50 protein-coding genes, 1 other RNA gene and 2 riboswitches (2 of these 53 only partly in view) are annotated in these 57,416 nt (G+C 63.1%); of the genes, 28 read left to right on the plus strand and 23 right to left on the minus strand.

Annotated elements, in window-relative coordinates; all coding sequences use genetic code 11:
- From EKO19_RS12060 to EKO19_RS12095, 7 genes are all read left to right on the plus strand, one after another.
- Positions 1-1,192: the 3' portion of a M13 family metallopeptidase gene (locus EKO19_RS12060; protein WP_129776661.1), read on the plus strand. Its footprint begins 869 nt before the window's first position; the window shows 1,192 of its 2,061 coding nt (coding positions 870-2,061); the start codon falls outside the window, past its left edge; its stop codon occupies positions 1,190-1,192.
- Between the two features lie 188 nt (positions 1,193-1,380).
- Entirely contained in the window at positions 1,381-2,028 is a 648-nt protein-coding gene (locus EKO19_RS12065) for a LemA family protein (RefSeq protein WP_129777371.1), read from the plus strand.
- Positions 2,029-2,052: 24 nt separating this feature from the next.
- Positions 2,053-3,108 carry a TPM domain-containing protein gene (locus EKO19_RS39480; RefSeq protein ID WP_217705277.1) on the plus strand — a complete coding sequence of 352 codons (1,056 nt, stop codon included), beginning with the start codon at positions 2,053-2,055 and terminating at the stop codon, positions 3,106-3,108.
- A gap of 1 nt (position 3,109) precedes the next feature.
- Complete coding sequence (locus tag EKO19_RS12075) at positions 3,110-3,607, plus strand: TPM domain-containing protein (protein WP_246038881.1); 498 nt, start codon at positions 3,110-3,112, stop codon at positions 3,605-3,607.
- 48 nt (positions 3,608-3,655) lie between these two features.
- Positions 3,656-4,894: a L,D-transpeptidase family protein gene (locus EKO19_RS12080; RefSeq protein WP_129776662.1), complete on the plus strand. Its 1,239-nt coding sequence runs from the start codon at positions 3,656-3,658 to the stop codon at positions 4,892-4,894.
- Between the two features lie 132 nt (positions 4,895-5,026).
- Positions 5,027-5,911 (plus strand): protease HtpX, encoded by an 885-nt coding sequence (gene htpX / locus EKO19_RS12090; RefSeq protein ID WP_129776664.1) that lies wholly within the window; start codon positions 5,027-5,029, stop codon positions 5,909-5,911.
- A gap of 243 nt (positions 5,912-6,154) precedes the next feature.
- Positions 6,155-7,351, plus strand: a complete 1,197-nt coding sequence (locus tag EKO19_RS12095) for a glycosyltransferase (protein WP_129776665.1) — start codon at positions 6,155-6,157, stop codon at positions 7,349-7,351.
- 17 nt (positions 7,352-7,368) lie between these two features.
- Here the strand turns inward: EKO19_RS12095 and EKO19_RS12100 are convergent, their stop codons facing one another.
- The 4 genes from EKO19_RS12100 to EKO19_RS38255 all read right to left on the minus strand — a co-directional run bounded on the left by EKO19_RS12100 (position 7,369) and on the right by EKO19_RS38255 (position 14,031).
- A complete protein-coding gene (locus EKO19_RS12100; RefSeq protein WP_129776666.1) occupies positions 7,369-9,696 on the minus strand; it encodes a S9 family peptidase in 2,328 nt (775 codons plus the stop codon).
- A gap of 10 nt (positions 9,697-9,706) precedes the next feature.
- Positions 9,707-12,346, minus strand: a complete 2,640-nt coding sequence (locus tag EKO19_RS12105; protein ID WP_129776667.1) for a TonB-dependent receptor — start codon at positions 12,344-12,346, stop codon at positions 9,707-9,709.
- Positions 12,347-12,430: 84 nt separating this feature from the next.
- Positions 12,431-13,513 carry a FecR family protein gene (locus EKO19_RS12110; protein ID WP_129776668.1) on the minus strand — a complete coding sequence of 361 codons (1,083 nt, stop codon included), beginning with the start codon at positions 13,511-13,513 and terminating at the stop codon, positions 12,431-12,433.
- An 8-nt stretch (positions 13,514-13,521) separates the two neighbouring features.
- Complete coding sequence (locus EKO19_RS38255) at positions 13,522-14,031, minus strand: RNA polymerase sigma factor (RefSeq protein WP_157995229.1); 510 nt, start codon at positions 14,029-14,031, stop codon at positions 13,522-13,524.
- A 166-nt stretch (positions 14,032-14,197) separates the two neighbouring features.
- Here EKO19_RS38255 and ypfJ point away from each other — a divergent pair, with 166 nt between their 5' ends.
- Positions 14,198-15,046: a KPN_02809 family neutral zinc metallopeptidase gene (gene ypfJ / locus EKO19_RS12120; RefSeq protein WP_129776670.1), complete on the plus strand. Its 849-nt coding sequence runs from the start codon at positions 14,198-14,200 to the stop codon at positions 15,044-15,046.
- A 63-nt stretch (positions 15,047-15,109) separates the two neighbouring features.
- The gene (locus tag EKO19_RS12125; RefSeq protein ID WP_129776671.1) at positions 15,110-16,747 is read left to right on the plus strand and encodes a hypothetical protein; all 1,638 of its coding nucleotides are present in this window, start codon (positions 15,110-15,112) and stop codon (positions 16,745-16,747) included.
- Here EKO19_RS12125 and EKO19_RS12130 read toward each other — a convergent pair.
- Positions 16,725-17,297, minus strand: a complete 573-nt coding sequence (locus EKO19_RS12130) for a cob(I)yrinic acid a,c-diamide adenosyltransferase (RefSeq protein ID WP_129776672.1) — start codon at positions 17,295-17,297, stop codon at positions 16,725-16,727. The genes EKO19_RS12125 and EKO19_RS12130 overlap by 23 nt on opposite strands.
- 276 nt (positions 17,298-17,573) lie before the next feature.
- Between EKO19_RS12130 and EKO19_RS12135 the strand changes: the two genes are divergently transcribed.
- Both EKO19_RS12135 and EKO19_RS12140 read left to right on the plus strand, forming a co-directional pair.
- Entirely contained in the window at positions 17,574-18,119 is a 546-nt protein-coding gene (locus tag EKO19_RS12135) for a MarR family transcriptional regulator (protein WP_217705278.1), read from the plus strand.
- Positions 18,106-18,801, plus strand: coding sequence for a hypothetical protein (locus EKO19_RS12140; RefSeq protein ID WP_129776673.1), 696 nt, complete (start codon positions 18,106-18,108; stop codon positions 18,799-18,801). The genes EKO19_RS12135 and EKO19_RS12140 overlap by 14 nt, the downstream gene beginning before the upstream one ends.
- Here EKO19_RS12140 and EKO19_RS12145 read toward each other — a convergent pair.
- The 9 genes from EKO19_RS12145 to EKO19_RS12185 form a co-directional block, all read right to left on the minus strand.
- Positions 18,798-20,279, minus strand: coding sequence for a cobyric acid synthase (locus EKO19_RS12145; RefSeq protein ID WP_129776674.1), 1,482 nt, complete (start codon positions 20,277-20,279; stop codon positions 18,798-18,800). The two genes, EKO19_RS12140 and EKO19_RS12145, sit on opposite strands and share 4 nt — an antisense overlap.
- Positions 20,280-20,346: 67 nt before the next feature.
- Entirely contained in the window at positions 20,347-21,291 is a 945-nt protein-coding gene (gene cbiB, locus EKO19_RS12150; RefSeq protein ID WP_129776675.1) for an adenosylcobinamide-phosphate synthase CbiB, read from the minus strand.
- Positions 21,292-21,295: 4 nt separating this feature from the next.
- Complete coding sequence (locus EKO19_RS12155; protein ID WP_129776676.1) at positions 21,296-22,087, minus strand: ABC transporter ATP-binding protein; 792 nt, start codon at positions 22,085-22,087, stop codon at positions 21,296-21,298.
- Positions 22,084-23,061 carry a FecCD family ABC transporter permease gene (locus EKO19_RS12160; RefSeq protein ID WP_129776677.1) on the minus strand — a complete coding sequence of 326 codons (978 nt, stop codon included), beginning with the start codon at positions 23,059-23,061 and terminating at the stop codon, positions 22,084-22,086. The genes EKO19_RS12155 and EKO19_RS12160 overlap by 4 nt, the downstream gene beginning before the upstream one ends.
- Positions 23,058-23,924: an ABC transporter substrate-binding protein gene (locus EKO19_RS12165; RefSeq protein ID WP_217705280.1), complete on the minus strand. Its 867-nt coding sequence runs from the start codon at positions 23,922-23,924 to the stop codon at positions 23,058-23,060. Before EKO19_RS12165 ends, EKO19_RS12160 begins: the two co-directional genes overlap by 4 nt.
- Positions 23,921-24,550, minus strand: a complete 630-nt coding sequence (gene cobO / locus EKO19_RS12170) for a cob(I)yrinic acid a,c-diamide adenosyltransferase (protein ID WP_129776678.1) — start codon at positions 24,548-24,550, stop codon at positions 23,921-23,923. The genes EKO19_RS12165 and cobO overlap by 4 nt, the downstream gene beginning before the upstream one ends.
- The gene (gene cobD / locus EKO19_RS12175) at positions 24,547-25,587 is read right to left on the minus strand and encodes a threonine-phosphate decarboxylase CobD (protein ID WP_129776679.1); all 1,041 of its coding nucleotides are present in this window, start codon (positions 25,585-25,587) and stop codon (positions 24,547-24,549) included. Before cobD ends, cobO begins: the two co-directional genes overlap by 4 nt.
- Positions 25,587-27,518, minus strand: a complete 1,932-nt coding sequence (locus EKO19_RS12180; RefSeq protein WP_129776680.1) for a TonB-dependent receptor plug domain-containing protein — start codon at positions 27,516-27,518, stop codon at positions 25,587-25,589. The genes cobD and EKO19_RS12180 overlap by 1 nt, the downstream gene beginning before the upstream one ends.
- Positions 27,519-27,638: 120 nt before the next feature.
- Positions 27,639-27,840: riboswitch (cobalamin riboswitch) on the minus strand.
- Between the two features lie 21 nt (positions 27,841-27,861).
- On the minus strand, positions 27,862-28,335 hold the full coding sequence (locus EKO19_RS12185; RefSeq protein ID WP_129776681.1) for a DoxX family protein: 474 nt from the start codon (positions 28,333-28,335) through the stop codon (positions 27,862-27,864).
- A 172-nt stretch (positions 28,336-28,507) separates the two neighbouring features.
- Here EKO19_RS12185 and bufA2 point away from each other — a divergent pair, with 172 nt between their 5' ends.
- Positions 28,508-28,759, plus strand: a complete 252-nt coding sequence (bufA2, locus tag EKO19_RS12190) for a BufA2 family periplasmic bufferin-type metallophore (RefSeq protein ID WP_129776682.1) — start codon at positions 28,508-28,510, stop codon at positions 28,757-28,759.
- An 85-nt stretch (positions 28,760-28,844) separates the two neighbouring features.
- Here bufA2 and EKO19_RS12195 read toward each other — a convergent pair whose 3' ends face one another.
- The 5 genes from EKO19_RS12195 to cobT all read right to left on the minus strand — a co-directional run bounded on the left by EKO19_RS12195 (position 28,845) and on the right by cobT (position 32,372).
- Positions 28,845-29,498, minus strand: coding sequence for a DUF3379 family protein (locus EKO19_RS12195; protein WP_129776683.1), 654 nt, complete (start codon positions 29,496-29,498; stop codon positions 28,845-28,847).
- Complete coding sequence (locus EKO19_RS12200) at positions 29,495-29,962, minus strand: sigma-70 family RNA polymerase sigma factor (protein WP_217705281.1); 468 nt, start codon at positions 29,960-29,962, stop codon at positions 29,495-29,497. Before EKO19_RS12200 ends, EKO19_RS12195 begins: the two co-directional genes overlap by 4 nt.
- 90 nt (positions 29,963-30,052) lie before the next feature.
- The gene (gene cobC / locus EKO19_RS12205) at positions 30,053-30,586 is read right to left on the minus strand and encodes an alpha-ribazole phosphatase (RefSeq protein WP_157995230.1); all 534 of its coding nucleotides are present in this window, start codon (positions 30,584-30,586) and stop codon (positions 30,053-30,055) included.
- Complete coding sequence (locus tag EKO19_RS12210; protein WP_217705282.1) at positions 30,571-31,365, minus strand: adenosylcobinamide-GDP ribazoletransferase; 795 nt, start codon at positions 31,363-31,365, stop codon at positions 30,571-30,573. Before EKO19_RS12210 ends, cobC begins: the two co-directional genes overlap by 16 nt.
- Positions 31,362-32,372, minus strand: a complete 1,011-nt coding sequence (cobT, locus tag EKO19_RS12215; RefSeq protein WP_129776686.1) for a nicotinate-nucleotide--dimethylbenzimidazole phosphoribosyltransferase — start codon at positions 32,370-32,372, stop codon at positions 31,362-31,364. Before cobT ends, EKO19_RS12210 begins: the two co-directional genes overlap by 4 nt.
- A 28-nt stretch (positions 32,373-32,400) precedes the next feature.
- Between cobT and cobU the strand changes: the two genes are divergently transcribed.
- The 8 genes from cobU to EKO19_RS12255 all read left to right on the plus strand — a co-directional run bounded on the left by cobU (position 32,401) and on the right by EKO19_RS12255 (position 46,084).
- Positions 32,401-32,997: a bifunctional adenosylcobinamide kinase/adenosylcobinamide-phosphate guanylyltransferase gene (gene cobU / locus EKO19_RS12220; protein WP_129776687.1), complete on the plus strand. Its 597-nt coding sequence runs from the start codon at positions 32,401-32,403 to the stop codon at positions 32,995-32,997.
- An 8-nt stretch (positions 32,998-33,005) separates the two neighbouring features.
- Positions 33,006-33,216: riboswitch (cobalamin riboswitch) on the plus strand.
- Positions 33,217-33,382: 166 nt separating this feature from the next.
- Positions 33,383-37,615 carry a cobaltochelatase subunit CobN gene (locus EKO19_RS12225; protein WP_129776688.1) on the plus strand — a complete coding sequence of 1,411 codons (4,233 nt, stop codon included), beginning with the start codon at positions 33,383-33,385 and terminating at the stop codon, positions 37,613-37,615.
- Positions 37,612-38,049, plus strand: coding sequence for a MotA/TolQ/ExbB proton channel family protein (locus tag EKO19_RS12230; protein WP_129776689.1), 438 nt, complete (start codon positions 37,612-37,614; stop codon positions 38,047-38,049). The genes EKO19_RS12225 and EKO19_RS12230 overlap by 4 nt, the downstream gene beginning before the upstream one ends.
- Positions 38,046-38,354: a DUF2149 domain-containing protein gene (locus tag EKO19_RS12235; RefSeq protein WP_217705283.1), complete on the plus strand. Its 309-nt coding sequence runs from the start codon at positions 38,046-38,048 to the stop codon at positions 38,352-38,354. Before EKO19_RS12230 ends, EKO19_RS12235 begins: the two co-directional genes overlap by 4 nt.
- 110 nt (positions 38,355-38,464) lie before the next feature.
- Positions 38,465-39,562, plus strand: a complete 1,098-nt coding sequence (locus tag EKO19_RS12240; RefSeq protein WP_129776691.1) for a helix-turn-helix transcriptional regulator — start codon at positions 38,465-38,467, stop codon at positions 39,560-39,562.
- A gap of 173 nt (positions 39,563-39,735) precedes the next feature.
- Positions 39,736-42,396, plus strand: a complete 2,661-nt coding sequence (locus EKO19_RS12245) for a TonB-dependent receptor plug domain-containing protein (protein WP_129776692.1) — start codon at positions 39,736-39,738, stop codon at positions 42,394-42,396.
- A 21-nt stretch (positions 42,397-42,417) separates the two neighbouring features.
- On the plus strand, positions 42,418-45,258 hold the full coding sequence (locus tag EKO19_RS12250; protein ID WP_129776693.1) for a serine hydrolase: 2,841 nt from the start codon (positions 42,418-42,420) through the stop codon (positions 45,256-45,258).
- 64 nt (positions 45,259-45,322) lie between these two features.
- Positions 45,323-46,084 carry an inositol monophosphatase family protein gene (locus EKO19_RS12255; RefSeq protein ID WP_129776694.1) on the plus strand — a complete coding sequence of 254 codons (762 nt, stop codon included), beginning with the start codon at positions 45,323-45,325 and terminating at the stop codon, positions 46,082-46,084.
- A 1-nt stretch (position 46,085) separates the two neighbouring features.
- Here the strand turns inward: EKO19_RS12255 and EKO19_RS12260 are convergent, their stop codons facing one another.
- From EKO19_RS12260 to EKO19_RS12270, 3 genes are read right to left on the minus strand one after another with little or no spacing between them, the layout of a single operon-like run.
- Positions 46,086-46,856, minus strand: coding sequence for a hypothetical protein (locus EKO19_RS12260; RefSeq protein WP_129776695.1), 771 nt, complete (start codon positions 46,854-46,856; stop codon positions 46,086-46,088).
- Between the two features lie 47 nt (positions 46,857-46,903).
- A complete protein-coding gene (locus EKO19_RS12265) occupies positions 46,904-47,089 on the minus strand; it encodes a CPXCG motif-containing cysteine-rich protein (protein WP_129776696.1) in 186 nt (61 codons plus the stop codon).
- On the minus strand, positions 47,070-47,462 hold the full coding sequence (locus tag EKO19_RS12270; RefSeq protein WP_129776697.1) for a YraN family protein: 393 nt from the start codon (positions 47,460-47,462) through the stop codon (positions 47,070-47,072). The genes EKO19_RS12265 and EKO19_RS12270 overlap by 20 nt, the downstream gene beginning before the upstream one ends.
- Positions 47,463-47,668: 206 nt before the next feature.
- Here EKO19_RS12270 and EKO19_RS12275 point away from each other — a divergent pair, with 206 nt between their 5' ends.
- Positions 47,669-48,553 carry a DUF72 domain-containing protein gene (locus EKO19_RS12275; protein ID WP_129776698.1) on the plus strand — a complete coding sequence of 295 codons (885 nt, stop codon included), beginning with the start codon at positions 47,669-47,671 and terminating at the stop codon, positions 48,551-48,553.
- Between the two features lie 239 nt (positions 48,554-48,792).
- On the opposite strand, the gene EKO19_RS12280 is transcribed toward EKO19_RS12275, so the two are convergent.
- The gene (locus EKO19_RS12280; RefSeq protein ID WP_129776699.1) at positions 48,793-50,679 is read right to left on the minus strand and encodes a penicillin-binding protein activator; all 1,887 of its coding nucleotides are present in this window, start codon (positions 50,677-50,679) and stop codon (positions 48,793-48,795) included.
- 136 nt (positions 50,680-50,815) lie between these two features.
- Between EKO19_RS12280 and rsmI the strand changes: the two genes are divergently transcribed.
- From rsmI to EKO19_RS12315, 7 genes are all read left to right on the plus strand, one after another.
- On the plus strand, positions 50,816-51,709 hold the full coding sequence (rsmI, locus tag EKO19_RS12285) for a 16S rRNA (cytidine(1402)-2'-O)-methyltransferase (protein WP_129776700.1): 894 nt from the start codon (positions 50,816-50,818) through the stop codon (positions 51,707-51,709).
- A gap of 25 nt (positions 51,710-51,734) precedes the next feature.
- An RNA gene (gene rnpB / locus EKO19_RS12290) (RNase P RNA component class A) lies at positions 51,735-52,115 on the plus strand.
- A gap of 795 nt (positions 52,116-52,910) precedes the next feature.
- The gene (gene mraZ, locus EKO19_RS12295; RefSeq protein WP_129776701.1) at positions 52,911-53,366 is read left to right on the plus strand and encodes a division/cell wall cluster transcriptional repressor MraZ; all 456 of its coding nucleotides are present in this window, start codon (positions 52,911-52,913) and stop codon (positions 53,364-53,366) included.
- 9 nt (positions 53,367-53,375) lie between these two features.
- The gene (rsmH, locus tag EKO19_RS12300; RefSeq protein WP_129776702.1) at positions 53,376-54,305 is read left to right on the plus strand and encodes a 16S rRNA (cytosine(1402)-N(4))-methyltransferase RsmH; all 930 of its coding nucleotides are present in this window, start codon (positions 53,376-53,378) and stop codon (positions 54,303-54,305) included.
- A complete protein-coding gene (gene ftsL, locus EKO19_RS12305; RefSeq protein ID WP_129776703.1) occupies positions 54,302-54,568 on the plus strand; it encodes a cell division protein FtsL in 267 nt (88 codons plus the stop codon). Before rsmH ends, ftsL begins: the two co-directional genes overlap by 4 nt.
- A complete protein-coding gene (locus tag EKO19_RS12310; protein ID WP_129776704.1) occupies positions 54,565-56,292 on the plus strand; it encodes a peptidoglycan D,D-transpeptidase FtsI family protein in 1,728 nt (575 codons plus the stop codon). Before ftsL ends, EKO19_RS12310 begins: the two co-directional genes overlap by 4 nt.
- Positions 56,293-56,315: 23 nt before the next feature.
- Positions 56,316-57,416, plus strand: partial view of a UDP-N-acetylmuramoyl-L-alanyl-D-glutamate--2,6-diaminopimelate ligase gene (locus tag EKO19_RS12315; protein ID WP_129776705.1) — the 5' portion only. It continues 444 nt past the right edge of the window; the window shows 1,101 of its 1,545 coding nt (coding positions 1-1,101); it begins with the start codon at positions 56,316-56,318; the stop codon falls past the right edge of the window.

Consider the following 57,416-nt stretch of genomic DNA (forward strand, 5'->3'; position numbering starts at 1 on the left):
GGTCGTGGTGCAGCCGAGCTTTTTCGAAACGCTCGGCAAAGTGATCGCGACCACGTCCGTGGCCGATTGGCGCGGCTACTTCCGTTACAAGCTGCTCAGCACTTATGCGCCGGATCTGCCGAACAAGTTCGTGCAGCTGCATTTCGATTTCACCCAGCGCACCGTGTCGGGCATCGAAGAAGTGAAGCCGCGCTGGAAGCGGGCGGTGGATACGGTCGACGGCGCGCTCGGCGATCTGGTGGGCAAGATGTATGTGGAACGTCACTTCAGCCCGGATGCGAAGCGACGCATGGATGAGCTGGTGGGCAACCTGCTCACCGCCTACGCCCGAGGCATCGATTCACTCGAATGGATGACGCCGGCCACCAAGGAAAAGGCGCACGCCAAGCTCGGCATGCTGGCGACCAAGATCGGTTACCCCTCGATGTGGCGCGACTGGTCCGATCTGGAGATTCGTCGCGACGATCTGTTCGGCAACGAGGTGCGCGCGTCGATCGTCGTGTTCGATCGCAACCTCGGCAAGCTCGGCGGACCGATCGATCGCACCGAATGGTTCATGACGCCGCAGACCGTCAACGCCTATTACAACCCGCCGACCAACGAGATCGTGTTTCCGGCCGCCATCCTGCAGCCGCCGTTCTTCAACGTGGCCGCCGAAGACGCCATCAACTACGGCGCGATCGGCGCGGTCATCGGTCACGAGATCAGTCATGGCTTCGACGATCAAGGTCGTCGCTATGACGGCACGGGCAACCTGAACGACTGGTGGGCCCCCCAGGACAACGCTGAGTTCACGCGACGGGCCAAGCAACTCGGCGCGCAGTACAACGCGCTGAGCCCGCTGCCCGGCCTGTTTGTGAATGGCGACCTGACCATGGGCGAGAACATCGCCGATGTCGCGGGGCTGGCGATGGCGTATCGCGCCTGGCAACTGTCCTTGCGTGGCAAACCCGCGCCTGTCATCGACGGCTACACCGGCGAACAGCGCTTCTTCATTGGCTGGGCCCAGGGTTGGGCGCGCAAATACCGCGACGATGAGTTGCGGCGCCGCATGTTGACCGACCCGCACAGCCCGAGCGAGTACCGCACCAACAATGTCGTGTCGAACCTGCCGGAGTTCTACGCGGCCTTCGGGGTCAAGCCGGGGGACAAGATGTACAAGGCGCCCGCCGACCGGGTCCGGATTTGGTGAAGCCGCCGGTGACTTTGCCGCATTCGCCGGTACCAGCTTGAAACCTTAGGCGGAATTCCCCAATTTAACCGGTGCTGTCGGCGGAACTCTCACCAATGTCGGACGGTTTCGCTGACGGGTCCGGCATGCGCGGCTGACGTGCGCTGCCGGCGACACCGCCAACGACGACTATTATGAAGGGCTCCGTCATGCATGTTCTGCGCATAGGTTTGTTGATGCTGCTCGGTGCGCTACTGACCGGGTGCGGTTACAACCGGCTGCAACAGCAGGACGAGCAGGTGACCGCGGCCTGGTCGGAAGTGCTGAACCAATATCAGCGCCGCACCGATCTGGTGCCCAACCTGGTGAATACCGTGAAGGGCGCCGTGCAGTCCGAGAAAGACATTCTCGACAGCGTGGTGGAAGCGCGGGCCCGCGCCACCTCGATTCAGGCCACCCCGGAGCTGATCAACAATCCCCAGGCGTTCCAGCAATGGCAGGCCGCGCAGGGCGAGTTGAGCCAGGCGTTGTCGCGACTGATGGTGGTCGTGGAGCGCTATCCCGAGCTGAAATCCATCTCCGGCTTCGACGATCTGCGCGCGCAGCTGGAGGGCACCGAGAACCGGATTGCCGTCGCACGCAAACGTTACATAGACGCAGTGCAAACTTATAACGTCACGGTGCGCTCGTTCCCGACCAATCTGACCGCGAAAGTGTTCGGGCACGATGTGAAACAGAACTTCTCGGTGGAGAACGAGCGTGAGATCGCGCGGCCACCGGCGGTGGATTTCGGCCGCACCGAGTCCGGGCCGCAGCAGCAACAGACCACACCGCCGCAGGTTGAGAAGCCTGGCTGAAGCGCCCCGAGCGAACCCCCTTAAATGATCGCCTTCGCTAACTCCCGCGGACGCCTGCCGGCGCCGCGGGCTGCGCTTGCCTCCCCATCGACCCTGCCGGCACAGCGCTCTGTGATGGCCTCGCGACTGGGGCTGCCGCGGGCTGAGTTCGCCTCGCGATTGATTCTGCTGCCGGCGCTGCGACGGACGCTTTCTTGGTTGCTGTCGTTGACGTTGCTGTTGTTGGCGATCACTGCGTTCGCGCAGGAGACGCCGGTGCCGGCGCCGCCCAAGGACGCGCCGGTGCTGGATCTCACCGGCACGCTGCGGCCCGAAGAAATGGCGGCTTTGAAAAGCCGGCTGCTGGAATTCGAAAAGCAGAAGGGCAGTCAGATCGCCGTGCTGATCGTGCCGACCACGCAGCCCGAGTCCATCGAGCAATATTCCATACGCGTCGCCGACACCTGGAAGGTGGGGCGCGCCGCGCCGGATGACGGCGTCATTCTGCTGGTCGCGAAGAACGATCGCGCCGTGCGTATCGAAGTTGGTACCGGTCTGGAAGGCGCGCTGCCTGACGTGATCGCGAGCCGCATCATTTCGCAGGTCATCGTGCCGCACTTCCGCGAAGGCGATTTCTCCGGCGGTATCAATGCGGCGGTGACTCGCATCATCGCGGTGATCGAAGGTGAGCCGCTGCCCGCGCCCGAGCAGCGCTCGTCACGTCAGCCCGAAGGGTTGGGCGGTATCGGGAATGCGCTGCCCATCCTGCTGATGTTTGTTTTCATCGGCAGCGGAATCTTGCGTTCGATGCTCGGCCGCGTTGGCGGTGCGGGCGCGACGGCGGGCATCGCCGGTTTGTTGATGTGGTTCCTGACCAGCATCATGGCGCTGTCCATCGGTGCCGCCGTGCTCGCGTTCCTGTTCGCGCTGTTCACCGGTGGTGGATTTGGCGGCGGCGGTCGCGGCTGGAGCAATCATCGTCGCGGCGGAGGCGGCTGGGGCGGAGGCTTCGGCGGCGGAGGTGGATTCGGTGGTGGCGGTGGCGGTTGGAGCGGCGGCGGTGGCGGCTTCAGTGGCGGCGGCGCTTCGGGGCGGTGGTAGAATGACTATGAATTTCGCCCGACTCAACCGCCACATCCTGATGCCTCAGCGCAGTCTGCGCCGTGCCTTCGACGAGGCCGCGCTGAACGACATCGAGAAGGCAATTACCGACACCGAGAAGACCCACGGCGGCGAGATTCGTATCGCGCTCGAAGCGAGCCTGGAGCCTGGCGAGTTGTTCAGCGACGTTTCGCCGCGTCAGCGCGCCTTGCAGGTCTTTTCCCAATTGGGCGTGTGGGACACCGAACTGAACAATGGCGTGCTGATCTACGTCCTGTGGGCGGATCGTGACGTCGAGATCGTCGCCGATCGCGGCTTTAACGGCCGGGTTAGCGCCCAGGAATGGAGCGACGTCTGCCAGCGCATGGAGCAGCTGTTCAGTCGGAGCTCGCCCTCCGCCGCCGTGCTCGCGGGCATTCAGGCCGCGGGCGCGCTGATTTCGCGGCATTTCCCGGGCGGGGATCGCAACGAGCTGCCGGATCGGCCAGTGTTGCTGTGAGCCCACGGAAATGGAAAAGCGTGGCCCAATGAGGTAATAAGTACCCCTATGAACCCGTCGATCCGTCCCGTCCTTGGCCGTCTGGTCTTGCTGGCCGCGGCCCTGGTAGCCGCCGGTTGCCAAGTCACCAAACCGGTCGAGCCGCCTCCGCCGCCGCCCGCGCCACCGCCGATCGAGGCGCCGGTCGCCACGCATACGTTCCGCTTCGATCCGAAGCATGACGAAGTGGTGGGCGAGCTTCAGATCACTCACGTGCAGGGCGAGGACACGCTCTCGGACATCGCACGGCGCTTCAATGTCGGCTACGAGGAGATTCTGCGCGCCAACCCTGGCGTCGATCCGTGGCTGCCGGGTGTCGGTCGCGAGATCGTCGTGCCGACTCAGTTCATCCTGCCGGATGCGCCTCGCGAAGGCTTGGTGGTAAATCTTGCACAGCTGCGCGTCTATTACTTTCCGAAGCCGGCCAAGCTGAAGAAGGGCGAAGTCGACGACGGCATGCGCACTGTCATCACGCATCCCATCGGCATCGGCAAGATCGGCTGGCAGACGCCGGAAGGCAGCACCAAGGTCGTCAGCAAGCAGAAAAATCCGACCTGGACGCCGCCGGTGTCGGTGCGCAAGGAGCACAAGGAGAACGGCGACCCGCTGCCGGCCCGTGTGCCGCCGGGCCCGGACAATCCGCTGGGCGCGTACAAGATGACGCTCGGCTGGCCGAGCTATCTGGTGCACGGTACGAACAAGCCTTACGGCGTCGGCATGCGCTCGAGCCACGGCTGCATTCGTTTCTATCCTGAAGACATCTCGGCGCTGTACGACCAGATTCCGGTCGGCACCAAGGTGACCGTCGTCAACCAGCCGTTCGTGTTCGGCTGGCAGAAGGACGCGATGTATGTGCAGGTGTTCCCGGTGCTCGAGGATGATCAGCGTGAGCATCCCAAGAGCGCCGAAGAATTGCTCACCGCCGGCATCAACGACCGGTTGTCGCAGAGGCTGCAGGAGCACGGCGCCGGTATCGATTCCGCGCTGCTGAATCAGATCATCGCGCAGCCGCGTGGCATCGCCATGCCGATCTCGCGTAGGAATGTGACGGTCGAGACGTACCTCGCCGCCGCGCGCCACGTGGAGAACCGGGTGCCCGAGGGCGCGACCTGGAACTACACCGAAGAAGGTCTGTTTCTCGCCGAAGAATTCGAAGCGGTGCGCAACGGTCAGCCGTTGCCCAAGAAGACGCCGCCCAAAGTCAAAAAGACTGCCGCGAAGCCTGCTGGCGCCGCCAGCGGCTCCTGATCCCAAGCTTTCCCTGCGACCGGGCGCCCGCTTGAAGCGGTGGGCGTCCGGCCGCATATCGTGCGCAGGTTAGCTGCGTTCGATGGTTCCGCGTGTCCCCAGCAATCGATCCACCGACCTAGAGTCATTCACATGAAACGCATATTGCTGTTCGTCGCCACCAACGTGGCCATCCTGCTGGTTCTCAGCGTCACCCTGCGCCTGCTCGGCGTGGATCGCATCCTCAATGAGCAGGGCACCGGCCTGGATTTCAACAACCTGCTGATCTTCTCCGCCATCGTCGGCTTCAGCGGCTCGTTGATTTCGCTGGCGATCTCGAAGTTCGTCGCCAAGCAGAGCATGGGCGTGCGGGTGATCGAGCAGCCGGGCAACGCCACCGAAGCCTGGCTGGTCGAGACCGTGCGCAAGCAGGCCGAAGCCGCCGGCATCGGCATGCCTGAAGTCGGCATCTTCGATGCGCCCGACATGAACGCCTTCGCGACGGGCGCGAATCGCAACAATGCGCTCGTCGCGGTCAGCAGCGGGCTGTTGCGTGGCATGTCACAACGCGAAGTCGAGGCGGTGCTCGCGCATGAAGTGAGCCACGTTGCCAACGGCGATATGGTGACGCTGACGTTGATCCAGGGTGTGGTGAACACGTTCGTCGTGTTCCTGTCGCGCGTGATCGGTTACACGGTCGATAAAGTCGTGTTCAAGACCGAGCGTGGCCACGGCCCGGCGTTCATGATCACGACCATCGTCGCGCAGCTGGTGCTGGGCATCCTCGCCAGCATGATCGTCATGTGGTTCTCGCGTCGTCGCGAGTTCCGTGCCGACGCGGGCGGCGCGACCCTGGCCGGTCGCGAGAACATGATCGGTGCGTTGGAACGGCTGCGTCATGGTCACTCCACGCCGCTGCCGGATTCGATGCAGGCCATGGGTATCAGCACCGAGAAGGCGCCCGGCGGTCTGAAGCGTCTGTTCATGACCCACCCGCCGCTGGAAGAGCGCATCGCCGCGTTACGTCAAGCTGCCTGATTATTCAGCCGGAAGACCCACCCCCTGGCCCCCTCCCGTGAACGGGAGGGGGTTTTATTTTTACGTTAGTGAAAAGATTTACCCCGTCCGTGTCCGGAGGGGTTGTCTCCAACGTGTCAAAAAGAATTCCCCCTCCCGTGCACGGGAGGGGGCTAGGGGGTGGGTCTTTTGGCCTGACTTCTTCATCAGCCTGTCATCTAAACGCCATACGCTCCGCGCCATCGTTAAGCAACGAGTGCCGGCATGCGCATCTTGATGATTTCGGATGTTTATTTTCCGCGCATCAATGGCGTTTCCACTTCGATCCAGACCTTCCGCCGGGGCCTGCACGCTGCCGGGCACGAGACGGTGCTGATCGCGCCGGAATATCCCGTCGAGTATTCGGACGCCGGCCAGGAGCCCATCATCCGCGTGCCGTCGCGTTACCTGCCGCGAGATCCCGAAGATCGCATCCTGCGACAGGACGCCCTCCGCAAGTTGCGACCTGAGCTGAAGCGCCGAGGTTTCGATCTGGTGCACATCCAGACGCCGTTCATCGCTCACTACTACGGTGTCAGCGTCGCCAGGGAGCTCGGCATCCCGGTCATCGAGACGTATCACACGTACTTCGAAGAGTATCTGCATCACTACGTGCCGCTGATTCCCCGCTCGGTGATGCGCTTCGTCGCGCGTCGCTTCACCGTGTCTCAATGCGCCGCGCTCGATGCGCTGGTGGTGCCGTCGCAGGCCATGCAGAAGGCGTTGGAAGACTACGGCGTGCGTTGTCCCATGCACATCATTCCCACCGGCATGGAGATGGAACGTTTCGCGAGCGGCGACGGCCGTCGGTTCCGCGAACGTCTGGGCATTCCGGCCGATCGGCCGACGCTGGTGCACGTCGGGCGCATCGCTCACGAAAAGAACATCGACTTCCTGTTGCGAATGTTTGCCCGGGTCGTGAAGAGCAAACCCGAGACCATGCTGGTCGTTGCCGGCGAGGGGCCCGCGCTCGAACACTGCAAGTCGTACGTCGAATCGTTGCAGCTGTCGGCCAGCGTTCGCTTCGTCGGTTACCTGTCGCGCGATCGCGAGCTGCCCGACTGTTATAACGCCGGCGACCTGTTCGTTTTCTCCTCGAAGACCGAGACGCAAGGATTGGTGTTGCTGGAGGCGATGGCGTGCGGCACGCCGGTTGTTTCCACCGCGTACATGGGAACCGCCGACATCGTGAAGCCTGAGCGCGGTGCTCGCGTGGCACCGGACAACGAAGAAGGGTTCGCGAATCTGGTCGTCGAGCTGCTCAACGACCCGGCTCGCCGTCGTGCCATGACGGAGCAGGCGCGGGAGTACGCCGCTACCTGGTCCGCCACGGCAATGGCCGGTCGGATGGCCGATCTCTACAAGTCGATGATGTCCACCGGCGGCGAGCGCCTGGCCACGGCCAACAGCGCCCGCTATTAAACGGTCAATGGGGCACGTCACTTCATGTGACGATCCAGAAATTCGAGCATGCGCCGAGCCGCATCCACGGCGTTGGGCAGCGACCATCCGGTGACGGCATGTCCTTCGCCCGCATACTCCGCCAACTCGACTGTCTGGCCGAGCCGCTCCAGCGCATTGAACATCTTTCGAGCATCCTCCACCTGGCAGATGTAGTCGCTCTGTCCGTGAAGCATCAGTAGTGGGGTGTGAATGCGATCCGCGCGGTAGTACGGCGAATTGTTCAGATAGCGTTGCAGGTCGCTCCAGGGGGGAGCGCCCATGCGTCCCTGTCCTGTTTCAGACCAGCGAGCCCCACTCATGCCGCGCTTGTCCATCCAGGAATAATGGCTCGGCAAATCATATATGCCCGCGATCGCGACACCAGCGCGAAACAGGCCAGTGCCCGTGAGCACGGAGGCCGCGCCATATCCGCCATAGGACTGTCCGCTCACCGCCACGCGATGGATGTCTGTGTAGCCGAGATCTGCCGCGCGATAGACCTGCGGAATCAGCGCATCGACCATCTCCGCAATCGGATTTCCCGCCTTTCCATCAGGTCCGATCGGCAACTCGGCAAGTAACACGGCGTAGCCGCGCGTCGTCAGCAGCGAGACGGGAATTGTTGAAGGTGCGCCACCGCCGAATTCCGCGGCGGCTCCGGACACCTTGCTGCCGGGATACAGAAACACCACCGTCGGTAAACGATCGCCGCGCTTCGCTCCGGCCGGCAGCAGAATAGACGTCGTCACCTGCGTAACGGAACCATCGAACAGCGGTACTGTGGTTTGAAATGTCTGCGCCGTTCCGAATCGAATACCGGCCAGGCGAGGCTCCATGTCGGACAGTCGTTCCTTACCGCCGAAATTCGCTGCAAACCGGTAATAGTCCACCGGGGTGTTCAGATCCTCGAACGCAGCGACGAAGGCGCCGTGATCGCGCGTAGCCCCGGCAGGCTGCAGCTTTGCGAGGCCTTGCCACAGCGTCGTGGATTTGCCGGAGCGCAGATCGATACGCAACACCACCGTTTGCGCAGACTGATCGCGGGCCTGAAGCGTGATCGAGTCCGCCCGTGGTTGCCACGCGACCGAGCGACCGTGGCGAAGCACGCTCTGCAGGATCAAACCCTCCGGCAGGTCGACGATCCGCGGCTCAGCGCCGTTCAGCGGAACGATCGCCAACGCACGCGGATGTGGATTGCGGTAGTCGTTCAGATCCACCGACTTCACGCCGACGATGACCGCATCGCCATCGCGAGTCACCACGATCGGTTGTACCGTCACATCCGTGAGCTGCGCCGCCAGTTCGCGCGGCGCGCTGTTTGCATTGGCCAGGTCGATCGTCCACAGCTTTTTATCCTGCACCCAGAACAACTGATCACGGCTGGGATGCCAGGCATAGGCATCCAGGAAGTAGTTGCTCGTCGTCACTGAGTGATCCGACACGATCACGCGAGGCAGGCCGCCAGAGACCGGCACCACGGCGATGTCATGAAACATCGTGCTCTGAACCGCGCTCGAGGTACGAAACACACTCAGATACGCCAACCACTTTCCGGTGGGAGACAGCTGCGAAACGCTCGGCATCGGGGTCGTATCCGCGGGCACGACGATGCGAACTCGTCCGCTCGCGAGATCGATCGCGCCGATGCCGGCATTGCTCTCGCGATTGAAATGCGCCTGAACGGCACCGTCGCCCGCGGAGCTCGCACGTTCAGAAGACGCATCACCGCCCGCGCGATGAACGATCACCTCCGCGCCGCCGTCGGATGTCTTGGGTTGCAGAGCGTCGGGCGGGGCCGGCGACACCTCGGTTGCAAGCGGCACGAACAGGGTCTTGCCATCCTCGCTCCATTGCGCGGCATCGCCCTCCCACAGCATGGGTTTGATCGCGACCGGACTCACCCGATGCGATTCGGCCTTCGCCAGATCGTGCACCCACAGGTTCACGACACCCTCCACATCGCAGTAGAAGGCCAGCTGCCTGTCGTCCGGTGAGAACACGGGACGCCAGCAGTTCGCGCCCTGCGGCCCGACCGGAGTGCGTCGCTGTCCCTTTGTCTCTGCAACGAAAACGGCATTGCCAACAGCGAGCGCGGGCGTACCCGTTGCAGTAAATCTCCCTTCGGCAGGACTTTTCGGCGGTGGGGTATGCACGGTGTACGCAAGCAAGCGCCCGTCGGCCGATAGCGATGGCCGATCGTCGTAGGCCTCGGACGAACGACTGAATGCCAGCTCGAACGGCATGGGCGCCGCTGCCTGACTTTGCTGATACGCGAGCAACAGCGTGCTCAGCAGCGCACCCAGTGCGCCGATACGATCTCGCATGATCCTTACCTCAGAACGATTTGGTGAGTTTCAGGCTGACGAAGCGCCCGAGCGGGCTGGCATTCGTGGAGTCGTAATTGAGTCCCGGATAGCCCGAGGTGAACAGCACGAACGGCGGATCCCGATCGAGAATGTTCTGACCGGACAACACGACGCTGAAGCGGCCCAGCGCGCCATCGCCAGGACTCTCGTAGGCCATCTGGGCATCCAGCGTGGTCCAGGATGAAACATGCGGTGCGCTGGGTTCGTAGATATTGTCCGAACCACCGACGTAGTTCGCCGCGCCGGTGAATGACCAGGAACCCAGCATCCAAGTTGCGCCCAACCGCGCGCGAACATGCGGAGGCGCGAACACGGTGCCGGCAAGCTCCTCCACCGGCGATGCGCTCGTCAGGCGCTGGCGCAATTTTAGATACATGCCGTTGACGAACGACGTGAGCGTACCGCTGCCGAGTGCCGTGGAATACTCGACGCTTGCGTTCACACCGGACGCGTTCTGATACGCGGCATTGTTCGGTCGTGCGTCGACGATCGCCGCGATGAGGGAAGGGTCGTAAGGCAACCCTGTGTAGTTGATGAAGGTGCCGGCGTTGTTCAGTACCTCCTGCTGCAACTCCGTCGATGGGTTCCGGGTGACCAGCGGTGCATCGGCCGGGTTCACCAGCGCCGTGCGATAAGACGCGAGATTCTTGATGACGTGACTGTAGCGGATGCTGAAATAACCCAGGGCCATGTGCAGCGGGGGCAGGGCGCTGGGGGAATAATCGAGGCCCGCGGACCAGGTGCGCGCCGTTTGCGGATCCAGATCCGGATTGCCGATCAATCGAATCAGATTGTACGAAGTGCCGGTGGCCGATTGGTCGTCGGGGAGCCGATTCATCACCAGGAATTCCGGCGCCAATGTGTCGTCCAGCAGCGGTGCGTGAAACGACCGGCCCCACGAGCCGCGCAACGTCAGGTCCGACGTCGGCTCATACACCAGGCCGACTTTCGGCACCGTGCTGTCGCCGAAATCGGAATAGTGCTCGAAGCGGCCGCTGACACTCAGGTCCAGGCGATTCAGGCCGGGCCGGCTCATCGGCGTCACCAGCGGAACATGCAACTCGCCGAACGCGTACGACACCGTTCTGTCGCCATCGGCCGTGGCATCTTGATAGTACGTATCGCGCCGGTGACCGCCGCCCACGGCCAGACGCGCGACGCCAGTCGGCAGGGTCAGCAACGCTCCATCCGCATTGGCTTCGAAAGTGCGCGATTCGCCGCTATAGGCATATTCGAAATCGATCGGGACCTGGAGTTGATCGGTGGAATGTTTGGAATCCGTGGCGAAGAGCGTGCCGTGCCAGGACTCCGAGAAGTCCAGGTTCGCGCCGATCGTCACATAGTGCTGCTTCACCTGCGCGGTTGTCGTGTATGGAGTGGCGCCCACATACGATGTGATCTGCGACCTCACCCACCGATCGGTGTAGTAACCCTCGGCGAACACAGATACGGCAGCACTGATGTCCTGATGCGCAGATCCGAAGAACGAGTTTCGATTCGACGCTGGCAGCAGCGTGTCCGGTCTCGGCGCTTCGAGCGTGAAGTCGCGTTGATCCGACTGCACATCGCCTTGATGCGAATAGCTGTAGTCGAAGATGACACCGCCGCCCTGCCATGAAGTACCGACCAGCTGGCTGAAGCCCGTTTCGAAGGCGCCGCCCTGGGTTGCACCACCCACGATCCCGCTGGTCACTGCGCCGTCGAAGTCCTGTTTCAGGATGATGTTGACCACGCCCGCAACGGCATCCGATCCGTAGACCGCGGAGCTGCCGTCCGGAACGACCTCGATGCGCTCGATGACCTCCAGCGGAATGGGCGTTATGTCGACCGCGCCGCCGTTGCCTTCCGGCAGACGCCGCCCGTTCACGAGTGTCAACGTGGAGGTCGGGCCAAGCCCGAACAGATTGGGAGCCGATCCACCCGAGGGTTGTTGTAACTGATTCGGCGCGGAGTTGGTCATCAGCGCGGGATTGCTGCCGCCACCGTAGTTTTGCGGGATGGTGCGGATGACATCGCCGACGGCTGTGTAGCCTGTCGCCTGGATGGCTTGCCGATCCAGGACGATTAGCGACGCGGCAGGTGTCACGCCGCGGATATGGCTGCCCGTCACTACAACTTCATCGACAGAGCTGGCGGTGGGCTTCGATGCGTCGACGGATTCTTCCGCGCGGGGCTCGGCGACATCGCTCGCCTGCGCGAGTCGCAACCGATTCCAGAATGTGAGTTCTGCCGGCTCCGGCAACCTTGCCCCCGTCGAAGCTTTCTCCCGCGAAGGTTTGTTGGTTGCGTCCATCCGGCGTATCGAAATCGTTCGCTCGTTCACGTAAACGTAGGTGAGCCCGGTGTCTTGCAGCAGATTCTGCAAGGCCTCTTCCGCGGATGCTCCTGCTTGCACGCCATGCGATGACAGGCCGACGGCGAGCTCCGCTCGATAGACGAGTTGTATGCCCGTCATCTTCGCGAAGTCATCGAGCGCATCTGCCAGAGGTTGCGGCGGAAGTGCGCGCGGCAGCCCTCCGGCGATCGCCAGCGCGCTGTTGAATACAGCGACGGTGCTTAGAAGGAGCGAAGCGCGCACGAAGGTGCGAACCAGACTGCGATTGGACACGAGGCCTCCCGGATGTGTGACGAATTGACGTCACATTTGTGTTGTTCATCCGAAAGAGGGAGCCGAATCGAAATACGGGCACCTTCAGTAGAGCACGGTGGCATCGCCTTGCTCCCTGGCGCGAACGCCTTCGAGTTGTTGCAGATACTCGATGAAGGACTGACGATCGCTGGAATCGAAGGTGCCGTTGATGCGCATGTCGGCGAGCACAGGATCGTCGATGCGAATCACACGCCGGTTGTAGCGATTGAATTCCGCGACCACCTCCGCGAGCGTTTCATTTCTGAACACGAGACGGCGCTCGGTCCACGCCGAGACACGATCCAGCGAAGGCCCCGAGCCGGGAAGAATCTCGCCTCGATCGGTAACGGCCGCGAGCTGTCCGGCGCTCAGGATCAAAGCGGCACCGGTGCGATCGACCGAGGCGGACGGTGGTGATTGCGTCGTCGGCGTCGATGAGCTCGTTTCCCGAACTTCGACCCTGCCTTCGAGCACGGCTACTGCCGTTCGCGTGCTCTGGGCTCGAACGTTGAATACGGTGCCGACCGCACGCACCGTGGCCTGAGGCGCGATAACGATGAATGGCCTGCGCGGATCTTTCGCGACTTTGAATCTGGCCTCGCCACGCAACAGCGACACCGCTCTGCGTGGCCCGTCGACGTCGATGCGAATTGCCGAGCTGGTGTTGATGTCCACCACCGAGCCATCGGTCAACGTCACGCTGCGCAACTCGCCGATTCCCGTTTGTATATAGGAACCGGAGAACCGATCCGCGAGCAACCAGATGGAAAGTCCCAACGTCAGCGTCGCGATTACGGCCGCAATCGGACGCGACAAAATGCGCGAGCGCGGCAGTTCACGTCGAGGCAATTGCGCGTGACTGTCCGGACTGAGCGCGACCACCTTCCCTGCACCTTTGCTCTCGAGCTCGGCGAGCGCAGCGGCTTCCAGCGCCGCAACTGAGTATTCGCCTTCCGGCGCCGGCATCGAGTCGGACCACACGCGCGAAACAGCAAGGTATTCCCGGACGTGGAGCGGTGAGCGAAGCAACCACTCACTGAATTGCGCGCGGACCTCAGGCGTGTCGCCATCGGCCCCACGCAGGCGTGCGAACCATTCGGAGGCTTCGCCGGCAAGATGTTCATCGAGACGAGGCGTACTGTCCATGCACCCTCCTAAATCAGATCCCGCAGCTGGCTGCGGCAGTGGCGCAGGGCCGTGGCCAGATATTTCTTCACCATGCTGGAAGAAATCCCCAGACGAGCCGCGATTTCGTCATAGGTCATCCCGTCGCGGCGGTGAAAAATCAGCACGGCGCGACAGGTCGGATTGAGCTGCCGCAGCGCCTGGTCGATGCGGTTGCGCAAAGTCGGGGCATCCGCCTGCACCTCCGCGGGGAGCTCGGGCTCGTCGTGCTCCCGTGTCCAGCGCATCAATCGAGCATCGTCGTTGCCCCGTTTGAGCTCGAGTTCGTGAATCAGGTTCGTGGCCAGGCGGAACAGATACGGCTCGGGGTCGCGGATCAGATCCTTGCGATCCAGACGCATCAGACGCACGTACGCTTCTTGCGCCACGTCGCGTGCGTCCGTCCCCGGCCGGACGCGCCGCCTGAGATAGCGGACCAGATCCGTGCCGATCTCGGCCACCACCTGGCGGACAAAGCGGTGGGAAGTGTCTTTTGCCATCGATCCGGGATCCGTCTGCCCTCGGGGACTCCGCACGGTATGAGCGCGTTGATGATATGAGGGAGCCAACCCGAAAATCGGGTACCGGAATAGTAGCGCGGGAGGAACCATTGAGGCTCCGGTCCGTATAAGCTCTGCGGACACGAATACCGCCTGGGGTGACGTCATGCGTTGGCAAGGTCGGCAAGGCAGCTCGAACATCGAGGATCGGCGCGGCGTCCGTTTCGGACGGGCCGGTGGCATTGGCATCGGCACCATCGTGCTGGCGCTGATCGCCATCTACTTCGGCCAGGACCCGTCGGTGGTGCTGCAAGGGGTGCAACCCTCGACGCCCACTGCCGAAGAGGGGCCGTATCAGGAGAGTCCCGAGGAAGCGCAGCTGCGCGAATTCGTCGGCGTGGTGCTGGCCGACACCGAAGAAACATGGGGCGACATCTTCAAGGGCATGGGACGCACCTATGAACAGCCGAAACTGGTGCTGTTCTCCGGCGCGGTTCAGTCCGCTTGCGGGTTTGCCGAGGCGGCGGTCGGGCCGTTCTATTGCCCCGGCGATCACAAGGTCTATATCGATCTGTCGTTCTATCAGGAACTGCAGAGCCGCTTCGGTGCACCCGGCGATTTCGCGCAGGCGTATGTGGTCGCGCATGAGATCGGGCACCACGTGCAAACGCTGCTGGGCATTTCCGAACAGAACATGGCGGCGCGGCAGCGGGCCAGCCAGGCCGAAGCGAATGCTTTGTCGGTGCGGCAGGAACTGCAGGCCGATTGTTTCGCCGGCATCTGGGCACACAACGCCGATCGTTCCCGTCAGCTGCTCGAGCAAGGCGATATCGAGGAAGGTTTGAATGCCGCGGCCGCCATCGGCGATGACCGGTTGCAGAAACAGGCGCGCGGCTATGTGGCGCCCGAGTCGTTCACTCATGGCAGCTCCGAACAGCGCGTGCGATGGTTCAAACGCGGTCTGGAGAGCGGTCAGCTGGACGCTTGTGATACTTTCGGTACGAAACAGCTGTAAACAGTTGTATCGCCTGTCAATAGCTATGATAACTTAGGCTCCGCACACACCTGGGGAGGTACGGTGCGGGAGCAGCTCGCTGGTATCCAGTTCGCGGCAACGTCGAGTGCGGAGCAACCCATTGCACGCGCCAGCGCGCAACTGACCGCGTTTGTCGGACGCACCCTTCGCGGCCCGCTGCATCAACCCATCATCGTCCGCAGCTTCGCGGACTTTCAGCAGCACTTCGGCGGCTTGTGGCAGCCGAGCCCCCTTTCCTACGCGGTCGAGCATTTCTTCGAGCAGGGCGGTCGCCAGGCAGTGATCGTTCGAGTCGCGAATGCGGCTGCGCCGGTGACTTTATCTTTGAAATGCGGCCGCGAGACCTTGCGGTTGGAAGCGCGGGCGCCCGGCACTCGTGAGTTTCTGCGAGCTTCGATCGACTACGACAACATCGAGAGCGGCGAAGAGCAGACCTTCAATCTGGTCATTCAACGGGTGCGCTCGCCGGGCTCCGAACGGGTCGAGGAACAGGAAACGTTCCGCGCGCTGTCGGTGGATCCGCAGTCGCCCCGGTATGTGACTTCGGTGTTGTTGGAGTCGGACCTGATGCGCGTGCGCGGCAGTGTGCCGATGCTGCGACCCGATCGCACGCTCATGCCGGGCACCAATCTGCCGGTGGGCTATGTGAGCTCCAATCCCGATGGCGACGATGGCAAGCCCATCACCGACTATGACGTCATCGGTTCGGCGGCCCGCTGCACGGGTTTGTTTGCTTTGGAAAATGTCGACGACCTGGCGTTCGTCTATATCCCGCCGCTCGCGCGGGTCATCGATGTGGGCGTGAGCGCGTTGCTGGTTGCGACCCGGTTCTGCCGGGACAAGCGGGCGATGCTGATCGTCGATCCGCCGTCGTCCTGGGAAAGCACGTCCGAGGCGATTCGTTCGCTCAAGGCGCTCGACTTCCGCAGTGATAACGCGCTGCTGTTCTTTCCCCGGATCTCGGCGATGGATCGGTTGCGGGGGCGGGTCGAAGTGTTTGGCAATGGCGGGGCGGTGGCAGGATTGTTGTCACGCTCGGGCGAGGCGGTTGCGGCGGCGGTGACTGAGCGCGAGCCGGAACCGATGCTACGGTCCAGTGCCAAGCTCGCCAGGGAAGTAAACAGCTCCGACCGGTGGTTGCTCGCGGCCATGGGCGTCAATGTGTTGCAGTCGGTGCGCAACCCCGATCGCGAATGGCCTGCGTTGCGGACCTTGGCCTGCGGCGCGAGTGCGTCGTCGGATTGGTCTTATCTGGCGCAGCGGCGGTTTTCGCTGTTCGTCGTCAACGCGATCGAGCGCGGCACTCGTTGGTGCTCGGGATCGCCCAATACGGCGAGCACCTGGATGCGCGTGTCGCGGCAGATCTCAAATTTCTTGAGCGAGCTGCGCAGTGCCGGCGCGTTTGCTTCGGTGCCGGCGGATCAGGCGTTCCTGGTCATTTGTGACGAGCGCATCAATGACGAGGCGGATGGCATCAACATCCTGGTGCAGTTCGCGGCGATGCATGCGGGCGCTTATCACAGCTTCATGCTGACTCATCGACCCGGCGGCGCCACGGTGCGGCCCGTGATGGTGAACCGCTTCGAGGCGACGCTCGTGGTGTCGCGTGAGCTGGAGCAGGAGATCACCCTGCGGCTCACGCCCAAGGACGATCTGATTAGCGTGCTGGCTTTGAATTGACCGGCGTCGTCTTCTTCCACAGCACTTCCTGGCCGTTCTCGTGCCGCGCCAGCACTCGTGCGATGACGAACAGCAGATCGGACAGCCGATTCAAGTAACGCGTCACTTCCGGCGCGATCTCTTCCTGCTTCGACGCCGCCCATGAACAGCGTTCCGCTCTGCGCGTGATGGCGCGCGCCAGGTGACAGGTCGATGCGGCCGGTCCACCGCCGGGCAGAATGAATTCCTTCAACGGCGGCAGCGGCTCGTTGAACTTATCCAACGTGTCCTCCAGCCCATCGATATGCGCCGCCGTGATCACCCGATACCCCGGCACCGCCAGCTCCCCCCCCAGATCGAACAACTCATGCTGAATCCGGGTCAGCGCCGTCGCCACCTCCGCCGGCAGGTTGGGCACCGCCAGAATCATCCCGATCGCACTGTTCGCCTCATCCACCGTCCCATACGCCTCGATCCGCGCATGCGTCTTCTCAACCCGCGAACCGTCGCCCAATCCGGTCGTGCCGTCATCCCCGGTGCGTGTGTAGATTTTCGAGAGGCGGTGGCCCATGTCGGTGCTCGTCAGTAGGAGTCGAAAAGCTAACCTTGCCCGGATCGGGCGGGATTGTCGACTGCTCGGACGGAGCGCGCTCGGCAGCCTGCTAAATTTTCCAGAAGTGACAAAAATTTTCTGATGAATCTATCAAATAATTATAAATTAAATCAATTAGTTATGTACAAATTGGCAAGCCGTATTCTTTATTCTTGAATTGAGAATATTGACTCAGCTCGGAAGCCTGCTAGGGTCGCTGACGGAGCCGGCATTCTCAATTCAAGAATCAAGAATATGGCGCGACGGAGCACCCAGCAGCTGGTGTTGAAACCGCAGGATCTGTACGTCCTGCTGGCGCTGCTTACCAGTGCCGAAGATCGACCCACCTATGCCCGACTGGCGGATCGCACCGGCTTGGCGGTATCGGCGGTGCATGCATCTTTGAAGCGGGCTGTCGCTGCCGGACTGGCAGTCATTCGTGAGGGGCGGCCGTCGGTTCTGAGGCCGCAGCTCAAAGAGTTTGTGCTCGGAGGCGCCCGATACGCTTTCCCAGCAGTGCTCGGTCGGGTGGGGCGCGGTGTACCCACTGCCTATGCGGCCGAGCCACTGAAGAGTGTCATCGCTGCGTCCGCCGACCCGATCCCGGTTTGGGCTCACAGCAGCGGCAAGGCGCGAGGTGTCAGTCTGGCTCCGCTATATCCGACCATTCCCGAAGCGGCGCCGAGGGACGCGGATCTTTACGCCGTCCTTGCGCTGTTCGATGCATATCGCTCCGGTCAGGCGCGCGAGCGCGCGGCCGCGCAGAAGCTATTGGAGAAATATTTCAGTGGCGCTGCGTGACCCGAATGTCGCGAAGCTGCAATTGGTCGCTCACGCGCTTGGCTCATTGCGCGAGCAAGTCGTGTTCGTGGGCGGTTGCGCGGTCGGCCTGCTCATAACAGATGAGGCTGCGGCGCCAGTGCGAGCCACGCTGGATGTCGATCTCGTCGTGTCTGTGTCGGCGCTGTCTGCATATCACGGGCTCGAAAAGGATCTTTCCGCGCTGGGCTTCAAACGAGACATGACTGCCGACGCGCCGATCTGCCGCTGGCGTTATCGAGGACTGGAAGTCGATGTGATGCCCACCGACCCGGGCATTCTCGGTTTCTCGAATCGGTGGTATCCACTGGCCGTGAGCAGCGCGCAGTCTTTCAAACTTCCCAATGGCCATGAGATCCGGTTGATTGCCGCGCCGGTCTTCGTCGCAACGAAATTTGAAGCGCATGCGGACCGCGGCGCTGGCGATCTGCTCGCCAGTCACGATTTGGAAGATATCGTCAATGTCATTGATGGCAGGCCCAGTCTGCTGAATGAAATTGCGATGAGCCCGCGCGAGTTGCGTGAGTATCTCGCTCAACGCTGCACTGCTTTGTTGGAGACGCCGCTGTTCGCCGACTATTTGCCAGGGTTGATTGCATCTGGTGACGACCAGGCCGACCGGGTGCAATTGGTTTACGAACGAATTCAGGCAATCGCCAGTTAGGTCGCGAGCTTCGCGACTTTCTCGAGCCCATCGATATCCAGCGACAGCTCGATCTGCCGCGCCACGCAGTCGAGTGCTTGTTCCACCCTATGAGCGTAGTCCTCGTTGTTGGATTGCGCGCCCAGGCGTGCAAGGAAAGCTGAGCGGAAGGTGGGGGAGTGGAAGAGGCCGTGGATGTGGCAGCCGAGGATGCGGGTGTCGGGGGAGACAGCGCCATCGGTGGTGCCGTTGTCGAAGCGGATGAAGGGGCTCGAAGCGGCGGCGGGGCCGGTGGAGAGGCCGAGGTGCATTTCGTAGCCGCTGATCGCGGAATCGGTGACGAGGTCCGTGCCGGTGATGGCGCGGAGTTGTTTGTCGCCGGTCATGGTGGTGGTGATGTCGAGCAGGCCGAGGCCGCGGGTGGAATCCAGGTGGCCTTCGATCCGCTGCGGATCGAGCACGACGTTGCCGAGCATTTGATAGCCGGCGCAAATGCCGAGCACGCGGCCGCCACGGCGGACGTGAGCGAGCAGGTCGATGTCCCAGCCTTGCGAACGGAAGAATTCGAGGTCGGCGATGGTCGCCTTGCTGCCGGGAAGAATGATCAGTGTCGCATCGAGCGGCAGCGGCTGACCCGGCGGAATGAACATCAGCTCGACCTGTTCCTCCCCGCGCAGCGGATCGAAGTCGTCGAAGTTCGCGATGTGAGGCAGCCGGGGAATGACGATGCGAATGCGGCCTCGCTCGCCCGTGCTCGAAGGCGCAACGCCCGACTGATCGAGCTGCATGGCGTCCTCCGCCGGCAGCGCGCCAGCATGATGCAGCCAAGGCACGACACCGAGTCGCTGCCATCCGGTGCGCCCCTCGATCGTCCTCAGCCCGTCATCGAACAAACTCGCATCGCCTCGAAACTTGTTGATGATGAACCCGCGAATGCGAGCCCGATCCGCCTCGTCGAGCACTGCATGCGCGCCGACCAGCGAAGCAATCACATGCCCGCGGTCGATATCGCCGACCAGCACGACAGGCACATCGGCGGCATGCGCGAATCCCATGTTCGCGATGTCATGGGTTCGTAAGTTTGTTTCGGCAGGGCTGCCGGCGCCTTCGACGATCACGAGCTGCGACTCATCTTGCAGTCGGCGGAAACTTTCCACCGCGATCTGCAACAGCTGCCGTTTGTCACGCCCATGCGCACTGGCCTGCATGACACCCTGGCGACGACCGCGAACGATCAGCTGCGAGCCGATATCGCTTTGCGGCTTCAACAACACAGGATTCATATCGACCGTCGGCGGTGTCCGGCAGGCGAGGGCCTGCAGCGCCGTCGAGCGGCCGATCTCGCCGCCATCCGGCGTCACGGCGGCATTGTTCGACATGTTCTGCGGCTTGAACGGCCGCACGGTCAGGCCGCGATTGGTGAACAGGCGGCACAACCCGGCGACCAGCAGGGATTTGCCGACGTCCGAGCCGCAGCCTTGAATCATGATCGCTGGCATCAGCCGTGCGCTCCGAGTGGGAATGCCGCGGGCATCAGCCGTTCGCTGCTATCGCGAGGCGAAGTCATCAATCGTTCGTTCCCATGGCAAATCCCACCGCCAAAGCGGCGAGCCACAACAGGCCGCACGCGATCACATAGATCCGCAAGCCACGCTTGAGATCGTCGACCGTCGGCGACGAGCCTGCGCCGAAGATCGGCCGTTCATGCATGACGCCGTCGTAAGCCGTCGGCCCGCCCAGTCGAATGCGTAACGCGCCTGCCATCGCAGCTTCCGGCCAGCCCGCGTTGGGCGACGCATGTTTCGGCGCATCTCGCCACATGACCAACAAGCCGCCGCCGCCCGCGATGGCGAGCAGCGCGCCCGCGAGCCGGGCGGGAATGAGATTCACGAGATCGTCGGTGCGTGCTGCGAACCAACCGAACATTCGCCACCGCGGTTCGCGATGGCCGATCAAACTGTCGGCGGTGTTCAGTGCTTTATAGGCAAACAGTCCGGGCAGGCCGCCAACGAACAACCAGAACGCCGGCGCGACGATGCCGTCGTTGAAACTCTCCGCGAGGCTTTCCAGCGCCGCGCCAGCCACATCGGATTCATTCAGCGACGCCGTATCACGACCAACGATCTGTGCAACCTCACGCCGTGCGGCAACCAAATCGCCGTCGGTCAAAGGCAGAAGCACCGCGCGAACGTGAGTGTACAAACTGTGCTGGGCCAAACCGGTGCTGGCCACCAAAGCAACCAGAGCGGCACCGAAAGAAACGCCACCGGCCAGGCGCTGGACGAGATAGCCAACGCCAGCCGCGCCACCCGTCACAATGACGACGGTGACGACACCCAGCATCCGACGCGTCAGATCGCCCAGCTCCGGCCGGTTCAACCGGCGCTCCAGCGCGGCGAGGGCGACACCGATCCAAACGACGGGATGACGAATCGCTCGATAGATGGCGTGCGGGTAGCCGACGCAGGCTTCGACGACGAGCGCGGCGACCAGCAGCCAGGGATCGAACATGGCGCTAACTCCGGCTCGCGCGCCCGTGGATGGCGATGGTTGGCGGCGTACCGTCGGCGCCGTCGATCCACCGCGCGTCGATGTTATAAACATCGCGCAGGATCTGCGGCGCCAGTGCTTCTCGGGGCGGACCGTCCGCAACGATGCGACCGCCGTTGATGATGACCACGCGGTCGGCGATTCTCGCCGCCAGCGTGAGATCGTGAATGGTCAACACCACGCCGCCGCCTTGATCGGCCGCCGCGCGCAACAACTCCGCTGCTTCGAACTGATGTGACGGATCGAGACCGGTGAACGGCTCGTCCGCCAGAATCCAGTCCGACTCTCCGGCCAGCACCCGAGCCAGCAGCACGCGAGCGCGCTCACCACCCGATAGCGTGGTAACGGTGCGATCCGACCATTGCGTGACTTCGGTTTTAGCCATGGCCCGTGCGACAGCAGCGCGATCTTCTTCGTCGCTGCTGAGGCCATGAAACGGAATGCGGCCGAGCCCAACCAACGTTTGCACGTCGACCGCCCAGGCGATCTCGGGGGTCTGGGGCAGGAAGGCGATGTGACGCGCACGTTGCATGGCTGCCATGGAATAGAGCGATGTTCCATCCAGTTCGACCGCGCCGCGCTCCGGCCGAAGCAGGCCGACGATGCACGACAACAGCGTGGACTTGCCGGCCCCGTTCGGGCCGAGCACCGCGGTGATGGCGCCTGACTGCAATTGCAGATCGATGGCATCCAACACGACGCGGCTGCCCCGTCGAAACTGTAGTCCGCTGATCTTCAGAGTGCTAGGGCGCGTCATGTGAGCTTGCGTCGCATGGAGTGCAGCAGCACGAAGAAGAAGGGCGCGCCGATCAGTGACATCACTACACCGAGCTCGAGCTCAGACCCGCCGGGAAGCAGCCGCACGACAATATCGCCTGCGAGTACCAGAGCCGCGCCACCGATGGCGCTGGGAACCAGCAATGCACCCGGACGCGAGCCGACCAGCGGACGCATCAGATGCGGCACGATCAATCCGACGAAGCCGATCACCCCGGTCACCGCCGTGCTGCCACCGACGATCAGCCCGATGCCGAACGCCAGTTGCCACTGCGCACGATTCAAATCGATGCCGAGCGAGCGCGCGCCCGATTCGCCGAGCGTCAGCGCGTCCAGTGCGCGACGACAGCCGAGCACGGCGATGCAGCCGACGACGATCAATGGCGCGGCGATGGTCAGCTCATCGAAACTTCGATCGGTGAGTCCGCCCAGCATCCAGCGCACGATTTCCTGGGACGCCCACGGGCTGGGCGACAACGACAACGCCAGCGAGATGCCGGCAATGGCGAGCGCGCTGAGGATGATGCCGGAGAGCACCAGCGTCAGTACGCTGGCCGCCATGCCGGACAAAATGAACAACGCGGCCATCGCGGTCATGCCGCCGATGACGCCGCAAATCGGCAGCACCCAGGGATGCAGGCCGGCGATGTTGAAGAAGATGCTCAGCACCGCGCCGAGCGCCGCCATCGCCGATACTCCCAAGGTGCCAGGCTCGGCGAGCGCGTTTCGCAAATAACCTTGCATCGCTGCGCCCGCAAGACCCAGCGAGGCGCCGACCAGCACGCCGAGAATGGCGCGAGGCAGGCGCAACTCGAGCAGAATCACGCGGCTGATGGTGTCCTGTGCCTGCCACACATCCCAACTCAGGGTCACGCGGCCGACGGCGATCGACAGCAGCCAGAGGACGACGACCAGCGCCGACAGCGCGGGAATGGCCCATCGACGTGAGATCACAAGGTGCTCCTGTTTCGTCGTGCGGCGAGCGCTGCTTCACGGGCCTGCACGAGCGCCGCGACCGCGGGAACCATCGTCGGCCCGGCGCAGTACAACAGGCGCGCTGGAAATACAGCGCGAGTCATTTGAGACTCCAGTGCTCGCAAAGCCCGATGACGCACGATCTTTTCTTCCTGCATCGGTGCACCGGGCGACGTTTCGCCGACCAGTAACACATCCGGCGGCGATGACAACAATACTTCCAACGGCAGCGGACGATACTGCTCGACGCCATAACGCGCGGCGATGTTTCTGAGTCCGGTGAGCTCCATCAACTCTCCGGCCACCGTATCCGCGCCGGCAGACAGACCTCCCGGCTGATAAACCGCAGCAGTCAACGGCGGCTCATTCGGCGGCAGGCGGGCAGCGTCCAGCGCGGCCTGAATGCGCGCGATCATCGCTTCACCCTCAGGCTCCGCGCCGAGCAGACGGGCGACGGTTCTGATCTGCGCGAAGCTCTCTTCGACGGTATCCGGAACACCGAACAGCTCGAAATGGATGCCCACTCGCTTCAGCGCATTCCGAGTGGCGATGGCTGAATGACGGCTCGTGAGCACGAGATCCGGCCGAAGCGCGACCACTTCCTCGGCGGTTTCATAAGTGATCGGCAGATGTCGTGCGGCTTCCGAAATCGTCGATCGCTGTGGATCGCGCGCGTAATGACTCAACGCCACGATTCGATCGTGCGAGACCAGCTCCACGAGGATGCTGTCGACGCACATGTTCAGCGAGACGATACGCATCGGATGATGCGGCGGCTCCTCGGCCTGCGCGGCGGGCGCGAGGCAGAGCGCGGCGAGCAGCGGTGCGAGCCAGCGTTTCAAAATTCCACTCCGCGCTGGGGTTTGAAGCCGGCGTCGTATGGATGTTTGATCAGCGTCATCTCGGTGACCAGATCGGCAATCTCCATCAGCTCCGGCTTCGCGTCGCGGCCGGTGATACAGATGTGCTTGTCGCGCGGCCGGTTCTTCAGAAAGCCGACCACCTCGTCGATGCTGACGTAGTCGTTGCGAATGGCGATGTTCAACTCGTCGAGCAGCACGAAATCGTAGTCGGGATCGAGGATCAGCTCACAGCTGCGCTGCCAGGCTTTCTGGGCGGCGGCGATGTCGCGCTGCCGGTCCTGCACGTCCCAGGTGAAGCCTTCGCCCATCACCTCGAAGCTCAGCAGGTCGGGGAAGCGGCGGAAGAAATGATGCTCGCCGGTCTGCCACTTGCCCTTGATGAACTGCACGATGCCGACGCGCATGTCCCAGCCGAGCGCGCGGGCCACCATGCCGAAGGCGCTGGAGGATTTGCCCTTGCCGGGGCCGGTGAGAATGAGCAGCAGGCCGCCGCGCTCTTTCTTGGTGGCGCGTTCGGCGCGACGCTCGGCCTGGCGCAGCTTCATCTCTTCGGCGTGCTGGCGGTCTTTCTCGGCTTCGGACTGTCCGTCGGTCGTCGTGGTCATGGTTGCATCTTCAGCGCGTTGGCCACGCGCCGCCAGTCGTTTGCAGCAAGCGGCAGGCCGAAACGCAGCAGGGTGCTGTCGTAGTCGAACGGCCGGGCGAGAATGCCTCGGGAGGCGAGTTGGGTGAATCTGGCGCGGGCATCCGGCGCACGGGCCAGTCGATAAAGCGAGGTGCCGCCGACGATCGTCATGCCGCCACTGACCAGCAACTTGTCGAGTCGCTGCGCGGCGCGATGCAGGCGCAGGCGTGTCCTCGCGGCCCAGGCTTCGTCCGCATAAGCGGCCAGGCCGGCGCATAGAGCATCGGCAGAGACGGGCCAGTCGCCCAGCAAGTGACGTAGCCGAGTGGCGATACTGGTCGAGGCGATGACGAATCCGAGTCGTATGCCGGCCAGTCCATAAAACTTTCCAAACGAACGCAGCACCATCATTCGCGGTGCGCGACTGGTGCCGGCGAGTCCGGCGACGCTGAGTTGTGGTTCCAGATCGGCGAAGGCCTCGTCGACGATCAACAGGCCGTTGTTTGCGTGCAAGGTACCGTGCAGCGACAACAGTCGCTCACGGCTCATCACCCGCCCATCCGGGTTGTTGGGAGTGACGACCGTCATCGCGGTTTTCGCGGCGGCACGCGTCGTCAACTCCGCGTCGGCGACGACGTTTGTTCCGATGCCTGCGCGCGTCCACGCATCGGCATGTGAACCGTATGTTGGTCCGGCGATCACTGCGGACGCCACATTCAATAGATACGGCAGCAGCCTCAGCACGTTCTCTGTTCCGCCGGTCGCGACCACTCTCGCCGGATCATCGACGCCGAACGCCGCCGCGGCTGTAGCCTCGAGCTTTGCCAGATCGGTGGGTTCGGGCAGCCGATTGCGCTCGCGAGCCGAAGCTCGCGGCGCGGGATATGACGAAGGATTGATGCCCGTGGACAAATCGATCCACGGCTGTGTCACATCCGGAAACAGCGCGCGTGCGACACAGAGCCGGCCGCCGTGATGAGCAAAGCGACCGGCGGCGATGTCAGCGCCACCTTTCATTAGAAGCTCTGTCGGAGGCCCGCGTAGAAGGTGCGGCCGAGCGTGCCGTAGTTCCTCGCGGTCTGATATTCCTCGTCGAAAGCATTCTCGATGCGGCCATACACTTCCATCGAATCGCTGACCGCATACGACGCACGGAAGTCGCACAGCGTGTAGCTGTCGAGCACGAAAGTATTGGCGATGGTGTCGAAGGCGCGGCTGGCGTGCTGAACGGCGACCGTGGTGGTCAAACCCACCGGCCATTCGTAGCTCAGCTGCGCATTGGCGGTTTCATCCGGCCGGCGCGGCAGAGTGCGACCGAAAGTCGTCGCGCCCCGCGCGGTGTTCTCCGCATCCATGTTCGTGTAGTTCGCCGTCAACGTCAGCTGTTCGGTCAGGCGCGCCGCCACGGCCAGCTCCACGCCATGCGCGTTGGTCTTCTGGAAGTTGTCGTAATAACCGAAGCGTCCCTGGCAGAGCGGCGAGGTATCGCCGAAGTCGCAGGACACGAAGTCGATCATGTTCTTGGTGTCGCGATCGAAATAAGTCGCGGAGACCACCAGCTTCTTGTCGAAGAAATGTTGCTCGACACCGGCGTCCCAGCTCTCGGCCTCTTCGGCGTTGAGGTCGAGATTGCCGTACTCGCTGTACAGCTGATACAGCGTCGGCGCTTTGAAACCTTCGCCGAAGCTGGCGCGCAGGATGGTGGACGGCGTGACCGACCATGCGGCCGACGCGCGCGTCGTCGTGTGGCTGCCGAACGTGTCGTGATCGTCATAGCGAACGCCGGCGCTCAACGACAACGTGTCGATTGGGGTCACGTTGACTTGCGCGTAGGCGCTGTCGATCTGCACTTCGCCGGTCAGCGGGACGGGATTCGGATCGAACGTCGACGGCGAAGCCGTGCTCAGCTCGGAGCGTTCCGACTCCAGGCCGACGATGGTGCTCACGCGGTCCGTGATCCGCAGCGTGCCCTGATATTCCCAGCGCTTGTTGCTGCCTTCGGCATCGAACGTCTTGGGCACCGTCGATGACGGGTCGGTGTCCTGGCGATCCGTATCCGTGTAAGCGAAGCCGATGCGATTCTGCAGGCGGCCGTCGAACGCACCGAGGGTTACGCCGGTGTACGTCGTCAATTCTTCAGTGACTCCGTAGTCCGGAGTGTCGCGCAGCGGGAAGCCGTCGAATTCCGAACGGCCGTCACTCCAGGTCGAGCGCACTTCAGCGGTGATATTGTCCGTGATGTGCAGGATGCCGCGAGCGTTGAAGCCGACGTTGCGATAGCTGTCCGGTTCGGTGCCGAGCGCATAGGCGGAGATGCCGTCGCTGGTCACATAGTTGCCGCCGACACGCCAGGCGAAACAGTCGCCGCCGGCCTGCACGTTGCCGCGGACGATCGCTGTGTCATGAGTGCCGCCCTCGACGGAGTACATCGCGGACAGCGGGCCTTCAGGCACCGGCGTCACGATGTTGATGACGCCGCCGATGGCCTGGCTGCCCCACAGCGTGGACTGTGGACCCCGCAACACTTCGATCTGTGCGAAGTCGGTGGTGATCAGATCGGCGAAGTTGAATTCGCCGCTGGCCGATGAGGGATCGTTGAGCTTGACGCCATCGATGAGCACGACGGTCTGATGGCTTTCAGCGCCGCGGATGCGCACGGTCGTGGTGCCGCCCAAACCACCGTTGCGAGCGACGGCAATGCCCGGCGTTACCGCGAGCAGATCGGACACCGCGGTCTTCTGACTCCGGCGCTGCTCTTTGGCGGTGATCACGGTGACTGAATCGCCGACCTGCGATGTTTCCTGCGAAATTCGATTGGCGCTGACGATCACATCCTCGACGCCATCGCTGGCGTCGGCGGCCAGCGCGGACAACGCCGGATGTAACAACAGCGCCGCGGACGCGGCGAGAAGACGAGAAGACGGACGGCAGACGGATTGGGTGTGCACAGAAGGCTCCGCGGAGAGTTACAAACCGCACGGGCTGCAACTTCAAAACGCGTCGCGACCCATGCACCGGTCGCCTCTACAGGGAAAACTCCCGTTCTCTCGGCGGCACCCCGGCCGATCGATGGACGACGGCGGCAAGCAGGTCTCCTGGCTGATGGCTGAAGTCCTCGCGTCACCTTCCCGGCGTAGCCCATCCCAAGGGGGCGGACGCCAGTGGTCTTTGACGCGCGGCGAACCACTTACAGTTGCGGGGGCAGCCCGGGTTTCACACCCGAGTTCCCTTTGAATCCCCTTGCGGGGAACTTGTCGCGCGGCGCGAGGATGAAGTTTGGGCGAGCCTTCGTCAAGTGTCGGACGAATTCTTGCGTCGGGCGCGCAGCTGGTGGTCCAGCGACCAGGCACCCGGGCCGTACACCGTCAGCACCAGCAGGATATAACCCCACAGATAATGCTGGCCGATGGCGGCCGCGAACCCTTCCTGGAACAGCACGTGCGCATAGGAGACGACCGCCAGCACGTTGACGGCCTGCAGGCCGAGTGCGCTGATCCGGCCAAATAGACCGAGTATGAGTAGCATCGGAAACAGCAGCTCGCCGGCGGTCCCGGCGATGGCGGCCAGGTGCGGGGACAGCACCGGCACGTGATATTCGTACTCGAACAGCGCGACCGTCTGGTCCCAGTCCGACAGCTTGAGATAGCCGCTCTTGAGAAATACCCAGCTCACATAGACCCGCGAGGCGAGTGCGAAGGGGGCCTGCAGGTGGTCGAGCAGGCGGGCGAGTGCGCTCTTCGGGTCCATCAAGGCGTCGCTAAGCATGGGCAGCTCCCGATTCTTGGTTGTCAGCCACAGGACCGGTCGCAGCCGGCGCTTATTACTCCGTTTGCATGTAATGCGATGGCGCCGGCCCCGGTCTAGTGGGCAAGATGCTGTTCGCGGCATCGATGACGATCCGTTTCAACGCTCGAGAAATCAGATTCAGGAGAGAAGCATGAGCACACAGAAAGCCACTCGCGCCGCTTTGGCTGCCGCCGCGGCACTGCTGTTCACCAGTGTCGCCACCACCGCGAACGCGGCGGACGAAGCCAAGGTGAAATGCGAAGGCGTCAATTCGTGCAAAGGCACGTCCGCTTGCAGCACCGCGACCAATGCCTGCCAGGGCCAGAACAAGTGCAAAGGCCACGGCTATTTGCTGCTGAGCAAGGCCGACTGCGATGCGGCCAAGGCCAAGATGAAGAAGTGATTGCGATGGCCGGCGGCCTTGCGCTGCCGGCATTCCGCGATTCTTTGTCACAGCGGCGCGCAGGCGCCGCTGTGCATTTGTGGGCTCAGTATTCCAGCGCGCTCAGCAGCGTCTTCGCCACTGCATCCACCGGCACGTTCTGTCCCAGCACGACGATCACGCCGCGCGGTGCCGGAATGATTTCACCCTGAAACCCTTTCTCATCGATATGTTCGCGCCCCTGCGTCGGCGCGTCCGTGACGACCAGCGCCGTCACCGGCCCTTGTTCGGTTTGCACGACCAGGTGCGGCACTCGTTGACCCCGGAACGGGCAGCTCCGCGCGTACGACACTCGTGCCGCACCGGGCTTCAGTTTCAGCCTGTTGGCGGCCAGTACTTTTTCCAGTGCCTGCTGATCGACCGTTTCCGAAGTACGCACCAGCGAGAATTGCTCATGTTGGACGTGAGCGATGGCTTCCGCGGCGAAGCTCTGTCTCGGCGTCAGCAACCACAACGACATTGCACCGATGAACACAGCGACGAGCACGCTCGCAGCCATGCGCCACACACGTGACTGTTGAGGAGCGCGCTTTTCAGCCGGCGCGTCGACGGCCAGTGCGCGATAGATCAAGCGATCCATCGCCTGCATTTGCTGGCGGTAGCTGGCGCATTCCGGACAGGTTTCGATGTGCTTCAGGACGTCGGGGTTGGTCGAGTCGGGCTCGGCGCCGAGGATCGTGCGCAGTTCTTCGCAGTTCATGGCCGCGAGCCCTCCGCACCCAGCAACTGCTGGCGCAAGACCTGTCGCGCACGAAATAGACGTGTCAGTACCGCCGCGACACTGATTTCCAGGTGCTGGGCGATTTCCTCGGTGGAATAGCCCAACAACACCTGGAGTACCAGCGGCTCACGGTGAATCACGTCCAGTTTCAGAATCGCGCGTCGCATCTCCTCGACTTCATGCTGATCGTTGACAGCCAGCGACTCGGGCTCGGCCTCGTTGGCGAGGTCCAGATCCACCATCGGCAGCCTCTTGCGCTCGAACACTCGTGCCAGCTCCCGTCGCGCAATGGTGAGCAGCCACGGGCGCGCGGCCTGCTCGTCTCCCAATGAGTCGAGAGAGCGCCAGGCGCGCAACAGCGTCTCCTGCACCACGTCCTCCGCCAAAGCCCGGTCTCGGCAAAGCCAGTACACGAACCGAAACACGTCGGCCCGGAATGGCATGCACAGCGCCTCGAAGCGCCCGCGTTCACGAGCACTATTAGCGTTCATTGGGAGTAGACCGGGGCAGGCGCGGGTTTATTGCAGAGCGCTTCAGGCCGGCACCAGGCGTGCGTGTTCGCCCCACTTCAGGGTCCAGGACCAGCGCTCCTCGGCGGGCAGCCTGAGAATCAAACATCGCAGTACGCGCAACGAGCCGCCGTGCGCGACGATGGCGCAGCGGGAGACTGACGGCGACAACGCCGTGCGATACCAGCTGTCGACTCGGGTCCATAGGGCTTGTTCTGTTTCTCCGCCGGGCGGCGCCAGATTCCAGGTGTCCGCCGCCCATGGGTCGCTATGTTCTCGCGGAATCCGGGCCCACGGCAATTGCTCCCATTGACCGAAGTGCAGTTCCTGCAACTCGGGCGCCAGTGTCACGGCACAGTCGTCTCTTTGTGCCAACGCCTGCGCCAGGCGGGCACAGCGCTGCGCCGGGCTCGAATAGATCCTATCGAACTTGGGTAAGGGCGTCAGCGCGGCTTGAATGTCCCGCTCCGCAGTGTCCGCGAGCGGCACATCGGTCTGGCCGTAACACACGCCGGCAGCCACCGCCGGCGCGGTGTGACGAATCAGATAGAGTTCCACGACGCGAGTACGGCCAGATAGAAGGCGATCTCGGTGAGCTGTTGCGTGGCGCCCAGCGTGTCGCCGGTGAAACCGCCGAGCCGTTGCATGAACCAGCGTGCCAGCACATACAGGACGATCAGCGAGCAAACTACGCCGGCGAGCGCGTGCAGCCCACACCAGTACATCGGTGCAGCGCCGATGACGATTGCAAACAAAAGCTCGCCATGACTCATGGGCTGCGCGACGACTTTGGCGCGTGACTGGTCTGGATTGCCAACGTAATTGCTGGCAAACAGCAGCGTCACGGCGCAAGCGCGAGAGAATGCGTGGCCGGCGATCAACACAGCAATCGCAATCGTCACGGGCAGCGCGCTCAATGCGGCGATCTTGATGAGTAACACGAGCACGAGCGCGGCCGTGCCGAACGTGCCGAGTCGTGAGTCCTTCATGATTTCGAGCGCGCGCTCGCGGGTCGCGCCACCGCCCAATCCGTCGAACGTATCCGCGAGACCGTCTTCGTGGAACGCACCTGTCATGAGCACGGTGAAGGCCGTGCTGATGATGACCGGCAACGGCCCGGGCAGCACCAGGCTGGTCAGCCACAACACCAGCGCGCCGACCGCTCCAATCAGCACGCCAACTGCTGGGAAGTAACGCGCCGTGCCGCTCAAGTGCTCGGCGGAGTGACCAACCCACGCGGGCATGGGCACGCGCGTGAAGTACTGAACCGCCATGAGCAGCATTCGCAGCTCGGCGATCAAGCGAGACGGGCGCGCGGTTTGAGCTTCGGTGCTCATGTGGCCTTGTCGTCCACTCCGGCCGATTCGAAGCTGGCCATTTCCGTCAGCAATCGAGCAGCGGCGTCGATGATGGGCCACGCCATCGCGGCGCCCGTGCCTTCACCGAGGCGCATGCCCAGATCGAGCAGCGGCTTCACATCGAGATGGGCCAGCAACTTGCGATGGGCATGTTCCGCCGAGCAATGACTGAAGATGCAGCGAGCGCGAACGCGAGGGTCGACTTCGATGGCAAGCAGCGCCGCGACGGTCACCGCGAAGCCGTCGATCACGGCAATACATTTCGCATCGGCAGTGGCGAGCAAGGCGCCGGTGATCATCGCCAGCTCGAATCCGCCGTACTCCGCGATCGTTTCGGCGGGCGTGAGTTTTTCCGGACGGCGCGCGGATGCTGCCGCCAACCGGTCGCGCTTGCGAGCCAGTCCGATATCGTCGAGCCCCGTGCCGCGACCGACACAGTCTTCCAACGACCAGCCGGTCCGACGATGCAGCAGCATCGATGCGCTGGCCGTGTTGCCGATCCCCATCTCGCCAAACAGCAGTGCGTTGGAGCCTTCGCTCAACGCTGCCTGCGCCAGCGCGCGCCCCGTATCGAGCGCTTGCGTGCATTGAGCTTGGGTCATCGCCGGCTCGACGCGAAAGTTTCGAGTGCTCCGGGCAACAGCGCGGGCGAGGAGCCCGGAATGTTCGCCGATGTCACTGGCCACCCCCGCATCGACGACGCGCAACGCGATGTCGTGCTGACGTGCGAGCACATTGATGGCCGCGCCGCCTTGCAGATAGTTGAGCAGCATCTGAGCGGTGACGGCTTGTGGGTAGGCGCTGACGCCATCGGTGGCGATGCCATGGTCGCCGGCGAATACAAACATTTGCGGCGCGCGGAATGCCGGGGTGTCGGTGTCGAGCGCCAGGCCGATACGAACGGCCAACGTTTCCAACGCGCCCAGCGAGCCCTGGGGCTTGGTGCGAGTATCGAGGCGGCGTTGCAAGGTGGCGTTGGTTATCATGGCGGCATCTGAACGGTGAGTGCGGGCAATGGTCGAGAATGACGGATCGGGTGAGCGGGCTTCGGTCGGGCGGCGCCTGATCATTGGCGGGGCGCGTTCGGGGAAGACCGCTCATGCCATCGCGCTGGCGAAATCGCTGTCGGCGGCGCGCGGCATGAATGTCACCTATGTTGCCACGGCGCAGGCGCTCGATCAGGAGATGCAGCATCGCATCTCGTTACATCGGGCGGAGCGGCCGGCAACGTGGCGCACCTTAGAAGCACCGACCGGTCTTGCGCAAGCGTTGGCCGGGCAGGAGGCCTCGAGCATCGTGGTCGTGGACTGCATGACCCTGTGGCTGTCGAACGCATTGCTCCAGGATTTTCGCGAAGATGCGCCGACCGCGCCGTTGCCGGCCTGGCAAGCCGAGCGCGATAAATTCCTGCAATGGCTGTCATTAGCGCGCGTTGAGGTGTTGTTGATCTCGAATGAGGTCGGCATGGGCATCGTGCCGCTCGCGCCGGTGGCGCGGCGTTTTCAGGATGAACAAGGACGTTTGAACCAGATGCTGGCGGCGGCGTGCGATCAAGTGACGCTGGTGGTCGCCGGAATTGCCGTGCCCATCAAGCGCTTCCGGGCCGGTTGATTGACGACGTGAGCCTTTTCGCGCAAGGTGCGCGCGAACGACGAGTCATGGGAACCGGGTGCAATGCCCGGGCTGCCCCCGCAACTGTAAGCGGTGCCGCCATCGACGCTCCCGACTGTGAGGAGCAACCACTGGGTGAATGCCTGGGAAGGTGATGCGCAGGCAGGGAACCTGTTCCTAGCCGCAAGCCAGGAGACCAGCTCGTCGCGGTCGTCTTCGTGCAGCCGGGGTGTGCTGAACGAGCGGGAATTCCTGCAGCGGCGACAGGTTCACGGAGCGGTGCCTGAAGGCCATCGCATCGTGTGGTGTGTCAGCTTGTGCAGGTCCCGTCGTGCGATCGCCGCCTCATTCCCTCGTCCGTTGGTTTCACGGACTGTGTTTCCTGATGCTTGCCTGTTTCGCCGCCGAATTGTCCGCGGCGACGTTGGTTGCGGTCGTTTCCGAGCGCAACTCCGGCGATCTCGCGCAGGCCGCGCGTGATTTCAACCAGCGCCTGCCCGATCATCGACTGATATTTCGCACGACTGCGCAGGTCGACGCGCTCAGCGATGCGCAGTTGCAGGAGCTGATCGGCGGGGCCGATGCACTGTTGCTGGCGACGGTGTTCAAGGAAACCGCTCAGCGCATTCAAGCGCAGCTCGCCACGACGCGCGCGAAAGAAATCATCGCGGTCGCCGGCGATCCTGGACTCGGGCGGCAAAGCCGATGGCGCGCCAAACATTTGTTTATCGATGAAGATCCGCGCTACGCGGAGCTCTCGTCATTGACCGCCGAGAAAGATGCCGGAGCGAGCGCTGTTGCTGCTGCAGTTCAGCGCTATCCCCGACTGGCGTCTTGGATTCAAGCGCGCGCTTATTGGCAGAACCGGGGCGAGTCCAACTTGATTTCGCTGTTGGCGTTGTTGCTCTCCGAGCAGGACCAGGCGGCCGCGGCGGCGATCAAGCCGGTTGAAGACGCGTTGCCCATGCAATTTCACTATCGCGATGAGTGGTCGACGGCTGAAACGTTGCGCATCTCCGGTGATCGACCGGTCGTCGCCGTGCTCGAAGATCAGCACGCCGATGTCACGTTGAGTGAATCGATCTGTCGTTCGCTGGCGGCGCGCGAGCTGGACTGCCTCACCGTGCTCGCGGGCTGGGGCAGGCCGAGCAGCGATGCGCTCGGCGTCATTGGCAGCAAGGTCGGCGCTCGCTTGGGCGCGATCGTGTCCGTGCAGGACTTCATCATCGGCGGCAGCAGTGATCGTGCCGGGGCCACTCGTCGACTCGAGCAGCTCGATGTGCCTGTGCTCAAGGCACTCCGACTGCACGATGTGACGGCTGAAGGCTGGCGCATGTCCGAGCAGGGCCTGGCTTGGGACAGTGTTTACTACCGCGTGGCCATGCCGGAGCTGCAGGGAATCAGTCAGCCGATCGTCATCGCTGCCGCAGCCGCTGCTCAGTTGGATTCATTGACTGGCATCGCGGTGACGCGGACTGCGGCCATTCCGTCGCAAGTGGAACAGATGACGGCGCGGATCGAGCGCTGGACGCGTTTACAGAAAACCAGGAACGCCGACAAGCGCGTCGCCATCGTTTACTACAACCATCCGCCGGGTCGTCACAACATCGGTGCCGACAATCTCGACGTGCCCGCTTCGTTGCTGGAAATCCTGCGAGCGTTGCAGCGCGACGGCTACGACACCGGGCCGTTGCCAGCGACGTCGGCGGAACTGCTGGAGAGGCTGCAACAGGACGGCGTGAATCTTCCGGAGCAAGGCGATGTGCTGCGCTCGATGGCGACCCGTGTCACCAACGTCAGCACGGAACAGTACGGGAAATGGTTTGCAACGTTGCCTCAGCCGTTGCAGAAGGAAATGACCGGCGGCCCGCTGGCGTTCTTGCTAGCGAATGTTCAGGCAGCACAGGCTGCGCGCTTGCCTCAGCACGCGCGCGGTCAGATCACTCGAACGCTGCATGAGATCGAGCATCTGCTCGAAGGCGCTCAGCATCCGGCGCGTGATCGCGCGCTGGATCTGGTCAAGCAGTTGCAGGTTGCTTACGAGACGCAGCTCACCAAAGGCGGCAACGAAGCGACCATCGACAAGCTGACTCGCGCGATTGCAGCGACGGGTGTCGAAGGCTTGCGCGGCTGGGGAGAGGTCCCTGGCAACGTGATGGTGAACAAAGGCAAGCTGGTGCTGCCGGGCTTGCGCTTCGGGAATATCTTCGTGGGTCCGCAGCCGCCGCGCGGCTGGGAGTTGAACGAAGAGCTGCTTCACGCCAACACCAGCATTCCACCCACGCATCAGTATCTGGCGTTCTATTTCTGGTTGCGCCACGAGTTCCACGCCGATGCCATCGTGCATCTGGGGCGTCATTCGACGTATGAGTTCCTGCCGCGCAAAGGGGTCGGGCAGGACGAGCTCGATTATCCGGCGCTGATTGCCGGCGACATTCCGGGCATCTATCCCTACATCGTCGATGGCGTCGGCGAGGGGCTGCAGGCCAAGCGGCGCGGTCTTGCGGTGATGGTCGACCATTTGATTCCGCCGCTGACCGCGACGCCGCTCTATGACGATCTGTTGCGTCTCCGGCAGCTCGTGGAGAGTTACGAGTCGTCCAACAACCCGGCACTTCGCAAGCAGGCAGCGTCATCGATGCGCGCGCTCATCGATGAGTTGCATTTGAAAGACGCGCTGACCGCGAGCATGGATGCCGAGCTGAAGGTGCGTGGCATTTCGTTCGAGCAGACCGACGACGAGCTGCTGGTGCATGAGATCGGCCACTATCTCACTCACCTGCAGGAAGATTTCATGCCGCTGGGTCTGCATGTGTTCGGCAAGCCCTGGCAGAGGCAAGCGCTGGACACGATGCTGGTGTCCATGAAAGCGAAACCGGGCGACCGAGTGCTGCGTCAGAACCTCCAGAGCTCGCCGGAAAACGAAATGCGCGCGCTGCTGCACGGTCTCTCCGGTCGATTCATTCCCGCCGGGCCGGGCAACGATCCGATTCGCAATGCCGAGGCGCTGCCGACAGGACGCAACTTTCACGGTCTCGACAACAGTCTGATTCCGTCGCGACTCGGATATTCGCTGGGCGCGAAGCTCGCAACCGAAGCGCGCGCCAAAGTCAAAGAGGATGGCAAGGAAGCGGTCATCCTGTGGGCGTCGGATTCGGTGCGAGACGAAGGCGCGATGGTGGGCTTCGGTTTGTCACTGCTGGGCATCGCCCCGGAATGGAATAGCCGTGGCATCGTGGCCGGCCTGCAACGGCAGCCGCTGAACGACGTCGGCCAACGTGCCGACACCGTGTTCGTCGCGTCGGGCCTGTTCCGCGATTTGTTCGGTCAGCAGATCGTGTGGTTGGATAAGGCGGTGTTGCTGGCGCTGGATGGCAGCCGCCGTACCATCGAACGCAGTCGTCCCGATCTCGCGCCGGCACTGCGTGCCGCGCTGGAACCGTTAGGACCGATGGCGAACGCGGGCGACGAGCCGCTGACACGAAACCATGTCGCACGCCATTGGGTGAATGAAACATCCGCGCTGATCAAGCAAGGCTTGAGTCGTGCCGACGCGGGTAAGCAAGCGAGCCTGCGTGTGTTCGGCACTTCGCCCGGAGACTATAGCGCCGGCATCAACCGCGCGGTGGAGCGCTCCGGGAGCTGGCACGATCGTAAGGAGCTGGCGAAGATCTATATCGATCGCATCGGTCACGCGTACTCCGCCGATGGCACGAGTCAGGCGCAACAGGAACTGTTGAAAAGCAATCTGCGCGAGGTGCGTAACACCTATTTGGGCCGCTCCAGCAATCTGTACGGCCTGATGGATAACAACGACGCGTTCGACTATCTCGGCGGCCTGAGTCTGGCCGTGGAAACGTTGAGCGGTCGCGTGCCGGCCAGTCATGTCGCCGATCATTCCAATCCGTCGCTGCCGACGATGCAGCCGTTGCCGACCGCGTTGCTGACGGAGTTGCGCGGGCGTTATCTGAATCCGGCGTGGATCAAACCGTTGATGCAGCATGGCTATGCCGGCGCGCGCACCATGGGCAGCGAATTCATGGAGTACTTGTGGGGCTGGCAGGTCACGAACCCGGACGTGATCAAGAGCTGGGCCTGGGACGAGGTCAAACAGGTGTACGTGGACGATTCACATCACCTGGGCCTGGACCAGTTTCTGGAGCAAGGCTCCAACGTGCACGTGAAGACCAACATGATGGCCATCCTGCTGGTCGCGGCCGAGAAACAATTCTGGCAGACCGACGAAGCTACGTTGCAGCAGCTCAGTCAGAAGTGGGTCGATCTGTTGCTCGAACATGGCCTGCCCGGCAGCGGTCACACGCAGCCCGATCATCCGGTGTTCCAATATGTGCAGCCGTATCTGCGTGCCGATCAGATCGAGCCGCTCAAACAATTGCTCGAACGCGCGCGTGTGGATGCGAAGGCTGCTTCATCGCCGACGACGATGACGGAGTTGCAAGCAGCGCAGGAAAGCCAGACCAGGCAGCAGACGGCTGACGCTCAGGGTGCGGGCGGTCGATCGCCACGGGCTTTGGTGGTCATCGTGCTCGGTATCGCGGTATTGCTGTCCGCTGGATATGTCCGCGGACGTTACATTCCCAAGGAACGTTCCGTATGAACTCATTGATCGTGCAATGGACCCACTCGCTGGTGCCGTTGCTGCTGACGCCGGTCGTGATCGGATTGTTTGCTTGTGTCGCGCTCGCGTGCGTCGATATCGGCGTGTTGTTCGGCGAGCGGGGCTTGCTGCGCCGGCGTGAACGGCCGACCGATGTCGGCGCGGTCGAGCGTCGGGCGCATCGCCGGATCGAGCGGGCGGACATCCTCACCCGCACCTCTCCCATGCTCGGCTTGATGGCTACTCTGATCTCCCTCGGGCCCGGTCTGACCGCGCTCAGCAACGGCAATTTGAACCTGCTGGCCGAGGCGATGCTCACGGCCTTCGATGCCACGGTGCTCGGGCTGGCGGCCGGGGTGGTCGGCTTCATCATTGGCCGGCTGCGGCGCCGGTGGTACGACGAAGCCCTCGGGCGGTGGGAGGCGCAGTCGTGAGGCGGCGCTGGAGTAGTGCGCGATTTGACGAAACCCCCGAGGATCCGCAGGCGTCGCTGGTCAACCTCGTGGACATCATGCTGGTCTTCATTTGCGGGCTGATCGTGGCGCTGGTGTCGGCTCAACCGGTGTTCAGCAGCCGCTCCGGCAGCGCCGAGGGAGGCAAGCAAGTCGTTGAGCCGGGACGCGAACTTGCCGAGCTGCCGGAGGGATTGAAGGGCCAGGCGGCCGGCGCCGGCATGCAGCCGGTGGGCCAGGTCTACCGGGATCCCGAGACCGGCAAACTGATCCTGGTCGGGGAGTAGTCGCCGGGCGTACCCCCGCGGCTTGCCAAGCTCCAGGCCGGCGCTGCATTCTCGCATTGCCCACCAGTGCCGCTCTCCGCGGCTGGAAAGTGGCAATTGCGGAGACTGCGATGATGATGACCGAGACGCGAGCGGCTGCCAGCCGGGGCTCGATGGTGGATGCGCTGGGATCTTTGCATCGGGCCGTCGATATCGAGGGGCTGTGGGAGAGCAGCGTGCGGCTGATGCAGTCCTCCCTGCACCATCATTCGTGCAGCCTGATGCTCGGCATCGACGACTATCGGCCGGTCACCGCCCGCCATCACGTGCAGGAGCCGCTACAGCCGGGCTACGTGCCGGCGACCAGTTTGACGGTGTCGCAGCCGTTCCTGGCCACGCATCCCAAGGTCCAGCTCTACACCTTTTCTCAGATCGCCGACGAAGATCCGCGTGCGCACGAGCGCAGGATCGCGCAGGAGGCGGGCTCGGATGAGTGGTGCGAGTTCGTGCACCTGGCGTTCTGGAACGAAACCGCCCCGCAAGCCGTGTTCAGCATCCGGCGCAGCGCGCGCCAGTCTCGCTTTTCCTCCGACGAACTGGCGCTGCTCCAGCAAATCTATCCAGCGATCGACGCCGGTTTGCACCGTTTGCGCACGCTCGAGCGCGAGCGCTTCAAATCGTTCGCGCTCGAGCAGGCGTTGAGCCGCTCCACGGCGGCGGTGATCCTGACCGACCGACGCGGCCGCGTGCTGTTCGCCACGCCGGAAGGACGTCGATTGTGCTCGCGCTGGGCGCAGGCATCTTCGGGACGACCCGGCACGGAGCAGCCGGCGGATGAGTTGCCTGCCGACCTGGTGCAGTCCATCGACAGCCGCCGCAGCGCCGGCGTCGACGACACGCAGTCGTTGCGGCACGCGGTCGATACCGATCTGACGGTCACTGTGGATGATGCAGAATCCGACGCGATGATGCGCACGGAGCCCGCCTACGTGCTGCATTTCTCCGCGACCAACGAGCGGCTGCCGCAGCGGGAACGAGCCAGCGAGATTCTCGGGCGCCTCTCGCCGAGCGAGCGAAAGGTCGCGTTGCTGGTCGCCGAGGGGCTGCGCAACGAACAGATCGCCCAACGGTTGTCACGTTCACGTCGCACCGTCGAATCGCAGCTCAACGCCGTATTCGGCAAGCTCGGCCTGGTGTGTCGTGCACAGTTAGTGAAAGTTCTGTCGTAACTTCTGCTTCACGTCGGTGCACGACGTGAAGTTATATTCTCCGCAACGCTCATCCCGCGCCTCGGGACTTCGAGCCGCTCGCCAGCGCGCCCGTCTTTGGGTGTTTTCTTTGATGATGAGCGCAGCAGCCTCGTAGAAGAATCGCCTGCACCCTGGCCGCTGGAGAATAAGGAATGAAGTTCGCGTTTCGAACGCTCGGCGCATATGCGTTACCGTTGTTTGCTGTCGCGCCGGTCGGCGCGCAGAACGTCGGCAACGAAGGCAACGCGCCCGTCCTGGAAGAAGTAATGGTCACCGGTTCGAATCTGGCGACCAGCTCGGTGAAAGACGGCCCGGTGCCCATCACGGTGCTGAGCTCGGAAGACTTCACCGAGCGCGGCGTGACCACTGCGTATGAAGCTCTGTCCACGCAACCTTTCTTCGGTGGACAAGCGGACAACGACACGCGTGCCGGCGCCGGCAACGCCAACCAAGTCAACCTGCGCGGCCTGGGTTCGGAATACACGCTCGTGCTGCTCAATGGCCGTCGCGTCGGCAGCAGGGATTTGAACCTGGTGCCGTTCGCGGCCGTCGAGCGCATCGAGGTCGTCAAGGACGGTGCATCGTCCGTGTACGGTTCGGACGCGCTCGCCGGTGTCGTGAACGTGATCCTGCGTGACAAGTTCGACGGCATGGAAGTGAGCGCCAACTACGGCGACAGCACACACTACGGCGACGGCGGCAAGGGGCAGATCTCTTTCATCGGCGGCGGTCGCGGCGAGCAGGGCAGCTTCCTGTTGTCCGGACAATACGAGAAGCAGGACGCGATCCTGAGCCTGGAGCATCCGCTCGGCGCAAGCGACGACCAGCGCCCCTGGGGCGGGCTCGACCTGCGCTCGCAACGACGCAACCCCGGCCTGATCACGTTGAACAACGGCAGCAACGTCATGCTAGCGCCGGGCTTCGGCGTCGGCCAGACGGGAACCTCGGCGAGCGACTATGTGCCGGCGTACTCGCAGCTCATCGACAAGCGTCAACCCAACAATCTGCAGAACGACCGTGAAGCCGGTACGTTGTATGCGCGCGGCGTCTACGAGTTGGCGGACAGCGGCATCGAACTGTTCGGTGATTTTCTATACAAGCACGCCAACGTCGGCTACGTCGACCATCGCGGCACGTATCTCAACTACAGCGTGCCCGCGAGCAACTACTGGAATCCGTTCGGACAGGACGTGACCGTCAGTTATCTGCTCGACTACGGCACCGCCGACGGCCGCCAGGAGCGGCCGCTGGAGGCGATGCAGTCCGATATGGACATCACCATGTATGTCGGCGGTGTCCGGGGCGAAATCGGCCGCGTGAACTACGAAATCGCGTACTCGGACTATCAACGCCGGGACGTGCAGAGCCATGACGGACTGAGCCGTGCCCTGATTCTTCAGCAACTGGCACGTACCGACGCGGGCGCGCTCAACCTGTTCGGCAATGCCGCCGTCACCGCCGATCAGCTCGCTCCGGCTCGCGCCCGCTTCTCGCGCACCTATGAAACATATGTGAGTTCTTTGACAGGCGTGGCTCGTTTCCCGGTCGCTGAACTGCCCGCCGGCCCGCTCGCCGCCGCGGTGGGCTTCGAATTCCGTAAGAACGGTTTCTCGCAGCTCTTGGACGAGTCGTTGAACGTGTTTCGGGATGCCGCCTCGCTGACCTTCCTCAATGACAGCAGCGCTGCGCTGTCGCGCTCGGTCGATGCTTATTACGCCGAGGTGAATATTCCTCTGGCGGGCGGAGACTTCACGGCGCCGGCACTACAGCAGCTGGACCTGGGCCTCGCGGTCCGCCACGAAGAGTTCAGCGACTTCGGCAACGCTACCGTGCCGCGCGCCACGCTTCGATGGAAGCCGCTGGCCGATACCGATCTGCTGGTGCGCGCCTCCTACAGCGAAAGTTTCTATGCTCCCAACCTGCCCGACCTCACGCCGCAAGGCGACGTCAACGTCGATCCCTATTTCGATCCGTTGATCCTCGATGCCAACGGCAACCCGCTGCGCTATGACATGGAGACCGAAGGCGGCGGCAATCCCAATCTCGATGCCAGCAACGGCAAGTACTACAACCTGGGGGTGGTGTTCAGCCCGAGCTTCATCGACGGGCTCACCGTTTCAGTGGACGGCTTCTGGCTGAAGCAGACCGATGGCTTCATCACGCCCGACGAACAGGTCATCTTGAACGGGCTCGCGCCCGGCGAAATCATCCGTTCCGGAGCGCTCACGCCGGGCGACAACTATGCCGGCGCGCCGGTGGGGCGGGTGACTCGCGTCGTCGCGCGCGTCGCGAACGCGGCGACTCGCACCGTCGAAGGCATCGATCTGGACCTGACGTATTCGTTCGATACCGCCTGGGGCGAGTGGACCATTGGCAGCAACAGTACCTACACGACGAAGTTCGAATATAACAACGCCGATGGCAACGGAGTGCAGAGCGCTCTGGGCAAGTACACCGCGGTGTTCAGCACAGTGCCGCGTTTCCGTTCAGCGCTGCAGCTGGCGAACCGAATCGGACCGGTCAGCGCTTCGCTGGTGACGAACTATGTCGGCGGCGTGGACAACACCCGCTACAACAATCGCGCGATCAGCAGCTATGTCACCTCCGATCTGAACCTGCTGGTGGATTTCGACGAGACCGCGTGGGGCGATGGCGCGTTGGCGGGTACCACGGTGGGTTTGACGGTACGCAATCTGTTCGACGAGGATGCGCCGTTCTACGCCACTGCGTTCCTGCGCGGCGTGGCCACCAACTACGCCTACGTCGATCTGGTCGGGCAGTTCGTCACGTTGTCGCTGCGTAAGAAGTTCTAACGCTCCGCGGGGGGAGTATTCATGAATAGAGTAAAGCGAGGGCGATGGTTCATTGCCCTCTGGTTCGTTCTTCTCGCTACCGCCGCGCAGGCTTTCGATGCCGGTCAGGTCTACGACTATCTGAAACGTGTGCAGGCCGAGAGCGGTTCACCCGGTGTCTCCGCGGCCGTCGCCGTCAATGGCGACATCGTGTTCTCGGGCGGCGTCGGTGTCTCCGACCTGCAAAGCGGTTTGGTCCAGAACGGTCGCAGCGTTCATAACATCGGCTCCATTTCCAAGACCCAGGCCGTGGTCGCCATCATGCAGCTGGTGGAGCAGGGCAAGCTCGACCTGGACGCGCCGGTGCAGACCTGGGCGCCGTGGTTTCCCAAAAAACAAAAGCCCATCACCTTGCGCATGGTGCTGACTCACACGTCCGGCATCCGTCATTACAAGGATGGCGAGTTCGGCCCCGCCGATGTGCTGGCGTTCCGGCAGTACGACAATATCGAGGAATCGACGCGGTTCTGGCGTGACGATCCGTTGGTGTTCGAGCCGGGCAAGTATTGGATGTATTCGTCATTCGCGACCAATCTGCTGCACGCCGTAGTCGAGAAAGCGAGTGGCGAGGGTTTCGAAGAGTATTTGCGCAAGCATGTGTGGGTGCCGGCCGGCATGCTGGATACTCAGTTCGACGTGCCCGCGCGCATCGTCCCCCGTCGTGGCAAAGGTTATGTTCGCAACAAGCAGACCGGCGCGTGGGAAAACGCACCGGACGAGAACGTCAGTTACAAATACGCGGGTGGCGGCGTGATCTCGACTGACGAGGATCTGCTGCGGTTCGCGATGGCTCTCAATGCTGGGAAACTGCTGAGTGCCGCGTCGTTGGCGGAGATGTATCGCTTGCAGCTGCCGCGCGACATTCCGTACTCGCCCGAGCAAGCCAAGAATTTCAAAGCGGGCAAGGTCCCGCCGTCGATGGGACAGACGCAGGCACTCATCTGGCGGGTGGGCAAGGACCTGGCGGGACGCGCCTATGCGGGGCATTCCGGCAGCGTCAAAGGCACCGGGTCCATGCTGGCGAACTACAAGGACCAAGGTGTCGTCATCGCTCTGCATATCAACGGCGAAGGCGGTGGCAAGGCCACTGCCGCGGCCGAGCAGTTGGCGCAACTGTTTCTGCCAGCCGGGCAGGCCTCTCAGGCCGGCCGTTTCGATGTGCTGATCAAAGGCGGTACCGTCATCGACGGCACCGGCAATCAGCGTTTCACCGCCGACGTTGGCATCAGCGGCGACACCATCGTCGCGGTCGGCAATCTGTCCGGAGCGACTGCCGCTCGGACCATCAACGCCGCCGGCAAGATCGTGACGCCCGGCTTCATCGACCTGCATGCGCATACGGCCGATGAGTATGGTGACGTCGGCCTGCTCTCCAAGGATCCGCGCCGCCGGGCCGCGCAGAACTACATTGCTCAAGGCGTGACCACGACGCTGTCCAATCCCGACGGCTATCAGGCGCATACCGCCGACGGCAAAGTCATGCCGCTGGCCGAGCAGCGCCTGGCGCTCACCAATGCCGGCATCGGCATCAATGTCGCGCTGACCAACGGTCACAACGCCTTGCGCGAACAGGTGATGACCGGTGACATGAAACGTCCGGCGAACGTGCAGGAGATTCGCCAGATGCAGGAGATTCTGCGTCGGGGCATGGCGGAAGAGGGGTCGTTCGGTCTGTCGCTCGGCGTGGAATATTTCAGCGCCCGGTACTCCGATCTGAATGAGGAAGTCGAGCTGGCGCGTGTCGCCGCCGAGTACAACGGCATCTTCATTCCTCACTTGCGCAGTCAGGGCATTTCACCGATGTGGTATCGCCCGAGCTCGGATGGCGACTCGCCACCGACGCTGGATGATTCCATCAATGAAACATTGGCGGTCGCCGAACAGACGGGCGTGACGGCCGTGTTCACCCACATGAAGGCATGGGGGCCGGGCTATCGCGGCCAGGCGCAGAGGATTGTCGATCGGTTGCAAGCGGCGCGCGACCGCGGACTGAAGGTGTTCATGGACGTATATCCCTACGACAGCAGCGGCTCGGACGGTCAGTTCGTCGCGTTGCCGAGCTGGGCGATCACCAACGGTCAGCGGCCGAAGGAAGACGACAAGAACTTCGACTACACCGCGGCCCTCAACGCCGTGCTGAAACAGGCGGATGCCAAGCGACGCGACGATCTGGCCCGCGATGTCAAACATCAGCTGGCGCTCAAGGGCGGCCCCGAGAACGTGCGCATTCTCGACTATCCCAATGCGAAGTACGTGGGCAAGAGCTACGCGGAATTGATGAAGATGCGCCGGCTCGACCAGGTCGAGTTGGCCATCGCCTTGCAGAAGGAGGGCAATCCGAATTGGCCGGGCGGTGCGCGCATGCGCTCGTTCAGCATGGCTGAAGAGGACATTGCCGCGTTCTACAAGCCGAACTGGGCGGCGACGTCGACCGACGGCTGGATCGTGTTGCCGGAGGAAGCGGTCGGCGACAAGAAATATGTGGATACCAACCGTCGCTGTTTCGGCAGTTACCCGCGTCGTCTGGCTTATTACTCCCAACAGCTCGGCGTGGATTCGCTCGAGCACGCGGTTCGCTCGGCCAGCGGCTTGCCGGCGGAGATTCTTCGTATTCAGGACCGCGGCCGCATCGCCGCCGGCATGAAGGCCGACGTGGTTGTGCTCGATATGGCGACATTGAAGGACAACACGACCTTCCTGGAGCCCAGCGTCTATCCCAGCGGCGTCGAGCAGGTGCTGGTGAACGGCCGTGCGGCCGTCGAGGATGGCAAGCGGACTCTGGCCCTGTCGGGCCGCGTGCTGTCGGCCTCGCCCCGGACCTGATCAGGCGGGATCGGCCCGCGATCGGTACAATGGCTGGCCACCGCCCAGCCATTGTCCTATCGCCATGAACTCGCCGTTCCTAGACACCGCTCTCGAGGCCGCCCGCGCCGCGGCCGATGTCATCCGTCGCTACTACCAGAACAACCTGAAGGTCACCATCAAGGCGGACAAGACGCCGGTGACCGATGCCGATGTGGAGACCGAGAAAGTCATCCGCGGCATCATCAGCTCGCGCTTCCCCTCGCATGGCTTCTACGGCGAGGAGACGGGTCAGAGCGCGATCGACGCGGAGTATCTGTGGCTGGTCGATCCCATCGACGGCACCAAAGCGTTCGTGCGCGAGTATCCGATGTTCTCCACGCAGATCGCGCTCATGCATCGTGGCAAGCTCATCCTCGGCGTGTCGTCAGCGCCGGTGTATGGAGAGCTGGCGTGGGCGGAGATCGGCAAGGGCGCGTGGCTGAACGACAAGCCGATCAAAGTCAGCGAGATCGATACGGTCGAGGGGGGCGCGATCTCGGCGGGTAACTTGAAAACATTGGCGAGCGGGCCGCGTTGGGATCGTTTTGGCAAGCTCGTGGCCCGTGCTCATCGCATTCGCGGCTACGGCGATTTTCTGCACTATCACTTGCTGGCGGCCGGCAAGATCGATGTGGTCATCGAGTCGGATGTGAACATTCTGGACATCGCGGCATGCGCGGTGATTGTTGAGGCCGCCGGCGGCAAGTTCACCGATCTGGACGGCAAGGCGCTGACGTTGCAGACGACGTCGGTGCTCGCGGCCAACGGCAAGTTACATTCGACGGTGCTGAGCGCGCTGAGCTGAGCTACTGCTCGATCCAGCGAATTTCCGTCGCGGTCAGCGGCCCGATGACGACCTGGTCCAGCGATTCGGGGATTTCCGACGTGCTGCTGGTCAGCGGGATGCGACCGCCCATCAGTTCGGCGTGTGTTTGCGGCAGCAGGGGCTGCTTGGTGGGCTCCGCATAGCCGATGGGATTCAGCGGCTGGCTGTTGCGCGGATCGTATTTATCGCTGGCTCCCAAGGTATGTAACAGCTCGTGCGCGGTGATCACGTCGTTCGAGCCGATCATGGATCGATCCGCAAACGCGTTTACCACGCCGTACAGCCCTTTCTGCATGCCGACCGAGTGCGCGAGCGTCGGCGTGACGGCTGGGTCGTGATACACGACGAATAGTTTGATGTCGGGCGCGACACCCGGCCCGTCCGGCGTTCGCCACGCCCAATAGCGCATGCGCAGGCTCCACCACATGATGCTGAACACGTTGGCATCACGGGCAAGTGCCGGCGGCCGGTCGCGCAGCTGCGGCGCGGACTCGAATTCGATCGGTCGCTGCAGGGGCAGGGTGCGGAAGCTCGCTTCGCGTTCGAAAAAGGCTTCCAACGGCTCGAAACGATCGGGTCGCAGCTTGCCGATGAACTGCGTGGTGACGGGGCTGCCATCGCCGTCGATCGGATAGAGCGTCACGCGCAACGGGGTTTTCCAGTCCGTCGAGTACACGCGATCGAAGTACTGGTTCAGCGCGACGGCCAGCAGGATCAGCAATAGCACCAGGATGCGGAGGTTGCGCCACATGCGCCGACCTTACCCGCTCGCGGCCGGCACGCCCCAGGCGCGACGTCTCAGTTCGCCGATGCCACGCGCAATTCGGTGAGCTCGCCGGCTTCGGCGCTGTAATAAACGGTCATGGGCTGGCAGCAGACGGAGCAATCCTCGATGTATTCCTGCGATTCGACCGACAGGTCCAGGAACAGCGTGATGGATTCGCCGCAATGGGGGCAGGTGGTTTCAGCAGTGGTCTCGAGCATGGTCTGAAAGGCTGAACGCGCTCCTGATCCAGTCGACTCTGGCTCGCGGCGCGCCCATGGTGATGGCGACCACGTCGAAACGCGCCGGATGGCAGCGGAGTTCGGCGCGTTTCATCAACAGGTGCTCGGCGGCGAGCACGAGCTTACGCTGCTTCTGCCGATCTATCGAGGCAGCGGGGCCGCCGTAGTCGGTGCTCGATCGACAGCGGACTTCGACCAGCACCAGAGTCTCCCTTTCCATCATTACCAGATCCAGCTCGCCCATCTTACAGCGGTAATTGCGGATGAGCGGCTTGAGGCCGTGTGCGAGTAGGTGAGCCAGTGCCAGCTCCTCGCCGAGCGCGCCTAGGGCTTTGCGTTCGCTATCGTCCATGGTCCACTCCGCCGCATTGAAAATATCGGCACTAGCGTGCCGGTACGGAGTGGGGCGAGAGGGTGGCGTTTCTCGATGAAACGGCCGCTAAGTCGATGACTACGCCAGGGCGGATTGGTGTAGCCAGGGTGCCTGGGGGCGTTCCGACGCGCCCGAGCCAGGTCGTCGAGAGGAACTCGACGGCTGGACGATGAGTTGGCTCGGCAATGGCCAGCAAAGGTCGAACAACAACGACACGGCGCGCGCAGACGACCACGCCTCCTCGGTCGTCATCCGAGCCGCGGAGGCACGCGGAGAGGCCCACGCCTCCTCGGCCGGCATCCCTGCCGCGGCGTAAGCGCGCGGTCAGGAAAGTGCCGGGCAGGTTGTTTGTCGGGGTTGCGGGTTGGTCGATTCCGTCGCGATATGGATCGGAGCTGCCGGGCGAAGGATCTCGTCTGGAACGATACGCGCGGCGTTTACAGGCCGTTGAGATCAACAGCTCTTTCTATCGCCATCATCGCGCGCAAACGTATGCGCGTTGGGCGGAAAGCGTTCCGAAGACCTTTCGATTTGCGGTGAAGGCGCCGCAGGTTTTTACGCATGAGGGTGAACTGCGGGCTCACCCCGAGGTGCTCGATCAGTTTGCGGACGAGATCGACGGGTTGGGCAAGAAGCTCGCCGTCGTGCTCGTGCAGTTACCGCCGAAACTGGAGTTCGAGGCGCCGGCCGCGCGACGTTTCTTCAAGGCGATGAGAAAACGTATCGATGCGAAGTTCGTCTGCGAACCGCGCCATCGAAGTTGGAGCTCCGAAAAGGCAGAGCGGTTGCTCGCAGAACTTTCCGTTGCGCGGGTCGCGGCCGATCCGCCGCTGTGGTCGGGTGGGAACGAGCCAGGCGGAGATCGAGGGCTGGTGTATTTCCGCTGGCATGGCCAGCCGCAGAAGTATTTCTCGGATTACGGGCGCGAGTGTCTCGCCACGCTCGAGAAACAAATCGCCGCCGCGAAAGCGACCGAGGCGTGGGCGATTTTCGATAACACCGCGCACGGACATGCGATAGGAAATGCCTTGTCGCTCACGAGCGCAGTCGAGGCGCGCCGGAAGAAATAAACTCTAGTGGCCTGTAACAACTGAATTTGAACTAACGCCATGCCACCGGTATGAAATCAGTTGTTACAGGCCACTAGTGGCGCGATTGACGCTGAAAGACAAGCCATTGCGGCGGCCGGCGGCGCCATGGGCCAGTTCGCCGGCGTGCCGATGAGTCTCAGCAAGCCCGGCGACACGATCGACTATGTGAACACCGGCGCGTGGCCACGTCGTCGGCCAGGCGCTGAATTGTTCGGACGTTACCGTGTCGACGCGGTAGCCGCAGTGCCGAGCGGAAGCGCGCGACCGCCGGAGACTTGGGCCCAGTCGAGCTCGCGTTTGACGTGGCCTTTCTCGTCGATGGACAGCAGGCCTGTCATGCCTGGAATCGCGTGCGCGGAGCCGAACTGGCCGGCTTTGAGGAGCGGCACGATGCGGCAGGCATCGAAGCCGAACGCATATAAACGACCACGGCCGCGGGCGCGGACGGGCCAGTGACGGGTGAGGGCGCTGCGCAGTTGAGTGGAGGCGGCGTCGGGGGAAATGACCCAGGGCATGTCCGGGAAGATCACGCCTTCGAGGTCATTGTTTGCTTGAGTGTCGGGCTCGAAGATATCCGACGTCGCGTAGATCGGCAGATCTTCGGCGAGATGGAACTTCAGGCCCGGGCGCAGCGATCGCCCCTGCACCGGCTGCGCGCCAACAAAGACAAACTGCGCATCACCCCGGCGACGCGGCTCGAATTCCATTCGCGTGCCGAGCGTCGCGAACAATGCGTTCGCACGAGCGCGGCTTTCGTTGATCAACAACAACTCAGTGATGGGCTGAGAGTAATCGCGCGCGGACGGGTCATAAAACTTCATGCCCGCGATCTGGCCGCCCAGCGTCTTCAGCTCGGTATCGAACGCGCGATACACGCGCTGACCCCATTCGTTATTCGGCAGCAGCACCAGCCCACGCATGCGCCCATCGGCCGTCACGCGTTGAGCAACCTGTCGCGCCTCTTCTTCCGGGTCGAGTGAGTACTGAAACAACAACGGCGGCGAAGCAACGTTCTCCGCCGTCTGATTCAAAGCAAGAGTCAGCACGGAGACCTCGCCCGAGCTGGCGATCGCCGTGACTTCATCTTTCGTCAGCGGACCCACGATGAACTGCGCGCCATCGGTAACAGCTTTGCGATAGGCAGTGGTCGCGCCCATTTCCGCCGAGTCATAAACATTCAACAGCGGCCGGCGACTCGCGTCCTGCTGAAGCAATGCCGCGAGGAAACCATCGCGCACCGCCATGCCCGCCGCCTGCTGACGGCCGGACAGCGGCAGTATCAACGCGATCTGGGTTGGATAAGTCAGCCCGACGCCGAGCTGCGGTAGCACGTCTTCAGTGATCAACGAATTCGCCGGATGGGTCGGATAGCGGCTGCGCCACTGCGCAATGTCTTCGTTCGCCGCGAACGGATTGCGCGCCGTCACGAGCGCCGCGCGACCCAGATCGAGCCAGCCTGCGAGCGTCTGACTCGCATTGGCCGGCGGCGTGAAATCAGCATTGCTCGCCGCGCTCTTCTGCAAGCCCTGCCAGATCATCCGCTGATTCGCGCGAATATCATCCTTGCTCGTCAACGCCCGCTCGCGCTCCAGCGCGGCACTGACCGCAGCGGCAGGGCGATTCAAAGCAAACAACGAGCGCGCGCGCAGCTCCAACACGTCGGACGACAGCTCGCTGGGAATAGGCTGAGGAATGCGATCCAGCTCCGCGAGCGCCTTGTCACCACGGCCGGCACGTAGCGCGAGCTCAGCGGTGACCAGCGAACGCAGACCAAAATCGGCGCGAGGCAGCGACGGGCTGACTTGATTCAACAGGTTCGTGGCTTGCGCAGTGTCATCGGCGCGTACTGATTCGCGAGAGGCACGCAGGAGGAAGCGATCGCGCAGGTCGCCGGGCGACTGCGCAGCCAGAGCTTCGTACGCGCGGGAGGCGCCTTTGTGGTCGCCCTTGCGGGATAGGGCCTCGGCCTGATCGACTTGCCGGTCGGCGGAAGCGCTCGGGCTTTCCGGGGCGACGGGCTGGACTTCGCATGCGCTGAGCCCGATCGCCAGTATGATGGAGCCGATCCAGGTCATCGCGAATCGAGCCGTCTTTGTGCCATTCATTTCCACTGCAACCTCTCGGCGTGAGCCGCGGACGGCATTATAGAAGTTATGGATACCCAATCGTGAAACCCTCGCGCAGCGGCTTGATTAAGTTGGTCTTGCGACCAGTGGCATCGTCGAGTTCGGGGTAGTCGAAATGTCCGGCAGTGAGTTTATCGCCTCAGGTTTTAGCACCGAGGTGGCGGCGGGAACGCTATACGTCGTGGCCACGCCCATTGGCAATCTCGGCGACCTCAGCGCGCGGGCGCGCGAGGTGTTGTCGGGCGTTCAGCTGATCGCAGCTGAAGATACGCGGCACACCCGACAATTGTTGCAAGCGTTCGGGATCGATACTGCGCTTACTTCGTTGCACGAACACAACGAGATGCACAAGAGCGAGACGCTCATCACACGATTGCTCGCGGGCGAATCGATCGCGCTGGTCTCCGATGCGGGCACGCCGTTGATCAGCGATCCGGGGTTCGATCTGGTCGCGATGGCGCGCGCGCGGGGTGTTTCGATTGCCGTAGTACCCGGGCCATGCGCGGCGATCGCGGCGTTGTCGATCGCTGGATTGCCCACCGATCGATTCGTTTTCGAAGGCTTTTTGCCCGCGAAAAACGCGGCTCGCGTGGCGCGGCTGCGTGCGCTCGCGAGTGAAGAACGTACGATGATCTTCTACGAAGCGCCGCATCGCTTGCTCGAAGTGTTGCGCGACATGGCGGCGGAGTTGGGCGGTGAGCGTGCGGCGTCGGTGAGTCGTGAACTCACCAAACGTTTCGAGACGACCTACACCGGAACGCTGGCGCAATTGAGCGAAATCGCCGAAAAAAACGCCGATATGTCACGCGGCGAGATCGTGATCATCGTCAGCGGCAATCCCGCTGAGACGAGCGCGGCGCAGAGTCTGAACGCGGATCAGCTGCTGCGCGCGTTGCTGGATGAGCTCTCGCCATCGCAGGCCGCGAAAGTCGCCGCCAAGCTGAGCGGGGAAAAACGCAGCGACCTGTACGCGCGGGCCATGCAATTGAGCGGCAAGCGCGAGGAATAGCTCGCGATTCGGTATGATGCGCGCTGGAGTCGGCCAGACAACCGCTGCTCGCAAGGGTGGAGGAAAGTCCGGGCTCCCAGGGCAAGGCGCCAGGTAACGCCTGGGGGACGTGAGTCCACGGAAAGTGCAACAGAAAGTAAACCGCCTAAGCGCGCGGCTTCGGCCACGCGACGGTAAGGGTGAAAGGGTGCGGTAAGAGCGCACCGCGCCGGTGGTAACACTCGGTGGCACGGTAAACCCCGCCCGGAGCAAGACCAAATAGGGGAGCGCGCTGTCCAGTCCTCGGATTGGGTGGCATGTGTGGCCCACACAGACTCCCGGGTAGGTCGCTGGAGGTACGCGGTGACGCGTATCGCAGATGAATGGTTGTCCACGACAGAACCCGGCTTATCGGCCGACTCCAATTTCCCACCTCGAACCCGCCCATTACCGCCTTCGGCGGTTCGGGCTGCCATGGCAAGCCAGCGCCGCTTCCTTAACCCCGCCCATCACCGCCTTCGGCGGCTAGGGCTGCCACGCCAAGCAAACGCCGCCGCTTTCATCAGTCGCCTCCACGGCTTGAGACGGAGACCTCGGCTCGGCCGGCGTTCGCCTCCACCGCCAGCGGCGGAGGACAGGGTGAGGTTCCTCCTTCCGGCAGCTTTTCGGCACAGGGACGGGGCCGAAACAGCAGGGCTCACCATGGACGTGCGGTGAGGAGCGCAATGCGCTCCGGCCGGCGCCCGGTGCCGGAAGGAGGAACCTCATCCTGGCCTTCGCGAGCCACCGACGCCCTCCGAAAGAACCTTTAAAAATAAATAAACGCTGTTCAGGCCGCAGCTCTGGCTACTGGGCGATTTATCCATGACTGTCGATAAATTCCTGACGAAAATGCCAAGCACAATTGGCCCGATTTAAACCTCTAAGCGGCCGCCTTCCGCCCCTCGATTGCGCATTTCCGCGCGTTAAGGTTTTCCCTGTACTGGTTGGAATCACAGGTGCGGGCAAACCCTGGTATTCGTGCAACGCCACGCAAAGAACGTTTCCTAACCCACTGATTTCTGTCAGACCAGTTTTGTCCAGTTTCGGGGTGGGTCCCAGCTTAACGTTCTAAGTGCCTGTCGCTAAACAGGAAATGCCCCAGATTTTTTTGACCCGCGACACAACGGTACCTATAGTGCAAATCGGTGGGAAAAAGTGGGAACACGTGGGTTGATGGGGCATGTTCAGGGGCGCAAACAAGGTCACTCTCGATAGCAAGGGCAGGCTCGCCATGCCCACGCGCTATCGCGAGCGCATCGTGGAGCGCTCCAACGGCCGGCTGATCGCGACGGTGGATCGCGCCGACCGGTGTCTGCTCATTTATCCGCTGCCGGAGTGGGAAGAGATCGAGCTGAAGTTGCGTCGTCTGCCGACCTTGAATCCGGTCGCGCGCAGGCTGCAGCGATTGATGATCGGTCACGCGACGGACCTGGAGCTGGACTCCAGCGGCCGCATCCTGATTCCACCGAGCTTGCGTGAGTACGCGACGCTGTCGCGGACCGCGATGCTGATCGGTCAGGGCAACCGGTTCGAGTTGTGGGACGAGGCGTTGTGGAACGACAGCCGCGAGCAGTGGCTGAAGGTCGACGAATCCGCCGAGGAGCTGCCGCCCGAGCTCGAATCGTTGTCGTTGTAAGGGCCGGCCATGTTGTCGCACACGCCGGTGCTTCTGCAGGAAGTGCTGGCCGCGCTCGATATTCGCGAGGGCGGCCGCTATCTCGACGCAACGTTCGGTCGCGGCGGTCACAGCGCCGCGATTCTGGAGCGGGTCGGGCCGCACGGAGCGGTGATCGCATTCGATCGGGACCCGGCGGCGATCGCGGCCGGGCGCGAGCGCTTCGCCAACGATGGGCGGATGACTTTGGTGAGCAGTGCGTTTTCGCGGTTGGGCTCGGTGGTGACGCAGATGGGGCTGGCAGGCGCCATCGATGGCGTGCTGCTCGATCTCGGCGTGTCGTCGCCGCAGCTGGATGACGCCGCGCGAGGGTTCAGCTTCACGCAGGACGGGCCGCTCGACATGCGCATGGATGTTTCATCCGGCACGACCGCGGCGGAGTTCATCGCGAAGACGCCCGAGCACGAGCTTGCTCGCGTGATTCGCGATTTCGGTGAGGAGAAGTTTGCGAAGCGCATCGCGCGCGCCATCGTGAGTGCGCGTCGCGAGGCGCCGATTGTCAGCACGTTGCGACTCGCGGCAATCGTTTCGCAGGCGAATCCCAAGTGGGAGCCGGGCAAACACCCGGCGACGCGTACGTTTCAGGCCATTCGTATTCAGGTGAATCAGGAGTTCGAGGAAATCCGGGCCGCGTTGGCCGGCAGCCTCATTGCATTGGCGCCGCACGGGCGGTTGTGCGCCATCAGTTTTCATTCGCTCGAAGACAGCATCGTCAAACGATTCATGCAGGAGCAGTCGCAGGAAGATCCCGTGTACGCCGGCTTGCCCGACGTGCCTGCGCACGCCCGTCCGAAACTGCGCCGCATCGGTAAAGCCATTCATCCGAGCGAAGCGGAAGTCGCTGTGAATCCTCGTGCGCGCAGCTCTGTGCTGCGAGTCGCCGAAAGGGTGGCGGCATGAGCAACCGGCTCGGCATGGCCGTGTTGTGGATGGCGCTGCTTGCGGCTGCCATTGCTGTCGTGTGGAGCAAGCACGAGGCGCGCAGTTTGTTCATCGAGCTGCAGCGTCTGAATGCGGAGCGCGACCGGCTCGATATCGAATGGGGCCAGTTGAAGCTGGAGCAGAGCGCTTTTTCGATGCACGGGCGAGTCGAGCAGGCAGCGCGCGTGAATCTGCAGATGGTCGTGCCGCGGCCTGACGAAGTCCGGATCGTGAAGCCATGATCCGTCGCGACGAAGGCAAACATTTCTCTCCGGAGCAGTATCGCGGGCGACTGCGATTCGTGCTCGGCACGCTGGTGCTGATTGCCACCGGCCTGGTCGCGCGCGCGGTGGATTTGCAGGTGCTCGACGAAGGGTTTCTGGAAGGCCAGGGCGACGCTCGCTACACGCGTATCGCCAAGCTGACCGCGAATCGCGGCGGCATCTACGACCGCAACGGCGAACCGTTGGCGGCGAGCACGCCGGTCGACACCGTGTGGGCCTGCCCGCCGGAAGTCATGAAGGCCGCGGATCAGATTCCGCGTCTGGCCGAAGCTTTGAATCGCGACAAGCGCTGGGTGACGCAGCTCATCACCAGCAACCTGGATCGCGAGTTCGTCTATCTGGTGCGCCACATGCGCCCGAGCGACGCCGCGCAGGTCAAGGAATTGAAGATTCCCGGCGTGTACCTGCAGCGTGAGTACCAGCGCTTCTATCCGGCCGGCGAAGTCACGGGCCATCTGCTCGGCTTCACCAAGAAGTACGACGACATCGGTCAGGAAGGACTGGAGCTGGCGTACGACCGTTGGCTCGGCGCCGAAGCGGGCGCGAAGCGCGTCATTCAGGATCGGCTCGGCCGCACGGTGGAAGACGTCGAAAGCATCCGCGCGCCGCATCCGGGTGGCGATCTGATCACCAGTATCGATCTGCGCATCCAGTACCTGGCCTATCGCGAACTGAAGGCAGCGGTTCAGGAGCACGGCGCCAAGGCCGGCACTGTGATCGTGCTCGACATCGAAACCGGCGAAGTGCTGGCCATGGTCAATCAGCCGGCTTACAACCCGAACGATCGCGATCAAGTCGCGGCCGCGCGCTATCGCAACCGTGCCGCCACCGACATCTTCGAGCCGGGCTCGAGCATCAAGCCGTTCGTCGCCGCCGCCGGTGTCGCGTCCGGGCGCTATCACGGCAACACCATCATCGATACCTCGCCGGGTTTCGTGCAGGTGGGCATCAAGCGAATTCCGGACAAGCACAACCTCGGCCCGATCACGCTGACCACGGTGCTGGCGAAGTCGAGCAACGTCGGCATGACCAAGATGGCCATGAACCTGTCGCCCAAATCCATGTACGACATGCTGCATGCGTTCGGCTTCGGTCAGGTGACGGGCAGCGGGTTCCCCGGCGAATCGGCGGGCTTGCTCAATGAATCCTCGCACTGGCGCAAGATCGGCCAGGCGACCATCTCTTATGGATATGGATTGTCGGTGACGCCGCTGCAGTTGGTGCGCGCTTACGCGACGCTCGGTGCGTACGGCGTGAAGCGGCCTGTGACATTGCGCAAGGTCGAAGAGCCGGTGCCGGGCGAGCAGGTCATCGATCCGCGTGTTGCCAAAGAACTGCTCGAAATGATGGAGAGCGTCGTGTCGGCTGAAGGCAGCGGCAATCGTGCCGCGCTGGTCGGTTACCGCGTGGCCGGCAAGACCGGAACGGCGTGGACCGCCGACGGCGGCGCCTATTCGCAGGACCGTTACAAAGCTTCGTTCGGTGGCGTCGTGCCGGCCAGCCATCCGCGGCTGGCGGCGCTGGTCGTGATCGACGAGCCGAGCGGCAAGAAATTCTACGGCGGCGACGTGGCCGCTCCCGTGTTCGCCAATGTCATGGCGGGCGCGTTGCGTTTGATGGGCGTGCCTCCCGATGGGCTCGATCGAGTGCCTGCCACGACGCTGGTTCAGGCCAATCCATGAGGAATGCCGCCGCAAAGATCACCATGAACAGCCGGGTTGACAACGTCCGCACCAAGAATCTGCGAGAGCTGCTCGCGGACAGCGGCGTGTCGTCCGTCGATTTCGTGCCGCCCGATCTGGAGATCACCGATCTCACACTCGACAGTCGCGCGGTGACGCCGGGTGCTGCGTTCGTCGCGCTGCCGGGCACGCGGACTCATGGCATCGGCTTCGCAGCCCAAGCGGTGAGTGCTGGCGCTGCCGCCATTCTTTGGGAGCCGGTGGATGGAGTGATTCCGCCGCGCTTGCCCGAGGATGTGTCGCTGATCGGCATTCCCCGTCTGACGGCCTGGCTGGGGGCCATCGCGGATTGGTTCTTCGAAGCGCCGTCGGCGCGCGTGCGTGTCATCGGTGTCACCGGCACCAATGGCAAAACCACTACGGCGCATGTCATTGCCGCCGCCTTGCAACAGCTGAATGTGACTTCCGGTTACGCCGGCACGCTCGGTTACGGCCGGGTCGGCGCGCTGCATTCGGGTTCGCTGACGACGCCGGATGTCATCACGGTGCATCGGCAGATCGCCGAACTCCGCGATGAGGGTGTGCGTTGCCTCGGCATGGAAGTGTCCTCGCATGCGCTCCATCAGCATCGCGTCAACGCTGTGCGGTTCGACACTGCGGTCTTCACCAACCTCACTCGCGATCATCTCGACTATCACGGCACGCTCGAAGCGTACGGCGAAGCCAAGGCACATCTGTTTCGCTGGCCGTCGCTGCGCTATTCCATCGTGAATGTGGACGATCCGTTCGGCCGCGAGATCGCGACCCGGGTTGCCCACACCTGTCTGGTGGTGCTCAGCCGGGCGGGTGACATTCAGCTCGATCCGCGTTGGCGCAGCGACAAGGGCGAAGTGAAGCGCTTGTTCGCGCGCCGCGTGACCGCCGCGCCGAATGGCCTGGACATCGAGTTCGATGGCAGCTGGGGGGCGGCGACGCTGCGTTCGCAGTTCGTCGGCGACTTCAACGTCGAGAACTTGCTGGCGGTGCTGGCGACGTTGCTGACCAGTGGCGCGTCGCTGCAAGACGCGATCGCTGCGCTCGAAAAGTGCGGTCCGCCGCCGGGTCGCATGGAGACGATCACGGCG

Origin of the sequence: Peristeroidobacter soli (assembly GCF_004138485.1) — a bacterium.
GTDB classification, from domain to species: Bacteria; Pseudomonadota; Gammaproteobacteria; order Steroidobacterales; family Steroidobacteraceae; genus Steroidobacter; species Steroidobacter soli.

Bases quoted from the DNA above. Each gene is read 5' to 3' on its own strand.
- EKO19_RS12065 (WP_129777371.1), top strand. From the start codon at position 1,381: ATGCATGTTCTGCGCATAGGTTTGTTGATGCTGCTCGGTGCGCTACTG.
- EKO19_RS39480 (WP_217705277.1), top strand. From the start codon at position 2,053: ATGATCGCCTTCGCTAACTCCCGCGGACGCCTGCCGGCGCCGCGGGCT.
- EKO19_RS12075 (WP_246038881.1), top strand. From the start codon at position 3,110: ATGACTATGAATTTCGCCCGACTCAACCGCCACATCCTGATGCCTCAG.
- EKO19_RS12080 (WP_129776662.1), top strand. From the start codon at position 3,656: ATGAACCCGTCGATCCGTCCCGTCCTTGGCCGTCTGGTCTTGCTGGCC.
- htpX (WP_129776664.1), top strand. From the start codon at position 5,027: ATGAAACGCATATTGCTGTTCGTCGCCACCAACGTGGCCATCCTGCTG.
- EKO19_RS12095 (WP_129776665.1), top strand. From the start codon at position 6,155: ATGCGCATCTTGATGATTTCGGATGTTTATTTTCCGCGCATCAATGGC.
- EKO19_RS12100 (WP_129776666.1), bottom strand. From the start codon at position 9,696: ATGCGAGATCGTATCGGCGCACTGGGTGCGCTGCTGAGCACGCTGTTG.
- EKO19_RS12110 (WP_129776668.1), bottom strand. From the start codon at position 13,513: ATGGACAGTACGCCTCGTCTCGATGAACATCTTGCCGGCGAAGCCTCC.
- EKO19_RS38255 (WP_157995229.1), bottom strand. From the start codon at position 14,031: ATGGCAAAAGACACTTCCCACCGCTTTGTCCGCCAGGTGGTGGCCGAG.
- ypfJ (WP_129776670.1), top strand. From the start codon at position 14,198: ATGCGTTGGCAAGGTCGGCAAGGCAGCTCGAACATCGAGGATCGGCGC.
- EKO19_RS12130 (WP_129776672.1), bottom strand. From the start codon at position 17,297: ATGGGCCACCGCCTCTCGAAAATCTACACACGCACCGGGGATGACGGC.
- EKO19_RS12135 (WP_217705278.1), top strand. From the start codon at position 17,574: ATGGCGCGACGGAGCACCCAGCAGCTGGTGTTGAAACCGCAGGATCTG.
- EKO19_RS12145 (WP_129776674.1), bottom strand. From the start codon at position 20,279: ATGCCAGCGATCATGATTCAAGGCTGCGGCTCGGACGTCGGCAAATCC.
- cbiB (WP_129776675.1), bottom strand. From the start codon at position 21,291: ATGTTCGATCCCTGGCTGCTGGTCGCCGCGCTCGTCGTCGAAGCCTGC.
- EKO19_RS12155 (WP_129776676.1), bottom strand. From the start codon at position 22,087: ATGACGCGCCCTAGCACTCTGAAGATCAGCGGACTACAGTTTCGACGG.
- cobO (WP_129776678.1), bottom strand. From the start codon at position 24,550: ATGACCACGACGACCGACGGACAGTCCGAAGCCGAGAAAGACCGCCAG.
- cobD (WP_129776679.1), bottom strand. From the start codon at position 25,587: ATGAAAGGTGGCGCTGACATCGCCGCCGGTCGCTTTGCTCATCACGGC.
- EKO19_RS12185 (WP_129776681.1), bottom strand. From the start codon at position 28,335: ATGCTTAGCGACGCCTTGATGGACCCGAAGAGCGCACTCGCCCGCCTG.
- bufA2 (WP_129776682.1), top strand. From the start codon at position 28,508: ATGAGCACACAGAAAGCCACTCGCGCCGCTTTGGCTGCCGCCGCGGCA.
- EKO19_RS12195 (WP_129776683.1), bottom strand. From the start codon at position 29,498: ATGAACTGCGAAGAACTGCGCACGATCCTCGGCGCCGAGCCCGACTCG.
- EKO19_RS12200 (WP_217705281.1), bottom strand. From the start codon at position 29,962: ATGCCATTCCGGGCCGACGTGTTTCGGTTCGTGTACTGGCTTTGCCGA.
- EKO19_RS12210 (WP_217705282.1), bottom strand. From the start codon at position 31,365: ATGAGCACCGAAGCTCAAACCGCGCGCCCGTCTCGCTTGATCGCCGAG.
- cobT (WP_129776686.1), bottom strand. From the start codon at position 32,372: ATGATAACCAACGCCACCTTGCAACGCCGCCTCGATACTCGCACCAAG.
- cobU (WP_129776687.1), top strand. From the start codon at position 32,401: ATGGTCGAGAATGACGGATCGGGTGAGCGGGCTTCGGTCGGGCGGCGC.
- EKO19_RS12225 (WP_129776688.1), top strand. From the start codon at position 33,383: ATGCTTGCCTGTTTCGCCGCCGAATTGTCCGCGGCGACGTTGGTTGCG.
- EKO19_RS12230 (WP_129776689.1), top strand. From the start codon at position 37,612: ATGAACTCATTGATCGTGCAATGGACCCACTCGCTGGTGCCGTTGCTG.
- EKO19_RS12240 (WP_129776691.1), top strand. From the start codon at position 38,465: ATGATGATGACCGAGACGCGAGCGGCTGCCAGCCGGGGCTCGATGGTG.
- EKO19_RS12245 (WP_129776692.1), top strand. From the start codon at position 39,736: ATGAAGTTCGCGTTTCGAACGCTCGGCGCATATGCGTTACCGTTGTTT.
- EKO19_RS12250 (WP_129776693.1), top strand. From the start codon at position 42,418: ATGAATAGAGTAAAGCGAGGGCGATGGTTCATTGCCCTCTGGTTCGTT.
- EKO19_RS12255 (WP_129776694.1), top strand. From the start codon at position 45,323: ATGAACTCGCCGTTCCTAGACACCGCTCTCGAGGCCGCCCGCGCCGCG.
- EKO19_RS12260 (WP_129776695.1), bottom strand. From the start codon at position 46,856: ATGTGGCGCAACCTCCGCATCCTGGTGCTATTGCTGATCCTGCTGGCC.
- EKO19_RS12265 (WP_129776696.1), bottom strand. From the start codon at position 47,089: ATGCTCGAGACCACTGCTGAAACCACCTGCCCCCATTGCGGCGAATCC.
- EKO19_RS12270 (WP_129776697.1), bottom strand. From the start codon at position 47,462: ATGGACGATAGCGAACGCAAAGCCCTAGGCGCGCTCGGCGAGGAGCTG.
- EKO19_RS12275 (WP_129776698.1), top strand. From the start codon at position 47,669: ATGGCCAGCAAAGGTCGAACAACAACGACACGGCGCGCGCAGACGACC.
- EKO19_RS12280 (WP_129776699.1), bottom strand. From the start codon at position 50,679: ATGAATGGCACAAAGACGGCTCGATTCGCGATGACCTGGATCGGCTCC.
- rsmI (WP_129776700.1), top strand. From the start codon at position 50,816: ATGTCCGGCAGTGAGTTTATCGCCTCAGGTTTTAGCACCGAGGTGGCG.
- mraZ (WP_129776701.1), top strand. From the start codon at position 52,911: ATGTTCAGGGGCGCAAACAAGGTCACTCTCGATAGCAAGGGCAGGCTC.
- rsmH (WP_129776702.1), top strand. From the start codon at position 53,376: ATGTTGTCGCACACGCCGGTGCTTCTGCAGGAAGTGCTGGCCGCGCTC.
- ftsL (WP_129776703.1), top strand. From the start codon at position 54,302: ATGAGCAACCGGCTCGGCATGGCCGTGTTGTGGATGGCGCTGCTTGCG.
- EKO19_RS12310 (WP_129776704.1), top strand. From the start codon at position 54,565: ATGATCCGTCGCGACGAAGGCAAACATTTCTCTCCGGAGCAGTATCGC.